The organism is Streptomyces sp. NPDC002104, from assembly GCF_053593795.1.
The window spans coordinates 170,266-224,856 of sequence record NZ_JBSFDF010000006.1 but is presented as its reverse complement, the minus strand read 5'-3'; the positions used below and the strand labels follow the sequence as shown (position 1 = coordinate 224,856).

The following is a 54,591-nucleotide window of genomic DNA, read 5'->3' as shown; positions in this document are numbered from 1 at the left end:
CACCCCGCCCCCGGCACCGGCCCCCACCCGCAGCCAGCCCAGCCCAGCACCCAGGCCACCCCCAGCCCCGCCGGCGCTTGAGGCGACGCACCCAGGAGCCCGCACCGCCCGGCCAGGGCTAGAGCAGGCCCGCCGCCCCCAGCAGATAAGCGACCATCGGGTCGTAGAACCGCGGGTCACGGACGTGGTCGTCCAGGGGCACCGCCACCTGGAGTGTCCCCTCCGCCTCGGCCAGGAACAGCGCCGGGTCGTTGCAGTCGGCGTACCCCACCGCGTCCAGCCCGCGCTGCGCCGCGCACCCCGCCCAGCCGTGGTCGGCGACGACCAGGTCGGGCTGAGGGCGGCCGTGAGCCGCCAGCGCGTCCAGGATGGCCGCCATCGGCTCCGGCGAGTGGGTGTGCCACAGCGTCGCCCCCCGCTCCAGCACCGCGACGTCCGCGAACTGCCACACCGACCCCTCGTCGGCGACCAGCCCCGCCGGGATCACCACGATCTCGCACCCCGCGGAGCGCAACGCGTCGGCCGTGGCCCGGTGCACGTCCAGCAGCCCGCCCGGGTGCCCCGTCGCCAGCAGCACGCTCTGCCGGTCCAGCGCGGCCTTGCGCAACCGCGCCGCCATCCGGTCCAGCGCGGCCACGGTGAGTTCGGGGTCGATGGTGTCCTGGCCGACGCGGTGCCCGGGGTCGTCCACGACGCCGCAGCGTTCGGCCATCACCGCGAGGACGTCCTGCTCGTCGGTCCAGCGGTCGCCCAGCTCCAGGCCCAGCCAGTAGTGCCGGTCGCCGTTGGCGAGCTTGCGGTAGTGGGAGAGGTTGTTGTCGCGCGGAGTGGCGACGTCCCCCGCGATCCGCGTCCGGACCAGGTGGTCGATGAGTTCGGCTCGGCTGGGCACAGGCGTCTCTATCGGCTTCGGCATGCGGCCCATTCTGCCGCCGAGCACCCGGAGCCGTCCCGTCCATCCCGACCTGCGGACGCGGCCGCTCATCCCGACAGCGCCCCGAAGGCGCCGTTCGCGAGCCGGCGCAGCAGCGACTCCGTCGCGTCCCGGCCGAGCGCCGCGAGGTGCGGGGTGGAGTTCAGCAGGCCGAAGACCGCGTGCACGGAGACGCGCACCTGCGCCTCCCCCACCTCCGGGTGCAGCTCGCGCACGACGTCGACCCACAGCTCGACGTACTTGCGCTGGAGCTGCCGCACGAGCTTGCGGTCGGCCTCCCGCAGCCGGTCCAGCTCCCGGTCGTGGAGGGTGATCAGCGCCCGGTCGTCGAGCGCGAAGTCGATGTGGCCGTCGATGAGGGAGGCCAGTACTCCGGACGGGTCACCGGACGGGTCACCGGCCGCCTCCTCCACCCGGCGCCGGCCGCCCGTGAGCAGCCGTTCGCTGATGCCGACGAGCAGCTCGGCGAGCATCGCGTCCTTGCCCGCGAAATGCCGGTACAGGCCGGGGCCGCTGATACCCACCGCGGCCCCTATCTCGTCCACGCCCACGCCGTGGAAACCTCGCTCGGCGAAGAGGCGCGCAGCCTCGCCGAGGATCTGCTCGCGCCGGGTCGGGGCGGCCGCTCTGGTGCTCATGGGAATCCATTCTAGACAGGGCCGTTAGCGGTCGTTAACCTAAGTCCCACATGCGTTAACGCTCATTAACCGAATGAACCGGAGCGCACCGAGCAAGCCACCGAGCAAGGGAGCTCGACCGATGCAGCAGGCACCAGTGCTGACGAGCGCCGCCGATCCGGCGTCCGACGCCTGGCGGGCCAACGAGGCCGCCCACCGCGAGCTCTCCGAGGGCCTGCGGGCCCGCCTGGAGGCGGCCCGGCTCGGCGGCGGCGAGAAGGCCCGCGCCCGCCACACGGCCCGCGGGAAGCTGCTGCCGCGCGATCGCGTGGACGCCCTCCTGGACCCCGGGTCCCCCTTCCTCGAGCTGGCCCCGCTGGCCGCCGAGGGGATGTACGGGGGCGCGGCCCCAGCCGCCGGGGTCATCGCCGGCATCGGCCGGGTCAGCGGCCGCGAGTGCGTGATCGTCGCGAACGACGCCACCGTCAAGGGCGGCACGTACTACCCGATGACCGTCAAGAAGCACCTGCGCGCCCAGGAGGTGGCCCTGGAGAACCGTCTCCCCTGCCTCTACCTGGTCGACTCGGGCGGCGCCTTCCTCCCCATGCAGGACGAGGTCTTCCCCGACCGGGACCACTTCGGCCGCATCTTCTACAACCAGGCCCGCATGTCGGGGGCCGGCATCCCGCAGATCGCCGCCGTCCTCGGCTCCTGCACGGCGGGCGGCGCGTACGTCCCGGCCATGAGCGACGAGGCCGTCATCGTCCGCGGCCAGGGCACGATCTTCCTCGGCGGCCCGCCGCTGGTGAAGGCCGCCACCGGCGAGGTGGTCACGGCCGAGGAGCTGGGCGGCGGCGAGGTCCACTCCCGGGTCTCCGGGGTCACCGACCACCTCGCGGAGGACGACGCCCACGCGCTGCGGATCGTACGGAACATCGTGGCGACCCTGCCCGAGCGCCAGGCCCTGCCCTGGTCGGTCGAGGCTCCCGAGGAGCCCAAGGTGGACCCGTACGGGCTGTACGGCGCGGTGCCCGTCGACTCCCGCACCCCCTACGACGCCCGCGAGATCATCGCCCGCATCGTGGACGGCTCCCGCTTCCAGGAGTTCAAGGCGGAGTTCGGCCAGACCCTGGTCACCGGCTTCGCCCGGATCCACGGGCACCCGGTCGGGATCGTCGCCAACAACGGCATCCTGTTCTCCGAGTCGGCCCAGAAGGGCGCGCACTTCATCGAGCTGTGCGACCAGCGCGGCATCCCGCTGCTCTTCCTCCAGAACATCTCCGGCTTCATGGTCGGCCGGGACTACGAAGCCGGCGGCATCGCCAAGCACGGCGCCAAGATGGTCATGGCCGTGGCCTGCACCCGGGTCCCCAAGCTCACCGTGGTGGTCGGCGGCTCGTACGGCGCGGGCAACTACTCGATGTGCGGGCGGGCCTACAGCCCCCGCTTCCTGTGGATGTGGCCCAACGCCAAGATCTCCGTGATGGGCGGCGAGCAGGCGGCCTCGGTCCTGGCGACGGTCAAGCGCGACCAGATCGAGGGCGCGGGCCAGGAGTGGCCCGCCGAGGACGAGGAGGCCTTCAAGGCCCCGGTCCGGGCGCAGTACGAGGAGCAGGGCAATGCCTACTACGCCACGGCGCGGCTGTGGGACGACGGGGTCATCGACCCGATGGAGACCCGGCAGGTGCTGGGGCTGGCACTGACCGCGTGCGCGAACGCCCCGCTGGGGCAAACCGATGAAGCACAGCGCGGCTTCGGCATCTTCCGTATGTGACGTGAGGACCTCACTGATGTTCAGCACTGTTCTGGTCGCCAACCGGGGCGAGATCGCGGTCCGCGTCATCCGCACGCTGCGGGAGCTCGGCATCCGGTCCGTGGCCGTCTTCAGCGACGCCGACGCGGACGCCCGGCACGTACGGGAGGCCGACACGGCCGTCCGTATCGGCCCGGCGGCGGCCTCGATGAGCTACCTGTCGGTGGAGCGGCTGCTCGACGCCGCCCGCCGCACGGGCGCCGAGGCCGTCCACCCCGGGTACGGCTTCCTCGCGGAGAACGCGGCCTTCGCGGCCGCGTGCGCGGACGCGGGCCTGGCCTTCATCGGGCCGCCGGCCTCGGCGATCTCCCTGATGGGCGACAAGATCCGCGCCAAGGAGACCGTCAAGGCCGCGGGCGTGCCCGTGGTGCCCGGCTCCTCGGGCAGCGGGCTGTCCGACGCCGACCTGGTCGCGGCCGCGGAGCAGATCGGCATGCCGGTCCTGCTGAAGCCCTCGGCGGGCGGCGGCGGCAAGGGCATGCGGCTGGTACGGGACTCCGCCCTGCTCGGCGAGGAGATCGCGGCGGCCCGGCGCGAGGCGAAGTCCTCCTTCGGCGACGACACCCTGCTCGTGGAGCGCTGGGTGGACCGGCCCCGGCACATCGAGATCCAGGTACTGGCGGACGCGCACGGCAACGTGGTGCACCTCGGGGAACGCGAGTGCTCGCTCCAGCGGCGCCACCAGAAGGTGATCGAGGAGGCCCCGTCGGTCCTGCTGACACCGGAGCTGCGGGCCTCGATGGGCGCGGCGGCGGTGGAGGCGGCGCGCTCCTGCGGGTACGTCGGCGCGGGCACGGTGGAGTTCATCGTCCCCGGCGGGGACCCCTCCTCGTACTTCTTCATGGAGATGAACACCCGGCTCCAGGTCGAGCACCCGGTCACCGAGCTCGTCACCGGCCTGGACCTGGTGGAGCAGCAGCTCCGGGTCGCGGCGGGCGCCGAGCTGGGCTTCGGCCAGTCGGACGTCACCCTCACCGGCCACGCCATCGAGGCCCGCGTCTGCGCGGAGGACCCGGCGCGGGGCTTCCTGCCCTCCGGCGGCACGGTGCTGGCGCTGTCGGAGCCGTCCGGCGGCTCCGTCCGTACGGACTCCGGCCTCGCCGCGGGGGTCGACACCGGGTCGACCTACGACCCGATGCTGTCGAAGGTCATCGCCTACGGTCCCGACCGGGCGGCGGCGCTGCGGGTGCTGCGGGGTGCGCTGGCCGACACGGTGATCCTGGGGGTGCAGACCAACGCGGGCTTCCTGCGCCGCCTGCTCGCACACCCGGACGTGGTGTCGGGCGACCTGGACACCGGCCTGGTGGAGCGGGACCTGGACCAGCTCCTCCCGGACGGGGTCCCGGACGAGGTGTACGCGGCGGCGGCGCTGCTGGCCGGGGGATCTTCCCCCCGCCCCACCCCTTCCCGAAACACCGCCGGGGGCTGGATCGACCCCTTCGACGCCGCCAGCGGCTGGCGCCTCGGCGGCACCCCCGCCTGGACGGTCCACCACTTCCGCCTCCCGGGCCAGGACCCGGTGACGGTCCGCACCCGGCCCGCCGGAACGGGCCCGGACACGGAGCTGCTGCCGGCCGGGGACGACGCCGTGAGTCAGCGGGGCCGGATCGTGCAGCTCACCCCCGGCCACCTGACGGTCGAACTGGACGGCGTCACCCACCGGTTCAGCCACGCCACCTCCCCGGAGGGGACCTGGCTCGGCCGCGACGCGGACAGCTGGCACGTCCAGGACCACGACCCCGTCGCAGCCCGGGGCGCGGCCAGTGCGGGGGCCGACACCCTCGCGGCCCCGATGCCCGGCACCGTCACCGTCGTCAAGGTCTCCGTCGGCGACAAGGTGGCCGCCGGCCAGAGCCTGCTCGTCGTCGAGGCCATGAAGATGGAGCACGTCATCTCCGCCCCGCACGCCGGCACCGTCACCGAACTCGACGTCACCCCCGGCACCACGGTCGCCATGGACCAGGTCCTGGCCGTGGTCACCGCCGACGAGGAGGAGGGCGCGTGAACGGGCTTCCGATGAGCTTCGCGGACGAGGGCCTCCCGGCCCGGGTCCGGATCCACGAGGTCGGCGCGCGCGACGGGCTGCAGAACGAGCAGACCTCCGTCCCGACCCATGTGAAGGCCGAGTTCGTGCACCGGCTGGCCGCCGCGGGGCTCACCACCATCGAGGCCACCAGCTTCGTGCACCCCCGGTGGATCCCCCAGCTGGCCGACGCCGACGAGCTGTTCCCCCTGCTCGCCGACGTGCGAGCCGCGCTGCCGGTCCTCGTGCCCAACGAGCGCGGCCTCGACCGCGCGCTCGCGCTCGGGGCCACCCGGATCGCCGTGATCGGCTCGGCCACCGAGACCTTCGCGTCCCGCAACCTCAACCGCACCGTCGCCGGGTCCCTCGCGATGTTCGAGCCGGTCGTGGCCCGCGCCAAGGAGCACAAGGCGCACGTCCGCGGCTACCTCTCGATGTGCTTCGGCGACCCCTGGGAGGGCCCGGTCCCCGTCCACCAGGTGGTGGGCGTCGCCAAGGCCCTCCTGGACCTCGGCTGCGACGAGCTGAGCCTCGGCGACACCATCGGCGTCGCCACCCCGGGTCACGTGCAGACCCTCCTCTCCGCGCTCAACGAGGAGGGCGTGGGCACCGACCGGATCGGCGTCCACTTCCACGACACCTACGGCCAGGCCCTGTCCAACACCCTCGCCGCGCTCCAGCACGGCGTGACCACCGTCGACGCGTCCGCGGGCGGCCTCGGCGGATGCCCGTACGCCAAGAGCGCCACCGGCAATCTCGCGACCGAGGACCTCGTCTGGATGCTCGACGGCCTCGGCATCGAGACCGGGGTCGATCTGGCCGCCCTCACCGCCACGAGCGTGTGGATGGCCGAGCAGCTGGGGCGACCCAGCCCCTCCCGTACCGTCCGCGCCCTCTCCCACAAGGAGTAACGAAGACCATGGCCCTCGACCACCGGCTCACCCCCGAGCACGAGGAACTCCGCCGCACCGTCGAGGCGTTCGCGCACGATGTGGTGGCGCCCAAGATCGGCGATCTGTACGAGCGGCACGAGTTCCCGTACGAGATCGTCCGCGAGATGGGCCGCATGGGCCTGTTCGGCCTGCCCTTCCCGGAGGAGTACGGCGGCATGGGCGGCGACTACCTCGCCCTCGGCATCGCCCTGGAGGAGCTGGCCCGCGTCGACTCCTCGGTCGCCATCACCCTGGAGGCCGGCGTCTCGCTCGGCGCGATGCCCCTGTACCTCTTCGGCACCGAGGAGCAGAAGCGGGAGTGGCTGCCGCGGATGTGCTCCGGCGAGATCCTCGGCGCCTTCGGCCTCACCGAGCCGGGAGCCGGCTCCGACGCCGGGGGCACCCGTACGACGGCCGTCCGCGACGGCGACGCGTGGGTGATCAACGGCTCCAAGTGCTTCATCACCAACTCCGGTACGGACATCACCGGTCTGGTCACCGTCACCGCCGTGACGGGCCGCAAGGCCGACGGCCGGCCGGAGATCTCCTCGATCATCGTCCCGTCGGGCACCCCCGGCTTCACGGTGGCGGCCCCCTACTCCAAGGTCGGCTGGAACTCCTCGGACACCCGCGAGCTGTCCTTCGACGGCGTACGGGTCCCCCTCGCCAACCTGGTCGGCGAGGAGGGCCGCGGCTACGCCCAGTTCCTGCGCATCCTCGACGAGGGCCGGATCGCCATCTCGGCGCTGGCCACCGGTCTCGCGCAGGGCTGCGTGGACGAGTCGGTGAAGTACGCCAAGGAGCGGCACGCCTTCGGCAAGGCGATCGGCGACAACCAGGCCATCCAGTTCAAGCTGGCCGACATGGAGATGCGCGCCCACATGGCCCGGATCGGCTGGCGCGACGCGGCCTCCCGGCTCGTGGCCGGGGAGCCGTTCAAGAAGGAGGCGGCCATCGCGAAGCTGTACTCCTCGACGGTGGCGGTCGACAACGCGCGCGACGCCACGCAGATCCACGGCGGCTACGGGTTCATGAACGAGTACCCGGTGGCCCGCATGTGGCGCGACTCCAAGATCCTGGAGATCGGCGAGGGCACGAGCGAGGTGCAGCGCATGCTGATCGCCCGTGAGCTGGGGCTTTCCGGCTGACGGCGGTCGATGGCGCAGGCCGGGGCCCTCCGCGAGGAGGGCCCTTTGCCATGCCCAGCAAAGGTTAGGCTAACCTTCCTATCGAACGCCCGAGCCACCCCGCACGACCCCGCACGCACGCAAGACGAAAGTGGACACCCCCATGCCCCAGTCCCGTTCCTCCCTCCTCACCCGGCGCGGTCTCCTCGCGGCAGGCGGCGCCCTCGGCCTCGTGGCCGCGCTCACCGCCTGCGGCGGCAGCGACTCCGCGAAGGACGGTTCGGGCGACAAGGGCACGGGCGCGGCGGCGCAGTCGGGGCCCTGGAGCTTCAAGGACGACATGGGCAAGGACGTCACCGCCAAGTCCACGCCGAAGAACATCGTCGCCTTCACCGGCACCGCGGCCGCGCTCCACGACTACGGGGTCGAGGTCAAGGGCGTGTTCGGCCCGACGAAGACCGCCGACGGCAAGGCCGACGTGCAGGCCGGCTCGATGGACATCTCCAAGGTCGAGATCCTCGGCAACGTCTACGACGAGTTCAACGTCGAGAAGTACGCCTCCCTGCAGCCCGACCTCCTGGTGACCAACACCTGGGAGCCGGGCAGCTACTGGTACCTGCCGGAAGCCTCCAAGGACAAGATCCTGAAGCTGGCCCCGGCCGCCGCGATCGGCGTGGGCGGCGACGTCACGATGGACAAGGCCCTGGCCCGTACCGCGGACCTCGCCAAGGCCCTGGGCGCCGACCTGAACGCCAAGAAGACCGTCGACGCCAAGGCCCGCTTCGAGGCCGCCTCCGCGAAGCTCCGCGAGGCCACCAAGGCGAACCCCGGCATCAAGGTGCTCGTCGGCTCCGGCGCCGCCGACCTGTTCTACGCCTCCACCCCGGCCACCTCCGCCGACCTGAAGTACTTCCAGTCGCTCGGCGTCGAGTTCATCACCCCGGACAAGGTCGAGGGCGGCTTCTTCGAGAGCCTCAGCTGGGAGAACGCCGGCAAGTACAAGGCCGACGTCGTCCTCCTCGACAACCGCACCGGCACCCTCCAGCCGGAGGAGCTGAAGGCCAAGCCGACCTGGGCCGAGATGCCCGCCGTCAAGGCCGGCCAGATCACCCCCCGGGTGACCGAGCCGATCTACTCCTACGAGAAGTGCGCGCAGATCGTCGAGGACCTCACCAAGGCCATCCAGAACGCCAAGAAGGTCGGCTGACCCCCGGCCCCCGACCGTCCGGCCCCGGCGCCCCACCCGGGCCCCGGGGCCTTCTGCCGCATCCCTCGCACCAGCGGGCCGCACCGCCCCGCCGCCGTTGCGGCCGCCCGGCCCGCCACCGACCCGACTCCCAGGGGGACCGCATGACCGCCACCGCCCCGGACGCCGCACCCGAAGCCGCCGAAGCCGCCGACATCGCCGATGACACCCCCCACTTCCGGTTCTTCGCACTGGAAGTGCTCCGCACGCGCCGCCTCGGCCGCTCCTTCCTGCGGATCACCTTCGGCGGCGCGTCCCTGAGCGGTTTCCGCTCGGGCGGCTACGACCAGAGCCTCTCCCTCTTCCTGCCGCCCGCCGGCCGGGAGCACACGGCGCTGCCGTCCACGGACGAGGACACCTGGTTCGCGGACTGGCGCGCGATGCCGGACGAGGAGCGCCCGGTGATGCGCTCGTACACGGTCCGCGAACAGCGCCGGACCGCCGGCGGCGTGGACGAGGTGGACATCGACTTCGTCCTGCACGGGAGTTCCTCCCCCGCCTCGTCCTGGGCTGGCCGCGCGGTGACCGGCCGCCGGATCCTGGCCATCGGGCCGGCCGTCGCGGAGAACAAGTCCGTACGCTTCCGGCCGCCGGCCGCCACCGACGCGTTCCTCCTCTACGCGGACGAGACCGCGCTGCCCGCGGCCGCCGCGATCCTGGACCGGCTCCCCGCCGGCACCCCGGTCAGGGCCTGGTTCGAGGTCCCGCACGAGGAGGACCGCCTGTACCTCCCGACGCCCGCCGGCGCGGACATCACCTGGGTCGTCCGGGACCCCGGCGCCGGCCCCGAACGCACCGACCGCGTCCTGGACGCCCTCCGCACGGCCGAACGGCCCGCCGCCGCAGCCCCGTACGCCTGGATCGCGGGCGAGTCCGCGACGATCCGGGCGGTCCGCAGGCACTTCGTCCAGGACTGCGGCATCGACCGCCGCGCGGTCCGCTTCACCGGCTACTGGCGCCTGGGCGCCACCGAGGAGGACCTCCTCGCCGAGGCCTACGCGGGCCGCGCCCCGGACGAGGACCCGGCCGCGGCGCTGTGAGGGGCCTTCACCGGGTCCACGGCACCTCCGGTGTCCGGAGGTAGGTGATGTCCTGGGCGTCCAGGCGGGGGCCCTGGGCTGCCAGGCGCTGGCGGTACGCGGTCCAGTCGTGGGTGGCGGCCGGGGACCAGCCCAGTTCCGCGAGGCCCAGGACGCGCGGGAAGGCCATCAGTTCCCAGTCGCCCCGGGTCGCGATGGTCTCCGTCCACAGCGGGGCCTCCACGCCGAGGACCGCGGACTCCGGGAGGCCCGTCAGATAGGCCCCCGGGTCCCAGTCGTAGGCGCGGCGCACGGGTACGTACCCGGCCCAGGCCAGCCCCGGCTTCGTCTCCTTGTCGTACTTCATGTCCAGGTAGAGCCGGTCCGCCGGGGACAGGATCACCGGGCTGCCCGCCTTGGCCGCCGCGGCCACCGCCGCCTTCTCGGCCGCCGCCGTGCGGTCGTGGCCCCAGTACTGGAGCACCGCCCCCTTGGCCGGCCGGGCCGTCGCGAGCTGGTGCCAGGCCACCACCGTCTTGCCGTGCTTGGCCACCACCGCCTGCGCGCGGTCCATGAAGGCCGCGTAGTCCGCCGCGGGCGTGGAGAGCGCCTCGTCGCCGCCGATGTGCAGGTACGTGCCCGGGGTCAGCTCCGCGATCTCCCCCAGCACCTGGTCGATGAAGGCGTAGGTCCGCTCCTGCCCCACGCACAGCGAGCTGAAGCCGACCTTGATCCCGGTGTAGCGCTCGCGCGCCTTGCCGTCGCAGTTCAGTTCCGCGTAGGCGGCCTGCGCGGCGTTCACGTGGCCGGGCATGTCGATCTCCGGGACCACGTCCACGTACCGCTCCGCGGCGTAGGCGACCAGGTCCCGGTACTCGTCCTTCGTCCAGTGCCCGCCGGGGCCGCCGCCGACCTCGCTGCCGCCCCCGTGCTCCGCCAGCCGCGGCCAGGAGTCGATCGCGATGCGCCAGCCCTGGTCGTCGGTCAGGTGCAGGTGCAGGGTGTTGACCTTGTACTGCGCGAGCTGGTCGACGTACCGCTTGACCTGCTCCACCGGGAAGAAGTGGCGGGCCACGTCCACCATCGCCCCGCGGTACGCGAAGCGCGGCGCGTCCGTGACCGTGCCGCCCGGCACCGTTCCCGGGCCGGACACCGGCAGGAGCTGACGCAGCGTCTGGCCGGCGTGGAAGAGGCCCTCGGGCGTGCGGGCGGTGAGGGTGACCCCGCCGGGCCCGGACTCCAGCCGGTAGCCCTCCTCCCCCGCCCCCCGGGCCTCCCCGTCGATCCGCAGCCGGATCCCATCGCCGTCCGCGCCGTCGACCACGGGCAGCGGCAGTCCGCTGGGGCCGCGCAACTGCTCGGCGAGGAGTTCGCCGACCTTGCGCACCTCCTCGTTCCCGTCGAGGCCGGTACGGATGACCGTGCCCGGGCCGAAGGCGTACCCCGGGCCGCCGGCCCGGGCGGAGACGGGCGCCGGCAGGAGCCGTTCGTAGGGTGCGAGCGCGGCCGGGGACTCGTCGCCCGGCCGGGCGTCGTCCCCCCTGGCGGCGCTGCTGCAGGAGGCGGCCGCGGGGACGGCGGCGAGGACCAGGAGGGCGGCGAGCGTACGTCGCGGGACTCTCATGGCCATAGGTATAGGCCAACCGGGCCCGTGGGGCCTTTGCAAGAATCGGGGGATGGCGGAAATCATCCAGAAGGACGGCACATGGACCTTCGACGGGGACGCGGTGCGCATCGTGCCGGGCCGCGACAAGGGCGTGGGACTGCTGCGCCAGACGCTGGGCGAGGTGCTCGTCCCGCTGCACGCGCTGGCCGGGATCTCCTACGAACCGGGGCGCAAGTCGGGCCGGCTGCGCCTGCGGCTGCGTGACGGCGCCGACCCGCTGCTCCAGGTGACGGGCGGCCGGCTGCCGGAGGCCTGCGATCCGTACCGGCTGACCGTGGAGCCGGACCGCGGCGGGGTCGCGGAGTACTTCGTGGACGAGGTGCGCAACGCCCTGCTGCTGGACCAGGTGGACGCCGGGCCCACCGACTCCTACCTCCTGCCGGGTCCCGCGGTGCCGATCACGGTCGGCGCGGGTGACGGGACGGTCGCCTTCGACGGGGACCGGGTGTGCCTGGAGTGGAACTGGACGACGGAGGAGGCGAAACGCTCCGGCGGGGCCCGGGAGTTCAGGGTCGCGGATCTGCGGTCGGTGGAGTGGGCCCCGTCGCGGGGGCTGGAGAACGGGTGGATCCGCTTCGCCCTGGCCGGCGCGGGCCAGAGCTCGGCGCCGAAGTACGACCCGCACACGGTGGAGCTGTTCGGCTTCAAGAAGGACCCCCTGATGGCGCTGGTCGCGGCCGCCGTCGCGGTCCGCATGCCGCACCCGGCCCTCGCCTCCGCGGAGGACCACGACGCCCTGCTGCGCCGGCTGCGCGAGCTGGGAGAGCTGCATCAGGCGGGGATCCTCACGGCCGAGGAGTTCACGACGGCGAAAGCGGCGGTTTTGGGTCGTTTCTAACCACCAGAGACCGGAATTCCCTCCTCCTCTGGTCCAGACCAGCGCGATCCTGCCCGATTCCGGGCAGGATTTTTGCGTTCCGCGGCTCGTACCGCCAATATCGACGGATGCCCGACCGCCGCCCGTCGCACGACGACCTCGTCGACCACTTGGTGCGCAGCACCTCGCTCCAGCGGGGCGAAGCCGCCCGAGTGGTGCTCGACGTCCTCGCGTACTTCGACGAGAGCACCGAGGAGTTCGTCCGCCGGCGCCACCGTGAGCTCCAGTCCGGGGGCGCGGTCAACGCGGACATCTTCGAGCGGATCGCGGCCGAACTGCCGCACCGCGCCGTGGCGCCGCCGGAGCTCTCGCTCCGGCAACTGCGCCGCATCGTCTACGGCTGAGCAGCGGCTGAGCAGCGGCTGAGCGAAGGCTGAGCACCACACCGGCCACGGCCGGGGCGCTGCAGGGGCAGCGGCAAGAGCAACCGAACTCCGGAGGGGAAAGACCATATGTGCGGAATCGTGGGTTACATCGGCAAGCGTGACGTGGCACCGCTGCTGCTGGAAGGCCTGCAGCGACTGGAGTACCGCGGCTACGACTCCGCGGGCATCGTCGTCAACAGCCCCAAGGCCGCGGCCCTGAAGGTCGTCAAGGCCAAGGGCCGCGTACGCGAGCTGGAGTCCCGGGTCCCCAAGCGCTTCGCCGGCACCACCGGCATCGCCCACACCCGCTGGGCCACCCACGGCGCCCCGAGCGACATCAACTCCCACCCGCACCTGGACGCCGACAACAAGGTCGCCGTCGTCCACAACGGCATCGTCGACAACGCCTCCGAGCTGCGCTCCAAGCTGGAGGCCGACGGGGTCGTCTTCCTCTCGGAGACCGACACCGAGGTGCTCGTCCACCTCATCGCCCGCGCCCAGGCCGACACCCTGGAGGAGAAGGTCCGCGAGGCGCTCAAGGTCGTCGAGGGCACCTACGGCATCGCCGTCATGCACGCCGACTTCCCCGACCGCATCGTCGTGGCCCGCAACGGCTCCCCGGTCGTCCTCGGCATCGGCGAGAAGGAGATGTTCGTCGCCTCGGACATCGCCGCGCTCGTCGCCCACACGCGCCAGATCGTCACCCTCGACGACGGCGAGATGGCGACGCTGAAGGCCGACGACTTCCGGACCTACACCACCTCCGGTACGACGACCACCGCCACGCCCGAGACCGTGGAGTGGGAGGCCGCCTCCTACGACATGGGCGGCCACGACACGTACATGCACAAGGAGATCTCCGAGCAGGCCGACGCGGTCGACCGCGTCCTGCGCGGCCGGATCGACGACCGCTTCAGCACCGTCCACCTGGGCGGCCTGAACCTGGACCCGCGCGAGGCGCGCGGCATCCGCCGGGTCAAGATCCTGGGCTGCGGCACCTCGTACCACGCCGGCCTGATCGGCGCGGGCCTCATCGAGAGCCTGGCCCGCATCCCCGCCGACGCCGAGCCGGCCTCGGAGTTCCGCTACCGCAACCCGGTCGTGGACCCCGACACCCTCTACATCGCGGTCTCCCAGTCCGGTGAGACGTACGACGTGCTCGCGGCCGTGCAGGAGCTCAAGCGCAAGGGCGCCCGCGTCCTCGGCGTGGTCAACGTGGTCGGCTCCGCGATCGCCCGCGCGGCCGACGGCGGCGTGTACGTGCACGCCGGCCCCGAGGTCTGCGTGGTCTCCACCAAGTGCTTCACCAACACGGTCGTGGCCTTCGCGCTGCTCGCCGTGCACCTCGGCCGCATCCGCGACCTGTCGGTCACCGACGGCAAGCGGATCATCGACGGCCTGCGCAAGCTGCCGGCGCAGATCCAGGAGATCCTGGACGGCGAGGAGGACATCAAGAAGCTGGCCGCCGAGTACGCCGAGGCCAAGTCGATGATGTTCATCGGCCGCGTCCGGGGCTACCCGGTGGCCCTGGAGGCCTCCCTGAAGCTCAAGGAGATCTCCTACATCCACGCCGAGGCCTACCCGGCCTCCGAGCTCAAGCACGGCCCGCTGGCCCTCATCGAGCCCTCGCTGCCGACCGTCGCGATCGTCCCGGACGACGACCTGCTGGAGAAGAACCGCGCGGCGCTGGAGGAGATCAAGGCCCGCAGCGGCCGGATCCTCGCGGTGGCCCACACCAAGCAGGAGAAGGCCGACCACACGATCCTCGTGCCCAAGAACGAGGACGAGCTGGACCCGATCCTGATGGGCATCCCGCTGCAGCTGCTGGCGTACCACACCGCCCTGGCCATGGGCCGGGACATCGACAAGCCGCGCAACCTGGCGAAGTCCGTCACCGTCGAGTAGGCCGCGCCGGCCGCGCACGCCGCGTGGACCGCATGCACGAGGAAGGCCCCCGGGGATCCCCCCGGGGGCCTTTTCGTACACCGCGTGAACCGTCAGCTCGCGGCGACCGCGCCGCGCGAGCCCTTGCCGAAGGCCACCGGCCAGCTCGCCAGCGCCGCGGTGGCCCCGTACCAGGCCAGCAGTCCGGAGAGCGCCGCCACCCAGCCGGCCGCCTTGGCCAGCCCGTCGTTGTCGGCGAAGGCGCCTATCGCCAGGAGCAGCAGGGAGAGGGTGAACAGTCCGTACACGCCCTGGCCGAACACCCCGCGCGACGCCGAGAGCGTGAGGGTCAGGGCCAGCATGGCGAACAGCACGAGGAACAGGCCGGCCGCATGTGCCGAAACCTTTCCGTCGGCGCCGTTGGCCCAGGTGAACCAGAAGGCTCCGATGCCCGCGAACGCGGTGCCGTTGAAGCCGTTGCCGCCCCGGTACTCCATGACTCCGAGGACGAACAGGGCGAGACCGCCGAGGAATGTCGCGAGCGACACGGAGTTGGCCACGGTGACACCGTCGATGATCCCGGTGTGGCCGATACCGAACGCGAGAAGGGTGAGACCCAGGGCGATGTGCCCGAGGGTCGAAGTCGAGGCCGTGCTTCCCGCAGAGACACCATTGTCCACGGCGGGCTCCCTTCGATCTGCAGTTGTTTGCTGCGTCCCAGCAGCCTTTATCTACCCCTTACATGGGGGTGCACAACCGCACAATCGACATACAGTCGGTTACGGGATGACAACGACCGGTCGCTGCGCCCGCTTCGCCAGCCGGCCCGCCACCGATCCGAAGATCCGGCCGACGATCCCGTGCGTGGAGCCGACGACGATGGCGTCCGCCGAGTACTCGCGGCCGACCTCCTCCAGCTCGTGGCAGATGTCCCCGCCGCGCTCGACGAGGATCCACGGGACCTCGGACAGGTAGTCCGCGCAGGCCAGCTCCAGCCCCAGCACCTCGGTGCGGTGGTCCGGCACGTCCACGAAGACGGGCGGCTCGCAGCCGGCCCACACGGTGGTGGGCAGCCGGTTCGCCACGTGGACGATGATCAGACCGGATCCGGAGCGACGGGCCATGCCGATCGCGTACGCGAGGGCGCGCTCACTGGACGTGGATCCGTCGAAGCCCACCACGACCCCGTGCCGGAAGGCCGGGTCGCAGGGATGACGTGGTTGTTCCACCGCGCGCAGGTCGGCCGATTCTGGATCGGCGAGGCGTTTGCGCTTGCGGTCCGCGGGTTCGGAGAATTCGTGACCGGCCATGGGTGTCTCGGCGAAGAGGTCCTCAGGGGAAGGGACAAGGGGGCGGGGCGCCAATAGGCGGAAGCGACGATTCAAGCGGGACGATTCCAGAAAACGACAACTCAGTGTGACCGAGCTCTGTCCGGGAAGCATCTTCCCAAGCCCATACCCACCAGGGTACGGCGACACTCCTGTGCTGCACAGGTCATGCCGCCCTTGGAGAGCGTCCCAGGGAGCATGCCGCAGCGGCGCCTCCTTGGCAATGTCCGCTGCCCCCTACAGCCAGTGACCGGGAGCACCCCATCGGGTGTGCGCCACCCGTGCGCGCAGTGACCGAGCCGCGCCGCACGCCGTTGGACACGAGTCCGACCGTCCAGGAAGAGCCCGCAGGGAGCACGCCGTGCCCGGTCGTCCGGTTCACCCCGTCCAGCCCGCTCAGTCGCCCGCTCAGCCGAAGCAGTCCGTCCACATGCCGCCCCCTCCTCTTCACCCGTCCGTGCAGCCCGCCCGCCGGCCCCAGGAGGACCCGGCGGGTGACGTGGTGCGCTGGGCGGCCTTCAGCTGCCTGCTCGTCCCCGTGGTCCTCGTCGTCTACGGGACCTCCTTCGGCGGGGCCGCCGTCGCCACCCTGGGCCTCGCGGCGGTCACGGCCGCCTGCCGGGTGCTGCTGCGCCACTCGGAGCGGACGGAGCGCACGGCCGCCCGGGTCCTCGCGGAGGACCGGTTGACGCCGGCGCACCGGGGCCGGCACTCGCGTGCCGGGGCCGGAACCCAGCGCGGATGTCAGGTTTCCGGCGGGATGTCCTCTCACGACTGACCGATTCGCACATCCACACCCGCATGTTTTCAGCCAACTTCCCGGCAGGTCACCCCCCTTGCCGGAATGTCCCCCCGCCTCCCTCACCATCAGCGACTAAGGCGCTACAAGGGGTCTTTGACCCTACGAGTACTGGCCATGGCCGGACAGTGCGCTTTCCACCCGGGTAGCGGAGTGGAACGCTTCCTGATCGAATGCTTTTCGCCAAGTTGCCAAGTCGACATAGCGCTGCGTGCTGAACTTGTCACGCCGACACCACGGGACGCAGTAGATTCGATCATGTATTTACGGCGGGGGAGCCACGTGCAAGGCCGAGGGGATACGTGCAGGTGCGACCAGACCAAGGAGTCGCGACACCCAAGGGGGGCTTAGCGCCATGAGCCAGGATTCCACCGCCGTCGTCGTAGACGGCAGGAAGCTCGCGGGGCGTCGCCGCAGGGAGATCGTCGCGGTGCTGCTCTTCAGCGGCGGACCGATCTTCGAGAGCTCCATTCCACTTTCCGTGTTCGGCATTGACCGGCAGGACGCGGGAGTTCCACGCTACCGACTGCTCGTGTGCGCCGGTGAGGACGGTCCGCTGCGGACCACCGGCGGACTCGAACTGACCGCGCCATACGGGTTGGAGGCGATCGCCCGGGCAGGCACGGTCGTCGTTCCCGCGTGGCGTTCCATCACCTCACCGCCGCCGCCGGAGGCGCTCGACGCGCTGCGTCTGGCGCACGAGGAGGGGGCCCGGATCGTCGGCCTGTGCACGGGTGCGTTCGTGCTCGCGGCCGCCGGCCTGCTGGACGGCCGGCCCGCGACGACGCACTGGATGTACGCGCCGACGCTGGCCAAGCGCTACCCGTCCGTCCACGTCGATCCGCGCGAGCTGTTCGTCGACGACGGCGACGTGCTGACGTCCGCGGGCACCGCGGCCGGAATCGACCTGTGCCTGCACATCGTGCGCACGGACCACGGCAGCGAGGCGGCGGGCGCACTGGCCCGCAGGCTCGTCGTCCCGCCGCGCCGCACGGGTGGCCAGGAACGCTACCTCGACCGGTCGCTGCCGGAGGAGATCGGCGCCGACCCGCTGGCCGAGGTCGTCGCCTGGGCACTGGAACACCTCCACGAGCAGTTCGACGTGGAGACGCTGGCGGCGCGCGCCTACATGAGCAGGCGCACCTTCGACCGGCGGTTCCGCTCGCTCACCGGCAGTGCGCCGCTCCAGTGGCTGATCACCCAGCGGGTGCTCCAGGCGCAGCGGCTCCTGGAGACCTCCGACTACTCGGTCGACGAGGTCGCCGGACGCTGCGGGTTCCGCTCGCCGGTCGCGCTGCGCGGGCACTTCCGCCGCCAGCTGGGGTCCTCCCCGGCCGCCTACCGCTCCGCCTACCGGGCCCGGCGCCCGCAGACGGACGTGGCGCAGGTGGCTCAGCTGTCGGAGTCGCCGGTCCCGCACCAGCGCACTCCGCAGCCGCAGCGGGCCGCGGCGGCGCTGGCCGCCGCCGGTCCCACGGTGACGGAGCTGTACGCACCGGGCCGGGTGCTGCGCGAGCACGCGTAGCCGCGCGCCAGCAGGTCCTGGGAAGGTCCCCCGCATCAGTGGTCACCTCGGTGGTCACCGATGCGGGGGACCTTCCGCATAAGGTGGGGCGCATGAACGATCGCATGGTGTGGATCGACTGCGAGATGACCGGGCTCTCGTTGACGGACGACGCACTTATCGAGGTGGCCGCACTGGTCACCGACTCGGAGCTCAACGTGCTCGGCGAAGGCGTGGACATTGTGATCCGCCCGCCGGACGCGGCCCTGGAAACCATGCCCGACGTGGTGCGCGAGATGCACACGTCGTCCGGCCTGCTCGACGAGCTGGCCGGCGGGACCACCCTCGCGGATGCGGAGGCACAGGTCCTGGCCTACGTACGGGAACACGTGAAGGAACCCCGCAAGGCCCCGCTCTGCGGGAACACGGTCGGCACCGACCGCGGTTTCCTGCTGCGCGACATGGCCGCGCTGGAGGGCTACCTGCACTACCGGATCGTGGACGTGTCCTCGATCAAGGAGCTGGCCCGCCGCTGGTACCCGCGCGCCTACTTCAACAGCCCGCCGAAGAACGGCAACCACCGGGCGCTCGCGGACATCAAGGAGTCCATCGCCGAGCTGCGCTACTACCGGGAGGCCGTCTTCGTGCCGCAGCCCGGTCCGGACTCGGACACGGCGCGCACCATCGCCGCCAAGCACGTCGTCCCCGGCGCCTAGCAGCCACCGGAGAGGGGTGCGGGGAAACGGGGGAGCGAGCACCCTCCCGGACCCTGTACCCTTTTCTTCGGCCGGTCGGTTTTCCGACCGGACATGGTGGGTGTAGCTCAGTTGGTAGAGCACCTGGTTGTGGTCCAGGTGGCCGCGGGTTCAAGTCCCGTCACTCACCCTGACGAGAAGGCCCCGGTCCGCGAAAGCGGACCGGGGCCTTCCGCGTTTCCTAGAACAGCAGGTTGTACTTGCCGAAGCCGGTACCGATCTTCACTCCGGCGGCGTACGGCTTCGCCGCGACACCCGTGCCCCGGTACAGCCACAGGCTGCCGGCCTTGTCCCGGGCCACCAGATCGGCCTTGCCGTCGGACGTCAGGTCACCCGGCGCGACGATCGAGTTGAAGATCTGCCAGTTGGTGCCGATCTGCTGCTTGGCCGCGAACGGCTTCGCGGCCGCCCCCGTGCCCTGGTACAGGTAGAGCTTCCCGGCCTTGTCCCGGGCCACCAGGTCGGCCTTGCCGTCACCGGTCAGGTCGACGCCGCCGACCAGCTGGTCGTAGATGTTCCAGCCGCTGCCGATCTGCACCCGGGGCTCGAACGGCGTCGCGTTCAGGCCGGTGCCCTTGTACAGCCACAGGACACCCGCGGTGTCCCGTGCGAGCAGGTCCACCTTCTTGTCGCCGGTCACGTCGGAGACGCCGGCCAGCGTGTTGTAGGCGTTCCAGCCGCCGCCGATGCGTATGCGCTTCTTGTAGATGGAGCCGTCACCCGAGGTCGGGTGGAGCCACAGCACCCCGGCCTTGTCCCGCCCGACCGCACCGCGCCCAGTGCTCTGGACCGTCACCGGCCCCAGGTTGGTCAGGGCGGTGTACTGGTTCCAGTCGAAGGTGCCGCCGACCGGGTCGACCGGCGCGAACGGCTCGGCGACCTTGCCCGTGCTCCTGTAGTCCCACAGATCGCCCGCGGCGTCGCGGCCCACGAGGCGGTACCGCTGGGACACCGGTATCGAGCTGGAGATCGCGAAGTCCGAGGCCGTCGCCGGGATGTAGCCCCAGCCGCCGGTGTACACCTCGTAGGCCGAAGCGGCGCTCAGCTTCCACGCGGGCGTGGTCGCATCGGCCGTCAGCCTGTAGGTGACCGTGTAGTCACCGGGCTGCGCGATGTCGCAGCGGATCTCGTTGCCCCAGCCGATCTCGCCGAAGGAGTGCTCGCACTCGGCACCGGCCACGCCACCCGCCTGGACGCCGGTAACCGTGACCTTCAGCTCGTCCTGGTCCCACCGGCGGAAGCCCGCCGCCGGGGAGAGGCTCACCTGCAGCTTGCCCTTGTCGACCGCGTGCAGCTTCACCGTCTGCATCACCGAGCCGCCGGCCGGCAGCGCCGGCGTCGACTGCGTGACGGTGTTCTGCGCGACGTGCGCCTTGCTCTTCACCGTGACCGTGGCGTGCGCCCGACGCGGGCCGATCGCCTTGGATCCCGCCGTCTGCGCCTCCTTGATCCCCGCGTCGACGCTGGACCCGCGCGGCACGTAGACGAGGCCGTAGTAGGCCGTCACGCCGTGCGCCGTCGAGCTCGGAGCCGATATCTGGGGATACGGGTTGTTCCACCCGTCCAGGTTGCACAGGTACACCCCGGCGATCCCGGCCTTCGGTGCGCAGCTCTCCGTCAGGGCCACCTTCAGCCCGGTCGGGGCTCCGCCGCCGGACCAGCCGGCGTCCGTGAGCGGCTTCTTGCTCACGACGTAGACGTAGGTGCCGTCCGCCTTCCCGTCGCCGTTCCCGCCGGTGCTCGACGGGGCCAGCTCGGCCCACCCCTCACCCGGCATGAGGACCTTGTCCTCGACCGGACTGAAGTAGAACGTCGGGTCACCGGCCGCCATGGCCGTGCCCGCACCCGCGACACCGCCGGTGACGAGCAGCGCCACCGCGACACCCGTGCCCAAAAGCCTGTTCATGTTCCCCCCTGGGAAATCGATCAATCGGCGGACGCTAACACGCACCTCCACCGACCGACGTGCCCGGGGCCAGGCAAGACGGTCCTACGCCCGGAAGGCATCCGCATGATCCGCGGACCAGATGGCGAACGTGCGCGGCGCGTGTCCCGTGAGGCGCTCCAGGTCGTCGGTGAGGTCGACGGGGAGGCCGTCCGAGGCGGCCCAGAAGTCGAGCAGGGCCTCCGCGTACGGGCCCGGTATGTAGCCGTCGGCCTCGGACTTCCACTGCTCGCGCGAGACGGGCTCGAAGGGTACGGGGTGGCCGAGGGTGTCGCCCAGCAGGGCCAGCTGGGCGGAGAAGGTCAGGGCCTGCGGCCCGGTGAGGGTGTACGCGCGGCCGGCGAGCGAGGGGTCCGTGAGGACGGCGAAGGCGGCCTCGGCGAGGTCGGCCTCGTGGACCGGGTCGCTGTACGCGCCCGGGTACGGCAGGTGGACGGGGCGGCCCGATTTCAGCGGCCAGGCCCAGCTGAGGGCATTGCTCGCGAAGGATCCGGGGCGCAGCAGGGTGGTGCGCAGCGGGGACGCGAGGAGGGCCTGCTCCACCGTGAGGTGGGCGGCGGCGAGGGGGCTGTCGGCGGCGTCGGGGGCGAGGACCGAGGAGGAGGACAGGAGCACGACGTGCTCGACCCCGGCGCTGACGGCCTCCTTCACGAAGGCGTCGATACCGGCGGCCTCGGCGTAGAGGAAGACGGAGCGGACGCCGGCGAGGGCGGCGGGGAAGGTCGCGGGATCGGAGAGGTCGCAGTGGACGGTGCCGGGTGTGTCCGGCGCGCGGGATGCGAGGCGGTGCGGGACGCCGTGGGCGGCGAGGAGGGACGAGAGACCGCGGGCGACGGAGCCGCGGCCACCGGTGACGAGGATGTTCGACATGGCGGATTCCTGCTCTTCCTGTTCTAGACTGAATACGTGACGCAGATTCTGTGTGACGCACTCTCTGCGTCACACAGATAAATTTGAAGCACGGAGAAGCCGATGTCAACCGATTACGCTCGTTCGAGTGATGAGTGGAGCCGCGCCGAGCTGCTCGCGCGCATCGTCACCGAGAGCCAGCGGCATTACGCCGACTACTCGCTCTTCAACCAGGCCATGGCCGACCACGTCGGCCTGCACCCCACCGACATGCAGTGCGTCGCCCTCCTCGACATGGAGCCCGAGCCCGTCAGCACCGGCGACATCGCCCGCCTCACCGGCCTGACCTCCGGCTCCGCCACCCGCCTCGTGGACCGCATGGTCAAGGCCGGCGTCGTCGAGCGGCACGCCGACCCGAATGACCGCCGCCGCTCCCTCGTCGCCCTCTCCCCCGCCGCCCGCGAACGGATCGGCGCCGCCTGGGAGACCCCCGGCCGCGCCTTCGGCGCCGTACTGGCGAGCTACTCCGACTCCGAACTGGCCGTCATCGCCGACTACCTGCACCGCGCCGCCGAGGTCGGCCGCGCCCAGGCCAAGCGGCTGACCTCGGGCGACTCCGCCCCGTAGGGACCCTTCCCAACCGGCCCGCTCCGGCGTTAGCGTCCAGCCCAACGGGCAACGGCGCGCGCCGGAGAAACGGGAGGGTCGGCGTGCGGCTGGAGGTTGTCCATGCCCACGTCCGTGCCCGCACCCGTGCCCGCACCCACGCCCCCGCCCCTGCCCCCACCCGCCCCCGCCGGTTTCCGCGGGGTGTTCGCCCTCGGCGGCCCGGCCCTGCCCGTCCACGGGTTCCTCGCCCGCCTGCCCGCCGCGCTGTGCCCCATCGGGACGCTGCTGCTCATCAGCGAACGCGACGGCATCGGCGACGCCGGGACCATCGCCGCCGCCCTCTGGCTCGGCCAGGCCCTCGGGGGCCCGGTCATCGGCCGGCTCGCCGACCGGCGCGGCCACCGGCCCGTCCTGCTGGTCGCCTGTGTCGCGAACGCCGCCGTGCTCCTCGCCCTCGTCGCCGCCGTCCTCGGCGGGCTGCCGCTCGGCGCCCGCATCGCGCTCGCCGTCGCCGCCGGCCTCACGGCGGCGCAGGTCGGGCCGCTGGCCCGGGCCCGCTGGGCACGGCTGGCCGGAGAGGACAAGGCCCTGGTCGGGGCCGCCCTCTCCTTCGACACCACCCTCGACGAGGTCGGCTTCATGGTGGGGCCCGCGCTGGCCGGGATCCTCGCGGTGACCGTCCACCCCGCCTCCGCGCTGGTCCTCGCGGCAGCCCTGGGCCTGGTGTTCGGGACGCTCTTCGCCCTGCATCCCACGGCGCCCGGCCCGATGGGCCGCGCGGGCGCCGCCGCGCGGGGCGACGTACGGCTGTGGTCCCCGGGGCTCGCGCTGCTGTTCCTCGTGGCCGTCCTGCAGGGCGCCGCGTGGAGCGGGGCCAACACCGGGGTCAACGCCCTCGCCGTGGCCGTCGGCTCCCCCGGGGCGGCCGGGCTCGTGTGGGCCGCCATGGCCGTGACCAGCTCGGTGGCCGGCTTCGTGACCGTGGCCCGGCCCGGAACGGCGGGCCTGACCGTACGGCTGCGCCGGACCATCGCAGCCCAGGCACTGCTGACGCTTCCGCTGCTCGCCGTCTCCGGCCTGTGGGGGGCGGCCTTCGCTGTCGCCGGGATCGGGCTGGCCGTCGCCCCGCACCTGATCGCGCTGTTCGGCCTCGTGGAGCGGGCCGGCCCGGCGCGGCGGATGGGCGAGGCCATGACCCTGGCCGGCAGCGGTCTGATCATCGGCCAGGCGCTGGCCGCCGCCGTCTCCGGTCCGCTCGCCGCGTCCTACGGATACCGGGCGGCCTTCGCCGTCTCGTGCGCGGCCGCGGGCGCCTCCGCGGTACTGGCCAGGGTGGCCGCCGACCGGGTCCTGGGCCCGGTCCTGACGCCGGTGCCCGGACCGCTCCCGCTCCCGCTGCCGAAGCCCGGGCCCGTACCGCTCCCGCTGCCGAAGCCCGGGCCCGGACCGAGCTCCGCTACTCCGCCCGGTTCGCGCCCTGGATGTGGAAGTTGAAGTCCGTGTGCCCGAGGGTCCCCATCAGCCGGAGCCAGACCGGCAGCAGCATTTCCGTGCCGCGCGCGCTCTCGATGCCGCCCAGGTCGATGACGCTGTGCTCGCTCCAGTCGAAGGAGTACAGGAGTTCCCGTACCGCCTTCTTCGCCTCGGCGTCCTCGCCCGAGAGGAACACCGTGTGGTCACCGGGGACCCTGCTCGGGTCGACCATGACCTGGCAGTTCATCGTGTTCAGCGTCTTGACCACGCGCAGCCCCGGGAACGTCCGCTGGATCAGCTCGCCCAGGCTGTCGCTGTCCACCGGGTCGAGGCCGGGCGGGAACCCGCGCGAGAAGTCCAGCGGGTTCGCGATGTCGATCAGGATCTTGCCGTCCAGGTGCGCGGCGTCGGCCTCCGTCAGGGCGGCCACGCTGACCTGCCCGCCCGTGGCGTTGACGAGCACCTCACCGAGCCGGGCCGCCTCCGCGAAGGGCGCGAGGCCCGCCGCCGGGTGGGCCTGCTGCCACCCGGCGTACTCGGTGCGGTCGAGGGTGGCGGCGGGGTCCCGGGTGCCGATGACGACCTCGTGGCCGAGGGAGAGCAACCGGGCGGCCACCGTACGGCCGACGATCCCGGTGCCGAGTACTGCGTAGCGCATGACGGCTTCCCATCGCATACGGAAGGAACACGGAGGAACGGGGAGAAGAGCGGACCCACTCAAGCAGGTCGTACGGATTCCCGCGCGGGAGGCGTCAACTCCGCGCCAACCTCAGCTAGTCCAGGATCCCCACGTCGTGGAAGAACTGGTAGCGCGTCGGGTCGTCCGGCAGGAACCAGTGGAAGCCCTCCTCCAGGAAGACGGCCACGAGGTTCACCGCGATCACCACCCCCAGGAACCACAGCGCGGCCGTCCCCACCGTGCGGTACGGCCCCGGTTCCTCCGCGGGGACGGCCCGGTCCGCGGTGGCGTGGGCGAAGGCCAGGACGACGCCCACGGCGACGACCGAGGCCTGGAAGAGGATCCACGCCCAGACGTAGAGGTGCAGGCCGAACACCTCGCTCCCGTACCCCTGGTCGCCCGGCAGGACGTGCAGCATCGTCTGCCGCCACGAGGCGAAGGAGCCGGCGCTCACGGCGACCAGGGACAGGCCCCAGCCCATCATGTAGTCGCGGCCGGTCACCGCCCCGCGCGACAGCGCCGTCCTGATGATGTGGGCCGCCCCCATCGCCGCCAGCAGCATGAACATCCGCTGCACGACGCAGAGCGGGCAGGGGTGCTCCCCCCTCCCGAACTGGTAAGAGAGCCCGCCGCACACCACCCCCGTCCAGCCGATGGCGAAGGCGCACGCGAACCAGAACTGGACCCGGCCCAGCAGGCCGCCCTCCAGCTGCGCCTCGGGGAGGAGGCTGGACATCGCGGCCACGGTCAGTAGCTCAAGGTGAGGGCGAGGCCGCTGGTGATGTGGTGCGCCATCAGCAGGATCACGGCGAGGAGCACGAGCCACCAGGCGCCGAGCACGATGAACCGCGGGGAGTCCCGGTACATCGCGATCGAGGTGGCGAGGAGGCCGCCGAAGATGAGGGTGTCCATGGCGCGGACCGTACCGACAGGTGGACATACCGGACGCGCGGCGCGCCCCCGCCTCCCCCGGGGTTACGTCGGTTGCGCCCCCGCCCGGGCGCGGGCCACCTCAGGTGCGCCGCCGCTTGCGCCGGCTGCGCCCCGCCCGGCCCGACTCGCCCCGCGCCCGCCCGTCCAGCGCGATCCACACCCGCACCTCGGTGCCGCCGAGCACCGAGCGCCCCAGCCGCACGTCCCCGCCCGTCGACTCCGCGACCCGCCGGACGATGTCCAGCCCCAGGCCCGTGGACCCGTCGCGGCCGCCGTCGTTGCCGCGCCGCAGGGCCGCGTCCGGATCGGCGATGCCGCCGCCCGCGTCCGAGACGAGCACGATGACCGCGTCCCCCGCGTCGTGGACGTCCACCGCGAACGGGGTGCCCTCCGGGGTGTGCCGGAACACGTTGCCCAGCATGGCGTCCAGCGCCGCGGCGAGCTCCGGCCGGGCCACGGGGATCCGTACCGTACGGTCCACCCCCGCGAGCCGCACCTCGCGGCCCTCGTCCTCCGCCAGCGCCGACCAGAACCCCATCCGGTCGCGGATCACCTCGGAGGCGTCGCAGCCGGCTCCGGGCCCCTGCGCGGCGGCCGGACGCTGCTCGCGGGCGGTACGGATGATCGTGTCGACCTCCCGCTCCAACTGCTCCACGGCCGCCCGGGTCTGCTCCGCGGCCGGCCCGTCGCCCAGGGAGGCCGCGTTGAGGCGCAGCACCGTCAGCGGGGTCCGCAGCCGGTGCGAGAGGTCGGCGGCCAGCTCCCGCTCGTTGGCCAGGAGTTCCACTACCTGGTCCGCCATCGAGTTGAACGCGACGGCCGCCGAGCGGAGTTCCTTCGGCCCCTCCTCCGGGACCCGGGCGCCCAGCCGTCCCTCGCCCAGCCGGTGCGCGGCGTCCGCGAGCCGCTCGGCCGGCCGCACCAGGCGGGCGCCGAGCCGGTCCGCGACCGCCACCGAGCCCACGATCAGGGCGAGGCCGACGCCCGCGAGGACCACCCAGGCGGTGGTGACGCCATTGCTGACCTCGCTCTCCGGCACCAGGATCTCCACCACGGCGATGTCCCCGGAGCCGAGCGCCACGGGCTGGAGCAGCGCGAAGCCGCCGCCCGCCACCGGGGCCGTCGCGGCCCGCCCGATCCGCCGGGTCTCCGCGACGGCGCGCTCGCCGGCCCAGCCGTCGCCGATGTCCACGCGCGGGGTGTCCCCGACGGCCGGCACGTGCACGGCCATCCGCCGGTCGGCGCCCATCTGCGTGGACTCCACGGCCTTGCGCAACTGCACCGGGTCGGTGGTGATGGACAGCGTCGGCCCGATGGTGGCGGCCTGCCGCTCGGCGTTGGAGAACGCCCGGTCGCTGGCCATCTCCTGCACGACCAGCCCGAGCGGTACGGCGAAGGCCACGACCACCATCGCGGTGACCGCGAGGCACACCTTGACCAGCGCCCACCTCACAGAAGGCCCCTCACGCCGGCGGCTCCAGCTTGACCCCGACCCCCCGCAGCGTGTGCAGGTAGCGGGGACGGGCGGCGGTCTCGCCGAGCTTGCGGCGCAGCCACGACAGGTGGACGTCGATGGTCTGGTCGTCCCCGTAGGACTGCTGCCACACCTCGGCGAGCAGCTCCCGGCGGGCCACGACCACGCCCGGCCGCCCGGCGAGGAAGGCCAGCAGGTCGAACTCCCGCCGCGTGAGGTCCAGTACCGCCCCGTCCAGCTCGGCCTGCCGGCGCAGCGGGTCGATGGCGAGGCCGCCGACGCGCAGGACGCGGGAGGGCGGTTCGGCCCCGGCCGCGGAGCGGGCGCGGCGCAGGACGGCGGCCATCCGGGCGGAGAGGTGTTCCACGGAGAAGGGTTTGGTCAGGTAGTCGTCGGCGCCGTCGTTGAGCAGCCGGACGATCTCCGCCTCGTCGTCGCGGGCGGTCGCGATGATGACGGGCACGTCGGTGATCCCGCGCAGCATCTTCAGCGCCTCGGCCCCGTCCAGGTCGGGCAGTCCGAGGTCGAGGATCACCACGTCGAAGCGGTTGTGGGCGACCTCGCGCAGCGCCTCCAGAGCGGTGCCGACGCTGCGCACGGTGTGCGAGGCCTCGGTCAGGTGCCGGATGAGGGCGGAACGTACGAACTGGTCGTCCTCGACCACGAGCACACTAGCCATGGCCCGCACCGTAGCCCATTCGGGGGATCTCGAGGGGCGGCGGTCCAGGTCTGGGGCGGGTGGTGCAGTATGTCCCCCGATGCGACGAGGACCTGTCGGTAGAGCAGTCGCCCACGCGGGGGCCTGGACCCTGGCGACCGGGGCCGCCGTGACGCTGTCGTGGTGGGGCGTGCACTCGGTCATGTCCGGCACGGCCTACGATCCGCCGCTCGCGGTGCCGCTGGCCGCGCAGCCCCTCTCCTCCTCCACGCACGGGGTGCAGCCCCCGGAGCCGACGCCCTCCGCGACGCCGTCACCCTCGCCGTCACCGTCCGCGCCGACCGCGCCGGCCTCTCCCGCCCCGTCCGCCAAGCCGTCCGCGCCGCCCGCCCCGCAACAGCGGAGGCAGCCTCCACCGAGCGAGAAGGTGAAGGCGTACAGCGTCTCGGGCGGCCGGGTCGTCTTCGATCTCGGCTCCGCCTCCGGCGAGCTGGTGTCGGCGACCCCGCTGGCCGGGTGGCGGATGCAGGTCTGGAAGCAGCCGTTCTGGATCCGCGTCACCTTCACCCGTGACGGCCGCGAGGTGTCGGTGTTCTGCACCTGGCACGACCACGCGCCGCAGGTGGAGATCGTCGACCCGTAGCGGGTGTCTCCCGCCGCGGGTCCGCCGGATACCGTGGCGCCATGAGCACCGGCGCGCGGTACGTCACCGATCTGATCGACGCCTGCGAGCGGTACGGCGACCGCCCCGCCTTCGGGTCCGGGGCCTGGGTGCTGACCCACTCCGAGGTGCTGGCCTGGACGTACCGGCTGGCCGGCGCCCTGGCCGGGCTGGGGATCCGCCGCGGCTCCGGGCTGGCCTGCGTGTCGGCGGGGAACCCGCCCCAGACCCTGCTCGTCCGGCTGGCCGCGCACGTACTGGGCGCCCGGCTGACCCATGTGTGCGTCGGCCCCACCACTCACGGACTCGACCACCTGCTCCGGGACTGCGAGCCCGCCCTGGTGGTCCACGACACCCCGGTCCCGCCGGGCCCGGGCGCCCGCATCACCCTGGCCGCGCTGCTGGAGCTGGCCTCCGCCCGGGAGGCCGTGCCCGTCGCGGTGGCGGCGCGCGGCGAGGACGTGGCCCGGGTGACCTACACGGGCGGGACGACGGGCCGGCCGAAGGGCGTGGCCTCGACCTTCGCCGCGATGGCGGCCCGTACGGCCACCCGCACGGACACCCCGGGCTCCCCGGGCTCCCCGGGCTCCCCGGGCTCCCCGGGCTCCCCGGGCTCCCCGGACACCGCGCCGCTCACCTTCGTGTCGACCGACTCCCTGTCCCAGCGCTCCGGCGGCCGCTGTCTGGAGCAGCTGCGGGCCGGCGGCCGCTCCGAGATCCTGCACCCCTTCGGCACCCGGGAGTTCGCCGAGGCCTGCCGCCGGCTCGGGCCCGCGGCCACGTACCTGACGCCGTCGATGCTGTACCGGCTGCTCGACGACCCGGAGACCGCCGACGGCGTGCCCGGCCTGGTGCGCGTCTCCTACGGCGACTCCCCCGTCCACCCGGAGCGGCTGCGGCGGGCGCTGACCCGGTGGGGTCCGCGGGTGCGCTGGACCCAGGGCTACGGGATGAACGAGGCCGGGGTGCTCAGCCGGCTCACCCCGGCCGACCACGACGCGGCCGCCACCGACCGCCCCCACCTGCTCGGCTCCGTGGGCCGCCCGGCTCCGGGAGTGGAGATCGAGGTACGGGGCTGCGCGCCCGGGGCCAGCGGGGAGATCTGGGTGCGCTCCCCCATGGTGATGGCCGGCTACCGCAACCGGCCCGCCCTGACGGCCGAGACCAAGCGCGACGGCTGGCTGCGCACGGGGGACGTCGGGCACGTCGACGCCGAGGGGTACCTGTACCTCGACGACCGGGTCAAGGACGTGGTCATGGTGCACGGGGCGAACATCTACTGCGGCCCGATCGAGACGGCCCTGACCCGCCACCCCGCCGTGGCCCGGGCGGCCGTCGTGGGGCGCACGGACCCGCTCACCGGGGAGGCGGTCTGCGCCTTCCTCGTCGCGGCCCCCGGCCACACCCCGACGGACGCGGTGGCGGCCGAGGCCTGCGACCTGGTCGCGGCGGAACTGGCCCCGGGGCAGCGGCCGTCGGCGGTGTTCTGGCTGCCGGCGCTCCCGCTGACGGACCGCGGCAAGCCGGACAAGCGCCGCCTGCGGGAACGGGCGGCGGCTTCGCGGGAGTAGCTCCGGGTCAGCGGAAGACCGACGCCGGGGGCTCCGGTGAGGCCACCGCCGAGGCGTCCGAGACCGGGGCGGCGCCGCCCGCGAAGTCGGCGAGGGCGCGGCCGTGTTCGACCCGGCCGGGGTGCGGGTCGCTCGCCACGCGGCGGGTGAACTCGGCGACCGGGAGCTCCCGGTCGGCGGCCACCAGCACGGCGTTGCCGAAGCGTTTCCCCCGCCACACCACGGGGTCGGCGGCCAGCGCCAGTTCCGTGAACCGGGACCCGGCGGTGGCGATCTGGCCCCGCAGATGGGAGAGCGGCGGACCGTCCGCGAGGTTCGCCACGTACCAGCCGCCCGGCGCCAGGGCCCGGCGTACGTCGTCCAGGAACTCGGCGCTCGTCAGGTGCGCCGGGGTGCGGGCCCCGCTGAACACGTCGGCGATCACCAGGTCGGCCCAGCCGTCGGGGATCTTCGCCAGCCCGGCCCGGGCGTCGACCGCGCGGACCCGGACCCGGGCCTGCGGGTCGAGCGGCAGGTGTTCCCGTACGAAGGCCACGAGCCCGGCGTCGATCTCGACGATCTGCTGCGTCGAGCGGGGGCGGGAGGCGGCCGTGTAGCGCGCGAGGGTGAAGGCCCCGCCGCCGAGGTGGAGCACGTTCAGGGGCTGGCGGGCGGGGGCGAAGAGGTCGATCAGGTGGCCGATCCGGCGCTGGTAGGAGAAGTCCAGGTGCCCGGGGTCGTCCAGGTCCACGTGGGACTGCGGGGCTCCGTCGATCAGCAGGGTCCAGGCGCGCGGGCGCTCCCGGTCGGGCTCCAGCGCGGCGTGGCCGCCGTCCACCTGTCCGGCGGGCGCCTCGGCGCTCTCGCGGCCGCGCCGCCTGTCACCGGCACCGGCCTTGTCGCTGCCGGCCCTACCGCCGCTGCCCTTGCCTTTGCCCTTGCTCGCCACCACCTCATTATGGCTGGTCAGGGCATGGCAGGTGCTAGCGGCAGTTGTCGGCGGCCTCGATCAGCCGGGCCGCCTCGCCGAGCGCCGCCCGCAGCACCTCCGGGTCGGTGACCGGCCCGACGGCCTCCGGAGGCAGCAGCCAGCCGGTGTCGCCCGCGGTGGGCGAGGTGTCGCCGAAGCGCATCCCGCGCCCGTTGGTGTGCGTACAGGCACTGCCCGGGAGGTCCCAGCCGTCGGCGGTGCCGGGCGGGACGAGGAAGCCGAGGGTGCTGCCGGAGCCGTCGTGCAGGACCGGGCCGACGCCGCCCGCGCGGCTGGCCTGGCCGGCGGCCCGCTGGATGATGTCGACGGCCTCCAGTCCCTGCCGGGTGGGCACCGTGACCAGGTCCGGGGCGCCCATGAGGAGGGCCGCTCCCGGCTCGGGCGCGGTGTTCGTGTCCGTACTCTCCATGCCGCCCTCCACCAAGGGAACCCCTCCTCGATCCGCGTACGAGCATCGCGCGAGCGGTCCCGGAAGCCGGCGGGCTTCCTCCCACTCCGCACGGGTTCAACGCACGGGAACGTCAACAGGTGCGGCGGCAAGACGCTGCAAAGGATGGCAGTTCATGGCGGATCGCGGGTGAGATATCCGTTTTGTAGCCAAACACCGCGTCAACCCTCCGTCGGTGGCGGTACGTTCATGCCCGCCGGGCAGCGCGTCACACAGGCACCACCGCTCCACCGCACGGTCACCGGCAGCGCAATCACTTGCCCAGAGAGGCCGCGTCCATGGCGACGTCCCCCCACTCACCCAACACCCCCTTCCGGCGACTGCGCGGTCAGCACTCCCCGGCCGAATTCGCCGCGTTGGTGCGCAGGGCGGCGAAGGAAATCGGAGAAACGGTTTCCTGCGACGCCCGTTACATCGGCCGGGTCGAATCCGGCGAGATCCGCTGCCCCAACTACGCCTACGAGCGGGTCTTCCTCCACATGTTCCCCGGCCGCACCCTCGCCGACCTGGGGTTCTCACCGCGCGAGACGGTACGGGGACGGCTGGCGCAGCGCGAACAGGCCGCTCCCTTCTCCGCCTTCGCCAAGCGCCCCCACCCCACGGGCTCCCCCGCCCCTTCGCGTTCCAAGGAGAGCGACGTGCTGCGTCGCGCGTTCATGGCGGGGGGCTCCGCGACCGTCGCGGCCGCGACCCTCAGCCTCACCCTGCTCGGCGCGGAGCGGGCCCCCCTGCCCTCGCGCGCCGGCGAGTCCGAGGCGGCCGCCGTCGAGGACGCCGTACGCCAGATCCGGCTGCTGGACGACCGGCACGGCGCCGACGCCCTGTACCGGCGGGCCGCCGAACCCCTGCGCACCGCGTACGCGTTGCTCGACGCCGGGGCGACCCGGCAGTCCACCGAGGACCGGCTGCACGCGGGCGCGGGAGAGCTGGCCATCTCGGTGGGCTGGCTCGCGCACGACTCGGGCCGCTTCGACGACGCCCGCTCGCACTACGCGGAGGCGCTGGCCACGGCCCGGGTCTCCGGGGACGCCGGCCTGGAGGCGCACGCCTTCAGCAACATGGCCTTCCTCGCCCGGGACTGCGGGCGCCCCCGCGAGTCGGTACGGGCGGCCCAGGCGGGCCGCCGCGCCGCCCGCTCGCTCGGTTCCCCGCGGCTGCTGTCGCTGCTGGCGCTGCGGGAGGCCGGCGGCTGGGCGGGGCTGTCCGACCGCAAGGCCTGCGAGGAGGCGCTGACCCGGGCGCACACGGAGTTCTCGCGCGGGGAGGCGGGGGCGGACCCGGAGTGGATGTCCTTCTTCGGCGAGGCCGAGCTGGAGTCCCTGGAGTCCCGCTGCTGGGCCGCGCTCGGCGAGCACGCCCGGGCCGCCCGGCACGCCCGGCGGGCGGCGGACCTCCAGGACCCGCACTTCGCCCGCAACGTCGCCCTGTACACCGCCGAGCTGGCCGACAACCTGGCCCACGCGGGCGCCCCCGACGAGGCGGCCTGGGCGGGCGGGCGGGTCCTGGAACTGCTGGAGGAGGTCCAGTCGACCCGCATCCAGTCGATGCTGGCGGCAACGGCCCGCACCCTTGTCCCGCACCAGCGCTCCCCGCGCGTGGGCGCCTTCCTCGCCCGGCACGCCTCGGCCTGACCCCCCGGGGGGCGGGGCGCGGCGGCGCGCCCCGTTCCCCCGGGGGCCGGCGTTGGCCGGCGTCGGCTACGTGTCCAGGTGGCCCGTGTCGTTCCAGCGTTCCAGCGCGGGGGCTCCGTACGCCCAGCCCAGGACCGACAGGGAGGTCGGCTCCAGGCGGATGCGGGCGCCGAAGGAGGCCTCGAAGCCGAGCCAGCGGGCGGCCAGGGTGCGCAGGATGTGGCCGTGCGCGAAGACCAGGACGTCGCGTTCGGCCGAGCGGGCCCAGGTGACGACCTCGTCCGCGCGGGCCGAGACGTCCGCGACGGACTCGCCGCCCGGAACCCCGTCGCGCCAGATCAGCCAGCCGGGCCGGACCGCCTGGATCTCGGCCGGGGTCATGCCCTCGTAGTCGCCGTAGTCCCACTCCATCAGCGCGTCCCAGGGCTCCGCCTGGATGCCGAAGCCGGCCAGGTCGCAGCTCTCGCTCGCCCGCACCAGGGGGCTGGTGCGCACCTCGAGCCCGCGCAGGCTCGCCCACGGGTCGCGGGCGAGGCGCTCGCCGAGCAGCTTCGCGCCGCGCTTGCCCTCCTCCAGCAGCGGCACGTCCGTGCGTCCGGTGTGCTTGCCGAGCTGGGACCACGCCGTCTGGCCGTGGCGGGCCAAGAGGATGCGGGGGGCCATGTGAGTTCTCCCGGTCGAGGGGGTGCGGTGGGCGGAGCAGCGGCGGAACCGACCATTCGCACTGCTTTGCGGGGGTTCCGTCGCCGTTCCATCATCCATCAGATGAACGCCACGCAACCCTTGCCCCTTCACACACGTCATACGTCGTATGACTAATAGGCGGCAGCCTCCGCGCTGGTGGGCCGAACTGCTGCTCCTGGGACTCGTCTACGCGGCGTACTCGGGCGGCAGACTCCTCGCCCGCGGCGACGTCGGGATGGCGGTGGAGCACGGGCTCGCGATCCTGCGCGTGGAGGAACTCCTCGCGCTCGACCTGGAGCGGCCGCTCAACCGGCTCTTCACCGACCAGGCGGTCCTCGGCATACCCGCCGACTTCGTCTACGCCTCCCTGCACTACCTCGTCACCCCCGCGGTGCTGGTCTGGCTCTACCGGCGCCGCCCCCAGCAGTATCGTTTCGCCCGCACCTGGCTGATGCTCTCCACCCTCCTCGGGCTGGTCGGCTTCGCCCTCGTGCCCACCTGCCCGCCCCGGCTGCTCGACGCCTCGTACGGGTTCACCGACACGATGGCCCAGTACAGCTCCTACGGCTGGTGGGGCGGGGAGGCCAGCGCACCGCGCGGGCTCGGCTCCTTCACCAACCAGTTCGCGGCCATGCCCAGCCTGCACGTGGGCTGGGCGCTGTGGTGCGGGATCATGCTGTGGTGCTGCGCGCGCCGGCCGCTGGTCCGGGCGCTCGGAGCGGCGTACCCCGTGGTCACGACCCTCGTCGTCATGGGCACGGCCAACCACTACTTCCTCGACGCCGTCGCCGGGGCCGCCGTGATGGGGGCCGGGTACCTCGCGGCGCGCGCCCTGCCGGCCCGGATCACCGCTTCCGCCGGATCCTCGCACACCACCCGAACAGCCGGTTTCCGCCGTAAGTCCACGATTGTCAGTGGCGGATGGGAGACTTCCGCGGGTGAGCTCCTACCCGTCCAGCGGTCAGCCGCCGCAGACCCCGCCGGCCCCGCCGACGCCGCCCCCGAATCTCCCGATTCCCCCGAAGACGCTGCGGCAACGGCTCGCTGATCTGCGCGGCCCCGCGGTCGCACCGCGCCCGCTCGACGCCCGCGCGCTGGCGGCCCTCGCCGCCAACCCCGGCTGCGGCAGACGCGCCCTGCTCGACGGCGCCGGCGTGGACAAGACCGCCCTCGCGGCGGCCCTCGGCTCACCCGCGGCCTTCGGACAGTCGCAGTTCGCCATCGTGCGTGGCAACTCCTTCGAGGCCAAGGTCAAGGGCGACGGCGGAGCCGAGCTCCTGCGGCTGGTGTACGAGCACCTCGGCGCGGGGTCCGACGGCGCGGGGCCCCGCGGCGCGGCCGGCCCGCCCGGACCGGACGCCCTCACCCCCGACCTCACCGCGGCCGGCCCCCAGGGCCGCGCCGCCCGCACGGCGCTCGCGCTGCGCGAGGCGACCGCCGCCGGGGCCTGGACCCTACTCGACCACCCCATGCTCGCCCTGGAGGTGGCCGGCTCCCCCGCCTACCTGGAGCCGGACGCGGTCGTCGTGCACCCCGACGGGCGCTGGACCGTGGTGGAGATCAAGTCGTTCCCGATGATCGACGGGGCCGCCGACGCCGCGAAGGTGGGCGCCGCCGCCCGCCAGGCCGCCGTCTACGTGCTGGCCCTGGAGACGACCGCCGCGAAGGTGGCCGGCGCCGAGGTCGGGCACACCGTGCTGCTCGTCTGCCCCAAGGACTTCTCCAACCTGCCCACCGCGGCCCCGGTCGACGTCCGCCGCGAGCGTTCCGTGACCCGGCGCCAGCTGGAGCGGCTCACCCGGGTCGAGGAGCTGGCCGGGGCCCTGCCCGAGGGGCTCACCTTCGATCCGGCGTGCTCGCCCGAGGAGCTGACCGAGGCCGTCTCGGCCGTGTCCGCGGCCTACGCCCCCGAGTGCCTGGCCGCCTGCGAGCTGGCCTTCCACTGCCGGGACCGGGCCCGCACGGCCGACGAGGTGACCGCGCTCGGCCGCTCCGTACGGGGCGAGCTGGGCGGGCTGACCACGGTCGAGGCGGCCCTCGCCGCGGCCGCGGGGTGCGGATCCCCCGGCGGCCCGGCCCCCGGCGGCCCGGCCCCGGAGGACCCCACCGCGGCCGCCCTGCGGTACGCCGCCCGGCTGCGCGCCGAGGCGCTGGAACAAGCCCCCGCCCGCATCCGCCCGGAGGGCGCCGCATGTCCCTGCTGAACACCCTGGCCCGGCTGGAGGCCGTCCGCGCCGGGCGGGCCCAGCCGCTGGCGACCGTACGGCACCGGCATCTGAGCGAGCGCCCGCTGGTCTTCGTACCGCTGACCACGGCGGGCGAGGCCGGGGCTCCGCTCGGCGCCATGGTCGGCACCGATCCGGACCGGCCGCACGTCCTGGCCATACCGCAGCCGCGCGACCGTGACCTGCGGTGGACCTTCCTGGCGGAGCTGGCCGGGCACGTGGTCCCGTACATCGAGGGCTACGCGGACGCGGTCGAGCCGGTGGAGCGCACCGAGACCGATCCGGAGACCGGCAAGCGGGTCAAGGTGGAGGCCGAGCTCTGCCTGGACGCCCCGCAGCTGATCGTGCCGAGCCGCGCGGGCATCGAGTACGTCCGGCTGCTGGGGCGGTCCATGCGGTTCCGGCGGACCGCCGAGGAGGATCCCGAGCACCCGTATCCGGCGCCCGCGCAGGTGCCGCTGCTGGGCCGCTGGTTCACCCACTTCGCCGAGCGCTCCCGGGTGCCCGGTTCCTCGCTGCTGCTGTCGGCGACGGACCTGCTGTCACGGCACTGGGCGACCGGCCAGAGCAACCTGGAGGACCAGCACCTGCAGGCGCTGCTGGCGTGGATCGACCCGCCGGAGGGCGAGTCCGGCGCCGAGCGGGCGCTGCGCGCCGAGCTCGGCCGGGACCCCCGGGGCCTGCTGCTGGTGCCGCCGGCCGGTCCGGCCACCGATCCGGCCTTCGACAACAAGCTGCTGGCCCCCGCGATCGCGAAGTTCGACGCGGCGCGGGCGGCCGCGACGACGAGCGGGAACGGCGACGGGCAGCGCGCGGCCGCCGAACAGGCGGTCCGGCGGCTGGTCGTGGAGCAGATGGAGGGCACCTGGCGGGCGGTCTGGGACTCGATCGCGCTGCTGCGCACCCTGCCCGCCGGGCAGCGGACCGAGGACCGCTGGACCGGTGACCGCTGGTCCTACACCGGCCACCGGGACCGGGTCCGCGCGGGCGAGGGCCCGCAGCCGCGCCGCGACGACGCGGTGACGGCCGCGCGCAAGCTCGCGGCGCGGGAGACCGAGCAGGTGCGGCTCGAGGCGCAGGAGGCGCTGGACGACCTGCTGGTGATGGCGGGCCGGCGGCTCGCGGGCGAGGCCTTCGCCGGCGAGGTCACCGAGGTGGTCATGGAGTGGACGGAGTCGAAGCGGCCGAGCCCGCGCCCGCTGGTCTGGGTGGCCACGGAGGACCGGCCGCAGCTCACGGACGACGGCGAGGGCGGAGGTGCCGGCGGTCGCAAGGTCTACCGCTCGCTGGACGGGCGTCCGCAGAGCGCGCAGTTCGTGCGCCGGGAGGAGGACGGCCGGCTCGTGCTGCGCGTCCTCGACAAGATGGGCCGCGGCAAGGACCCGGAGCCGGGCTCGGTGCCGGAGAAGGGCGAGCGGGTCTGCTGGACGCTGTTCGAGCACGACGCGCGCGGCGGCCCGAAGCTGCCGGACCCGGAGCGGACCCCGTGGACCCACGGCGGGCCGCCCGCGCACCTGACCGGCGACGCACCCGTGCTGCCGCTGCCCGATCCCGTGACCGCCGAGGACCTCCTGTGAGCACCGCGAGCACCGCTTTCGATCCGGGCGCGGCCGCCGGCCGGGCCACCGACGCCATCCTGCGCGACACCCTGCACGGCGGGGCCCGGGGCGTGGTCGTCGACTCCCCGCCCGGGGCCGGGAAGTCCACCCTGGTGGTGCGGGCGGCCCGGGACCTGGCGGCGGCCGGGCGCCGGCTGATGGTGGTCGCGCAGACCAACGCGCAGGTCGACGACCTGGTGCTGCGGCTGCACGCGAAGGATCCGGAGCTCAAGGTGGGCCGGCTGCACAGCAGCGAGGGCGACGCCTACGATCCGGCGCTGCGCGAGCTGGACTCGGTGGTGCTGTCGGCGAAGCCGGGGGACCTCGCGGGGCTGCCGGTCACCATCTCGACGGCGGCCAAGTGGGCGTGGGTCAAGGATGTGGAGCCCTGGGAGCACGCCATCGTGGACGAGGCGTACCAGATGCGCTCGGACGCGCTGCTGGCCGTGGCCGGGCTCTTCGACCGGGCGCTGTTCGTGGGCGACCCGGGGCAGCTCGACCCCTTCAGCGTGGTCGGGGCCGAGCAGTGGGCGGGCCTGTCCTACGACCCGTCGGCGTCGGCGGTGTCCACCCTCCTCGCGCACAACCCGGACCTGCCGCAGCACCGGCTGCCGGTGTCCTGGCGGCTGCCGGCTTCGGCCGCGCCTCTGGTCTCCCGGGCCTTCTACCCGTACACGCAGTTCCGCAGCGGTACGGGCCCCGGCGAGCGGCGGCTGTCCTACGGGGTCGCGGGCGACGGCTCGGGCCCCGACCGGGTGCTGGACGAGGCCGCCGAGTCGGGGTGGGGGCTTCTGGAGCTGCCGGCCCGGCACACCCCGCGCACCGACCCGGAGGCGGTGCGGGCGGTGGCCCTGGTGGTGCGCCGGGCCCTGGACCGGGGCGCGGTGACGGTGGACGAGCAGCCGGGCGGCCCGAGCCCGCTGACGGCGGACCGGATCGCGGTGGGCACCGCGCACCGGGACCAGGCGGCGGCGGTCCGCGCGGCGCTGTGCGCGATCGGGGTCACGGGGGTCACCGTGGACACGGCCAACCGGCTCCAGGGCCGCGAGTACGACCTCACCGTCGTCCTGCACCCCTTGTCGGGCCGCCCGGACGCGACGGCCTTCCACCTGGAGACGGGCCGGCTGTGCGTGCTGGCCTCCCGGCACCGGCACGCCTGCGTGGTGGTGGCCAGGGCGGGGATAGCGGACCTCCTGGACGCCCACCCGTCCTCGGAACCGGTGCAGCTGGGCGTGACGATGAAGTTCCCGGACGGCTGGGAGGCGAACCACTCGGTCCTGGCCCACCTGGCGGAGCACCGGGTGGTGTGGAAGCCGTAGGCCCGCCCGGTCAGCGGGTCTTGCGCTCGACGCCGAGGCGGGTGCGGAGCAGTTCGCCCACCTCGGCGAAGGTGCGCAGCTGCTCCGGGGTCAGGATGTCGATCAGGTGGCGGCGCACCGATTCCACGTGGAGCGGGGCGGCCGTCATGATCGTGGTGACGCCCTGCTCGGTGAGCACCACCTCGGCTCCGCGCCCGTCGTCGGCCACCTCCTCGCGGCGGACGATGCCCCGCTGTTCCATGCGGGTGAGCTGGTGGGAGAGCCGGCTGCGGGACCACTGCATGAGGACGGCGAGGGCGCTGATGCGCATGCGGTGGCGGTCGGTGGAGCCGAGGACGGACAGGACGTCGTAGTCGGCTTCGGAGAGCCCGCCGGCCTGCTCTCCTATAGCGCGGGCGGCTCCGGCGGCGCCCCGGCCGGGCGGATGCTGCGGCCGGTGCTGGAGGCCGTCGGCATGGTGCCCGCCGAAGCCTCCGCGGCCGTCCCGGGCATCACCGGGCTGGTCACGGGCGACGGGTTCCGGGCCCCGGAGGGCCTCGCGGGCGAGCTCGCGGCCGTACTGGAGGAGCTCGCCGCCCTCGCGAGGACCCCGGTCAGCGCGTGACGAGGGCCCCCGTCAGGTGGTCGTACGCGGCGTGCGCGTGCAGCCGTACCCCCGTGAGCAGGGTGGCGTCGTCGGCGTAGAAGCCGGGGTGGTGGTTGCCCACCAGGCCGCGGCCGCCCGGGACGGGCACCGGTTCGCCGCTCGCCGGGTCCAGGGCGGTGTCCTGGACGCCGAGCATCACGTACAGCCCGCCGAAGCGGGTGATGAACTCGGAGACGTCGTCGTAGCCGAGCGTCCCCCCGACCTCGACGACCCGCTCCGCGCCCGCGACCCGGCGCAGGGTGGGCAGCGCGGCCTCCACCCAGGCCGCGTCGTTGTGCACGGCGGGCACGTCCTGGAGCAGTTCGACTGCCGCGCAGGCCCCGTAGGCCTCGGCGGTGTGCTCGGCCAGCACCGTCAGACGGCGTTTGACCTCGGGCATGTCCCGCTCCTCGGCGCAGCGGATCGTGCCCCACAGGGTGACCGTCTCGCCGATGACGTTGAACCGGCCGACGTCCTCGATGTGCCCGATGGAGACCGTGACCGGGGAGTACGCCGAGACCTGCCGGTAGAGCTGGCCGATCCCGGTGAGCAGCGCCCCGACGGCGGGCATCGGGTCGATGCCGTGCCAGGGGGACGAGGCGTGCGACTGCCTGCCGGTGACGGTGACGCGGACGAGGCAGGAGGCCCCGTACATCGGGCCCGGCTTGTAGCCGACCCAGCCCTTGGGGTGCGGGGTGACGTGCATGCCGAAGGCCATCGTGGGGACGGGGTCCGCGAAGGCCCCCTCGGCCACCATCAGGCGGGCCCCGCCCTCCTCGTCGACCGGCGGGCCCTCCTCGGCGGGCTGGAACACGAACAGCACCGATCCGGGCAGCCGTTCCCGTACGCCGGCCAGTGCGCGCGCGGCTCCGAGGAGCATCGCGGTGTGGCAGTCGTGGCCGCAGGCGTGCGAGGCCGCGCCGGTGGCGGCGAAGTCCGCGCCGCAGCGGTCGGGGACGGGCAGGGCGTCCATGTCGGCCCGCAGCGCCGCCACCCGGTCCCCGGGCAGGCCGCCGCGCAGCACCCCGACCACCCCGTGCCCGGCGATGCCGGTCCGCACCTCGTCGAGTCCGCATCCGGCGAGCTCCCGCGCCACGAGCCGCGCGGTGGCGGCCTCGCGGTTGGGCAGCTCGGGATTGCGGTGGAGATGACGGCGCCAGCCGATCACCTGCTCGACGCCCTCGTCACAGAGCCTGTCCAGCTCCTCGTGCACACCATGGGTCATACAGACGTTCTAGCCCATGTGCCGGTGCCCTCGGGCGCCCTTGCGCGAAGCAGGACAATGGACGGTGGCCGGGAAGCCCTTCCCGCGTTTTCCCACGAGTTCCCCCCGTCCACCAGGAGGACACGCATGGCAGAGCCCGAGCGGACCGAGCGCAGGCTGCGACCCGCGCAGTTGCTCTTCGAGCCGTCGGAGACCGTCACGGACCCGGAGCACTTCTTCGACCTCGAATCGATCGAGGACCCGCGGGAACTGCTGGCCCGGGCGACGGAACTGACCCTGGCCTTCCGGGCCGCCCAGGAGCGGGCGGTGGAGTTCCAGGCGGTGGCGGCGGCGCAGCTGGCGGATCCCCGGCGGTTCGACCGGCTGCCGGCGGCGGCGATCGCGGAGCAGGCCGAGTGGACCGAGGACTACGCCCGCAAGATGATCGAGTTCGGCGAGTCCCTGCTGCGCGGCGCCACGCCCGAGGGCGCGTGAGGGGCCGGGCGCAGGGGCGCCCGGATGCCGCGGTCTGAGGACACGCCCGCAGGACGCGCCCGGCCTCGACCCCTGGCATATGCGGGGCGCAACATACCCCAGTCCCACCCGGCCTGTCCCGGTTTCCCGTAACTCCCGGAGATCGGTTCGCTACCGCGGGTAGACCTGGACGCATGACGACGATGACCGGCTGCCCCGCGTTCGACCTGCGGACGACGACGACCGCCTCCGCGACCCACGTCACCCCGGCCGGCGCCGCCTGGCTGGCTTCGGCCTCCGCCCAGCCCGGAGGCACGCTGGCCGCCTGGCAGGCCCGGCCCACCGCGCCCGCCGTGCTGCCCTGCGGGACCGCCTTCGACGTCGTCAACGTCCCCCTCGTCCTCGGGCGCCGGATGCTCGACCTGCTGTGGGCCGAGGGCCCCGGTTCCGGGCCGGCCGCCGTGCACCGCGGGCGGACCCTGCTGTTCGCCGCGCCCGGCACGGCCCACCGCCTCCCGGCCCTGCTGGCCTGGGAGGAGTGGAGCACGCCCGTGCCCGCCCCGCTCTGCCACGGCCCCGGCGACGCCGTCACCGTGCCCCCGCTGGCCGCCGACGGGGGGCCCTCGCGGTGGCTCGTGGCGCCCGACGCGCGGCTGCCCTGGCTGCCCGGACCCGAGGCCCTGCTGTGGGCGTTCGTGCGTGCCACGCGAGCTGCGGATATCGATTTTTCCGATCGCCGCTCGGGGTGCTAATGTCTCTCTCGTCACCAAGCGCCGCTAGCTCAGTTGGTTAGAGCAGCTGACTCTTAATCAGCGGGTCCGGGGTTCGAGTCCCTGGCGGCGCACAGACGGAGAAAGGCCCCCACGCGAGTGGGGGCCTTTTTCGTGTCCCCGTTCCCTCTCCCCGCGCCCGGGCTCCTAGCGCGTGATCTTCACCGTGTACGCACCCGACTGCGTGCGGTCCGCCACCTCGATGGTGATGCCCTCGCCCGGGACGGTGAAGGTCTCCCCCACCTCCAGCGGGGCGTCCGCCAGCGGCGGGTACACCGACCGGTCCCAGCAGGCCTCGGTGCCGGGGTGCGCGTCCACGACCTCGATGGGCCCGCCGCCCGAGGCCGCCTCGTTGCGGACCCGGTAGACGAGGACCCCCTCGGTGCAGGTGTCCCCGTCGTTGCCGGCGGAGCCCCGCGCCTCGACGGCGATCGCGCTGCCGGGGCCCGTACGGACCACCGCCATCCGCGTGCCGCCCGTACCGCCCGGGCGCGGGGCCTCGGACAGCGGCTGGAGGGTGTGCAGGGAGGAGCCGGAGCCCACGCAGTCCACCTGGGAGGCGTCCAGCCAGCCGAGCTTCCACTTCTGCCAGGCGAAGAGGTCCGGGGCCATGCCGAACTGGCTGCCCATGACGTCCCAGTCGCCCACGTACGTGTCCCAGTCGCCCTTGCCGTCCGTGGGCCGGTGGTAGAGGTCGGGCAGGTCGAAGACGTGCCCGGTCTCGTGGGCCAGCACGTTGCGGTCCGGCGGGTGCTTCTCGAAGACCGTGACGATGCGGCGCAGGTCGGCGCCGTCCGCCCGGAGCGGCTGCTCGAAGTTGACGACCTTGGTGGCGTCGGAGTCGACTCCGGGCGCGTCCGGGTCGGCGACGAAGTAGACGACGTCGTACTGGCTGAAGTCCACTGACGGGTCCGCTCCGGCCACCGCGTCGCGCAGGTAGGCGGCCCGGTCGGCCGGGGCCCAGTCGCGCTGTATCCCGTAGGCGACCGAAGGCTTCGGCATCTGGATCCACCGCTTCTGCGGGTGCGGGACCAGCCGGAAGCGGCCGTAGGAGGCCCGCTCGAAGAATTCGCTGGTCGCCGGGAAGTAGTCGGCGGTGAGCGCCTCGGTGGTGAGCGTGGTGCGGTGATCGGGGAAGGAGAGGAAGACCATGACCGCGTTGAGGGTGCGCTCGGGCTTGGGGTAGGCGCCGTTCCAGCTGTCCAGACCCAGGGAGTGGTGCGCCGCGGTACGGGTCAGCGCGCAGGGTCCGGCTCCGGGGGCGGCGACCGCGGGTCCCGCGACGAGCGACATGGCGGCGAGCGCCGTCAGGGAGGTGAGCGCCGCCGCCGTGGTTCGCATGCGGGAGCGGTCCACTCCCCCGGGTGTCTGCTGTCGCGGCACATCGACCTCCGGTGGTGGATTGGTCCCTCTTCATCCACCTTGGGGCGATTGTCTTACTAATGCCCTGTTCCGCTGCCCCACACGAGTGAGCACTAGGGCAAGCCGGTGACGCCGGGTTTCGCACATGCGCCTACGGAAAGTCACGACCGATCAGGTCGGGTCAGCGGTGGGCGCCGGATGCTCACAGCCGCGCGGAAACGATCATTCGCCGTCAGGCCGACGAACCGTCATCACGCCGAACTCCCGCGTCCCGCACGGCGTCGCCGCTGGATAGGGCCGTACGGGAACCTCTATGATCGGCACACTTTCCTGCACGGACACTCACACGCACTGCGGGAGCCAACGGTGAGCGGAACCCCAGATGGACCCGGTTCGGCGGCCGACGGCATCCGACCGGCCATGACGCAGCGTCACCCGGCGACGCCGGCGGCGACGGCAACTCCGGACCGCGACGACCACCGCGACGACCACCGGGCGGATCACCAGGCGGATCACCGGGCCGACTACCGGGCCGCCTTCAACGCGGCCCACCTCCCCATGGCCGTCGTCGACCGCACCGGCCACATCGCCGGAGCCAACCAGGCCCTCGCCGCGCTCCTCGGCTCCGAGCCGCACCTCCTCGCCGGGCAGTCCGCCGCCGACCTGGTCGACCTGGCCTCCGAGGCCCGGACCTGGCACGCCTACCAGGAGGTGCTGCGCGGCCGGCAGGCCCGGCTCCGCTGCACCCGCCGGCTCAAGCACCCCGACGGGCACTCCCTGTGGACCGAGATCACCCTCGGCCCCGTCCCCGGCACCGACGCCGGTGACGTGCTGCTCTCCGTGGCCGACATCAGCGACCGGCGCGACCTCCAGGCCCGGCTGCGCCACCTCCAGATGCACGATCCGGTGACCCGCCTCGCCAACCGGGCGCTGTTCTTCGAACGGCTCTCCGCCGCCCTGGAGGCCTCCTCGTACGGGCAGAGCGGCACGGGCCGGATCGGGCTCTGCTACCTGGACCTCGACGGGTTCAAGGCCGTCAACGACACCCTCGGCCACCGGGTCGGCGACCGGCTGCTGACCGCCGTCGCCCAGCGGCTCACCCAGTGCGCCGACCAGTCCGGCTACGGGCGCACCGGCGGCCACCTGGTGGCCCGGCTCGGCGGCGACGAGTTCGCCCTGCTGGTCGAGGAGTCCACCGGCACCGAGCAGCTCGCGGACCTGGCGCGCAGCGTCCTGGCCGCCGTCCAGGAGCCCTTCGACCTGGCCGGCCAGCGGCTCTCGGTCTCCGCCTCGATCGGGGTGGTGGAGCGGGCGGCCGCCGGGACCTCGGCGACCGGCCTGATGCAGGCCGCGGACACGACGCTCTACTGGGCCAAGGCCGACGGCAAGGCCCGCTGGACCCTCTTCGACCCGGAGCGCAACGCCCACCGCATGACCCGCCAGGCCCTGTCCTCGACGCTGCGGCCGGCCGTGGAGCGCGGGGAGTTCGCCGTGGAGTACCAGCCGCTGGTGGATCTGGAGAGCGGGGCGGTGCGCGGGGTGGAGGCCCTGGTGCGCTGGAACCACCCGCAGTTCGGCCTGCTGACGCCGAATCGGTTCATCGGAATTGCCGAAGAGGACGGCTCCATCGTCCAGTTGGGCCGCTGGGTCCTGCAGACCGCCTGCCGGCAGGCCCGGCGCTGGCAGATCGAGCAGCCCAGCGACTCCCCCGTCTTCGTCTCCGTCAACGTGGCCGTCCGCCAGGTCTGGGACTCCGACCTGGTCGGCGACGTGGCCGAGATCCTCGCGGAGACCGGCCTGGCCCCCCAGCTCCTGCAGCTCGAACTGACGGAGTCCGCCGTCATGGGCTCGGCGGGCCGGCCCCTCCAGGCCCTCCAGGCGCTGAGCGACATGGGGGTGCGGATCGCCATCGACGATTTCGGCACCGGCTACTCGAACCTGGCCTACCTCAGCCGTCTGCCCGTCTCCGTCCTCAAACTGGACGGCTCCTTCGTCCGCGGCTTCCGCTACGAGGAGGGCTCCCACCCGAACCCGGCCGACGAGACCATCGTCGAAGCACTGGTGCAGCTCGCGCACCGGCTGGGCCTGACGGTGACTGCCGAATGCGTGGAGACCGCCGGCCAGGCGGCCCGCCTGCGACGTGTCGGCTGCGACACCGGCCAGGGCTGGCTGTACTCCCGGGCGGTGCCCCCGGAGGCGATCGCCGCCATCATCAGCCGCCAGGCGGCCACGGGTCCCGCCCAGCCGGAGGGGCCCGCGCCGCATCCGGAGGTCTGACGGGTCAGAGACTCCGGACGAAGTCTCCGAAGGCCTCGGGGGCGACGGTGAAGGCGGGGCCGTCGGGGTTCTTGGAGTCCCGGACGGCCACGCGGCAGGGCTGGGCGGCGATCTCGACGCAGTCGCCGCCGTTGGATCCGCTGTACGAAGCCTTGCGCCAGGCGACGTTACCGAGCGGGGCGCACTCGACGCAGTCACCGCCGGTCCCACCGCTGTAAGTGGACTTACGCCACCTCGCGCCCGTCAGGTCCTGCATGGTCCCCATAACGTTCCTCCCGTACGCGAGCGATCAATGCAGCCGAATCCTCAATGGAGAGTGCTGCGGCCTGTAGATGATCGTAGCGATGAGCACAGTCTCCGGCCGTTTCGGGATTCGCCGTGACATTGGCCGAGTCATAGCTCTCGGCGTAGACGATATCCGGGTCGTGGTCGAACCGGAGGACGTTGAACGCCCCGACTGTAGCGGGGTGTTGCCCGGCACTGAACGGGAGAATCTGGATCCCCACTTCACGCCGATGCTGGAACTCCAGCAGTCGGTCCAGCTGTTCCCGCATGGTTCGGTGGCCGCCGAAGGGCCGATGTAGAACCGCCTCGTCCAGGATCACCCAGACAAGGGGCGGACGCTCCCTTTGCAGAATGCGCTGCCGCTCCATCCTCGCGGCCACTGCCTCGTCGAGCTTCTCGCCCCACCCTGCCAGCAGGACTGCCCGTGCGTACGCCTCGGTCTGCAAGAGTCCGTAGACCAACTGCGGCTGGAACGAGGAGATGTGCGTCGCCCGCACCTCCATCTCCGCGTACGCCTGGAACCAGTGCGGCAGTTGGCTCCGCAGGACCAGCCCCACCAGCCGGGAGAAGTGCCCGTCAGTACCCAGCGCAGCATCGAGCCGCTCCGAGAAGTCCCGGGTCGGCACCCGTTTCGTGTTCTCGATCATGCCGATCAGCGAGCCCGAGCAGTAGATGATGTCGCCCAGTTGCTGCTGCTTCAGCCCGGCCGCCTCTCTCAGGCGGCACAGCTCGTAGGCGTAGTACTCCAGCGGCGAGGCGCTGGGATCGAGAGCGCGGACGTTGACCACGGGAATGGTCACCCCCATGAGGACGCGTGCGGATCCATCTCGTCGCCGAGCGTAGCGACCACCGCACGTACCGGTACGGGGAATCCGGCAAACGGTGCCCTGTCCATCCGGCTGGCACCCCTTCCCATGCGGGCGGGCGCCGGATGGCCGGCGGCCCCCGGCCGTTCCTAGCCTCGGTTCATGATCTCTCGTCGTTCCTGGCTCTCAACTGCCGTGCTGGCCCTGGCCGTCTCCTCCCTCTCCCCCGTCGCGGCCTCGGCCGCGCCGGCTCCCTCCGATGCGGCCCGGTCCCTCCAGCGTGACGCCGACGCCCTGCGGGACACCGGGGTCACCGGGGTCGCGGTCCGGCTGGACACCCCGCGGGGGACGGTCACCGCCCGCTCCGGGGTGGCGGACCTGGACACGCGGCGTCCGGTTCCGCAGGACGGGTACCTGCGGCTGGGCAGTACCACCAAGACGTTCGTCGCCACCGTCGTGCTGCAACTGGTGGGCGAGAAGCGGCTCTCCCTCGACCGGACGGTGGAGGAACTGCTGCCCGGGGTCGTGACCGGCGCCGGCAACGACGGCCGGACCATCACCCTGCGCGATCTGCTGCGGCACACCAGCGGCCTGCCCGAGTACATCTCCGACGTCTTCCCCGAGGCAAGCGCGGAGACCTACCTGGCCAACCGGTGGCGCGCCTACTCGCCCGAGGAGCTGGTGGCCCTGGCCCTGCGCCACGAGCCCGTCTTCCCGGCGGGCACCCGCTGGGAGTACTCCAACACGAACTACGTGCTCGCCGGGATGATCATCAAGAAGGTCACGGGCCACACCTGGGAGCAGGAGGTCCACGACCGCATCCTGCGCCCGCTCGGCCTGCGGCACACCGCGACCCCCGGCACGTCGCCGTTCCTTCCGGGTCCGCACGCGGCCAACTACCAGCAGTTCGCCCCGGACGGCCCGCTGGTCGACACCACGATCCCCTACCGCCCCTTCGACAGCGGGGCCGACGGCTCGATGACCGGCACGGCCCGCGATCTCAACCGCTTCTTCGCCGCGCTGGCACGGGGAGAACTGCTGGCCCCCGCCGAACTCGCCGCCATGCGCGACACCGTGCCGGTGGGGCCGGACAGCGGTCACCCGGAGGGCACCCGGGACGGCCTGGGCCTGTTCTTCACGCCCCTGTCCTGCGGCGGCGGCTACCTCGGGCACGGCGGAAACGGCTTCGGATACGAACTCCAGGCGGCGACGACCACGGACGGGCGCCGCACCGTGACGGTCTCCGCGCACAGCCGCTCCGCGGACCCGGGGGTCGCGGCCCGCCAGGAGGACGCGGTGCGCGGACTCATCGACCGCGCCCTGTGCGGACGGGGCTGACAACACGACAGCCCCCGCACCCTGGGAGGGGAGTGCGGGGGCTGCCGGCCGCTCGGCGCGGGGTGGGGGGAATCAGCAGGCGCCGAGGTCCTTCCAGACACCCCATTCACCGGTGGTGCCGGGCACCTCGTTCTGCGTCCACCACTGGGCCTTGTACTTGCGGCCGTTGTACGAGACCTCGCTGCCGCCGGTGTAGACGGTGCCCGCGACGTAGGCCGGAGCGGTGCAGCCCGCGGGCGGCGTCGTCGGAGGCGTGGTCGGCGGGGTCGTCGGAGGCGTCGTGGGCGGGGTGGTCGGAGGCGTGGTCGGCGGGGTGGTCGGCGGCTGGGTGGTTCCGCCGAGGGAGTCCGAGATCTGGTTCAGCAGGGTCGCGTTGGCGTCCAGGCCGAGCAGGGAGTACATCATCGCGCCGGCCAGGCCGCGCTGCTTGCCGTAGTCGACCCGGGCCTGGATGGACTTCTGGTTGAGGCCGGTGAAGAACTCGCCGTCCTTGAAGAAGTACGAGGCCTTGGCCTGGTCGTCCCAGAAGGTGGTCGCCGGGTTGTCGACGATGCCGCCGAGCTCCTTGTAGAGCGCGATGCCGGCCTGCTGGCTGGTCGGACGCGCCGTGGAGGCCTGGGTGGCGGGCTGGGCGAGACCGTTGGTGGTGCCGGGCTGCACGCCCTTCCAGCCGCGGTAGTAGAACTCGTAGCCCAGGGTCAGCTTGTTGGCGGGGAAGCCGCCGGTGATGCCGTAGGCGGCGTTGCCGTCGATCCAGGAGTCGATGGCGTTCTTGATGCTGTACTTCTGCGTGCCCGGGGCGATCGCGTCGGTCGGGTCGGACGCCGAGTTCTGCAGCGGGGACTGGTGGTACGTCGGACCGTCCGCGTCCCAGGCGCCGTGCATGTCGTACGTCATGATGTTCGCGTAGTCGAGGTACGCGCCGATCTTGTCCGTCTCGATGTACTTGATCTTGTCCTGGCCGGCCGGGAGGGCCGAGGTCAGCAGGTACTTCTTGCCGCCGTTGGCCGCGCCGTAGGCGTCGAGCTGCTGGCGGAACTCCTTGAGCAGGAGCGTGAAGTTCTGCTTGTCCTCGGGGGCGTAGTGGTTGCCGAGGTGGCCGCCGGACGAGCCCGGGTACTCCCAGTCGATGTCGATGCCGTCGAAGATGCCGGCCGCGCTGCCCGCGCCGCCGTAGCCGCCCTCGACGGGCAGGTTGCCCTTGATGTACTGGTCGATGCAGGAGGAGACGAGCTTCTTGCGGGAGGCGTCGGTCTTGGCCGCGTCGCTGAAGTACTTCGAGTAGCTCCAGCCACCGATCGAGATGTTGATCTTCAGGTTCGGGTACTTGGCCTTGAGCTGCTTGAACTGGTTGAAGACACCGACGATCGGCTGGTCCCACTTGTCGGCGACGCCGCTGACGCTGTCGGCCGCGCTGAAGGACTTCTGGTAGTCGGCGTACGAGTCGCCCGCGCCGTCACCGGCGTTGGGGTTGTTGTCGTCACCCGCCGCCTTGTTCGCCTCGAAACAGGTGAGGTTGGTGGGGTGGATGTTGCCGAACGAGTAGTTGATGACGTCCAACTTGCTCGCTATGCCACGGGTGTCGAGGTGCTTGGGGTAGAAGGCGTTCCCGTACACGGACCACTGGTCGTAGTAGGCGATCTTGACGTTGCCGGCCGTCGCGGTGGTCCCGGCCTCGGCGGCCGAGGCTGTGGTGAGTCCCGCGAAGGCGGCCAGCGTGCCGCCGGCCAGCGCGGCCGTGGCGGCGGCCGCGATGAGGGATTTACGGATGTGCATGAACTGCCTCCGGGGGGTGGGAGGGGAAGGCAAGACTTCAGGTGGGGATAGTGATAGCGATCACTCCGGTCCCGAGTCAATGGTTTGGACCAAAGAAGGACTAGACCACTCACCGGCCAGAACCCCACGTCAGCGGGGTGGACCCCCACCAGAAATCGCCCGCCACCCATCGTGACGAGCGACTTAAGGCTGCCTTCATTCACCCTCCGGCAAGGTTTCAGCAACAAACCAGCCAAACTCCGGATCAGGGCCCCGGGCCTCCCCCGCGCGGGTGCTCGCTAGGCTCGCGCCATGGCCAACGATCCCGGTTTCACCTGCACATGCTGCGGCGACCACCACGCAGAACTCCCCCTGAGCTACTCGGCCATGGCCCCCGACGCGTGGGATCCCGCCTTCGAGAGCGATCCCGACAGCACGCTGTCGTCCGACCAGTGCGTGATCAAGGGGCAGCACTTCTTCATCAGGGGGCTGATCGAGATACCCGTGATCGGCAGCCGGGACGTCTTCTCCTGGGGCGTCTGGGTCTCCCTGAGCAGGGAGAACTACGCCCACGCCGCCGAGGCGCGGAACACGGGGGGCCGCGCGGGCGCGAAGCCGTACTTCGGCTGGCTGAGCACCGAACTCGCTCTCTACTCCGAGGGCACCATCGACCTGAAGACCAACGCCCACACCCGGGCGGCCGGCCGGCGGCCCTTCATCGAGCTGGAGCCCACCGACCACCCCCTCGCCGTCGAACAGCGCACCGGGATCACCCTGGACCGCGTGCGCGAGATCGCCGCGGCGGTGCTGCATCCGGCCTGACCCGCCGGCCGCCCGGGCTCAGGCGCCGAGGTGCGGCATGCCGTACGCGTCCGCGACCAGTCCGTACGAGCGCAAACGGCTCTCCCCGTCGTGGGCATTGGCCGTGAGCATCAGTTCGTCCGCTCCGGTCAGCTTCGCGAGGGCGTCCAGGCCCGTGGTGACCTCGTCGGGGGTGCCGTGGACCACGCCCGCGAGGCGGTCGTCCACGAACTCCCGCTCCAGCGGCGTGTACGGGTACGCCGCCGCCTCCTCGGGCGTCGGGACCAGCCCGGGGCGTCCGCTGCGCAGCCGGAGCATGGACAGCGCGCCGGTCAGCACCTGCGCGCGGGCCTCCTCGGCGGTGTCGGCGGCGAGGGCCGCGACGCCGATGACGGCGTACGGGGCGTCCAGGACCGCCGAGGGGCGGAAGGACTGCCGGTAGAGGTCGAGGGCGGGCAGGGTCCCGGCCGGGGAGAAGTGGTGTGCGTAGGCGAAGGGCAGCCCGAGTCCGCCGGCGAGGCGGGCGCTGAAGCCGGAGGAGCCGAGCAGCCAGATGGGCGGCCGCCCGGCGGGGCCCTGTACGGGGCCCGGCACGGCGTGCACGCGGGCGTACGGGTGCCCGTCGGGGAAGTCGTCGTCGAGGAAGCGGATCAGCTCCGCGAGCTGCCGGGGGAACTCGTCCACGGCCTCGTCACGGCGCCCGGGCCCGCGCAGGGCGGCGGCCGTCTGCCCGTCGGTGCCGGGAGCGCGGCCGAGACCGAGGTCGATCCGGGCCGGGGCCAGGGCCTCCAGCGTGCCGAACTGCTCGGCGACGGCGAGCGGGGCGTGGTTGGGCAGCATGACCCCGCCCGAGCCGAGCCGGATCCGGGAGGTGTGGGCGGCGAGGTGGGCCAGGATCACGGCCGGGGAGGAACTGGCGACCCCGGGCATCGAGTGGTGTTCGGCGACCCAGTGGCGGTGGTAGCCGCGGGATTCGGCAAGCCGGGCGATGTCGACGCTGGTGCGCAGGGAGGCGTACGCGGTGCTGCCGGCGCCCACGGTGACGAGGTCGAGCACCGAGAGCGGCACCGGCGCGCGGCCGTGAGCCGTGCCGCGGATTCCGTCACCGGTTCCGGTCGCGGCTTCCGGGCCGTCGGTGCCCGGCCGCCGTCCCGCGCCTCCCAGATCACTGAGCTCACTCATCGTCTCTCCCGCTCCGCTCGCCCGTCCGTCCTCGTCCGTACGAAGAATCCGAACCGCGCGGCGGGTCCGGGCATTCCCGGCACTCTCGGACACCGGCCTTGACCTTGGCATATGCCAATGGAGTAGATCCAGGCAGAGCGGCGTAATCGAGCCATCAATCTCCTCAACAGGCGCTCCACACGGGCCTCTTGATGGCTATCGTGTGAGAGCAAGCGGTAACAACCTGCTAGGGGGAAACCGTGGCGCTGAAGCCCGAGCCGACCGCGCCGTTCCACTCGGTGCAGTACGCCCTGCGCGTACTCGAAACGGTCGCCCGCCATACCGGCGGCGTGACCGACGTACAGATCGCGCGTGAGACCGGCCTGCCCGCGGTCCATCTCGCCCCCATGCTCCTCATGCTGCGCCGGGAGGGGTACGTACTGCAGGTGTCCGACGGCGCCTACGCCATCGGGGACTCCCTCGTGCTGCTCGGCTCCGGAGTCGACCGCCAGCAGGCACTTCAGGACAAACTCCAGGACACCCTGGACCGGCTGCGGGACTCCGTCGGCGCCGCGGTCTACATCAGCCGGTACGTGGACGGCGAGGTCCGGATCACCCAGTTCGCGGACAGCCCGCGCACCCCCAAGGTCCACGAGTGGGTCGACTTCCGCTCGGCGGCGCACGCCAGCGCGGTCGGCAAGTGCCTGCTGACCCAGCTCGACCTGGACGGACGGCGCGACCACCTGTCCCGGCACAAGATCGCGCGGCTGACGTCGAAGACCATCGTGAACGAGCGGATCCTGTTCTCGAAGCTGGACAGTCAGCCGGCCACGGTGCCCACGCTCGACCTGCAGGAATACGCCGTCGGCACGGTCTGCGCGGCCGTCCCGATCACGGCGGGAGCCTCGGTGGGCTGCCTGGCCCTGTCGCTGCCCGTGGAGCACGCCCACCGCCTGCGGGCCGCCGCCGACGTGCTGAACCGCAAGGCCGCGCCGCTGCTGCTGTCGCTCACCCTCTGAGCGGGGGCGGGGCGGGGGCGGGGGCGGGCGCGTAGGCCCTGCGGCCCGGCCCGGCCCGGCCCGGAAAACACTTCGGGCGGCTCCCGGTGAAACCGGAAACCGCCCGAAGGACAGGTGCGCCGCCAGGGACTCGAACCCCGGACCCGCTGATTAAGAGTCAGCTGCTCTAACCAACTGAGCTAGCGGCGCCTGCTGACAGAGAAAATACTACCTGCTCCTCCGGAGTGCTCAAAACCGCTTCCGGCGCCCCCCTCAGCGGCCCAGCAGATCGGCCCGCCCCTGGGCCTCGTAGGCCGCGAGGAGCCCCTCCAGGTCCGCCGCTTCCAGCCTCCGGTACGCGTCCTCGCCGCGCGGCCGCCACCAGACCGGGTCGGCGGTCCGGAAGGCGTCGGCTCGCAGGGAGACCCGGTGGACCTTGTTGGTCGCCGTGGTCGGCATGGCGCCGACGACCCGTACGTAGCGCGGGGCCATCTTCGTGCCGAGGTCGGGCTGGGCGGCGAGGAAGGACGCGAAGCCCTGCGGGGAGAAGACGGCCCCCTCGCGCAGGGCCACGGCGGCCATGACCTGGTCGCCCGCCACCTCGTCCGGTACGGCGTACACGGCCACCGCGGCCGCCCTCGTCCAGCGGGCCAGGATGTTCTCGATCACCGCGGCGGCCAGGTTCTCGCTGTCGACGCGCAGCCGGTCGTCGGTGCGGCCGGCGAAGTAGAGGAAGCCGTCGGGGTCGCGGAAGAAGAGGTCCCCGGTCCAGTACCAGCCGTCGCGGGTGCGGGCGGCCTCCGCGCCGGGGTTGCGCCAGTAGCCCTCGAAGAGGCTGCGGCCCTTGTTGACCAGCTCGCCGATGGCCTCGGAGCCGTTGAGGAGCCTGCCCCGTGCGTCGAGCTCGGCCGGCGGGCACTCGCGGCCCGTCTCCGGGTCGATGACGGCCAGGTCGTCGCCGGCGCCGGCCCGGCCCAGGGCGCCGGGCGGGGTGTCGGGGGTGCGCTGGACGGAGGCGCCGCCCTCGGTGGCCCCGTAGCCCTCGACGAGGCGGACCCCGAAGCGCTCGGCGAAGCGTGCCGCGTCGACGGCGCCGGCCTCGGTGCCGAAGCCCAGGCGCAGGGTGTGCGTACGGTCGTCCGGGCGGGGCGGGGTGGCGAGGAGGTACTGCACGGCCCGGCCTACGTAGGTGAAGTACGTCGCCTCGTAGGCCCGTACGTCGTCCAGGAACGCGGAGGCCGAGAAGCGGCGGCGCAGCGCCACGGCGGCCCCGCCCGCGAGGGCGGGGAGCCAGTCGGCGATCACCGCGTTGCCGTGGAAGAGGGGCATGCAGATGTAGTGGACGTCGTCCGGGGTGACCGAAAAGTGACGTGCGAGCGAGGCTCCGGCGCCGGCCAGGCGGCCCTGGGTGCAGATGGCGGCCTTGGGGGCGCCGGTCGAGCCGGAGGTGAAGTAGAGGAGCAGCCGGGAGGACGGGTCCGGACCGGTGCCGAGCGTCGCGTCGCCGGGCTTCGCGCCGGCGTACGGGGCGAGCAGGGCCGCATACTCGTCGGCCTCCTCCCCGTCCGTGACGAGGAGGCGTACGCCGGGCAGGTCGAGGCCGCGCAGGAGCGGCAGGTGGGCCCGCTCGGTCACCAGGATCCGGCAGTCGGTGTGCAGGATGTCGCGGGCCAGCTCGGGGCCGCGCCGGGTGGGGTTGATCCCGGCGACGGCGGCCCCGGCGAGGGCCGCCGCGCCGAGCCAGAACGGGAACTCGGGGGTGTTGTCGAGCAGCACCCCGATGTGCGGCTCCGCCCCCGGTGGCAGCAGGTCGACGAGGAGCGCGGCGCGCGCCGCGGCCTCCCGGGCGGTCCGGTGGTGACTGAGGACGCCGTCGGCGTACTTCAGACCGGGCCGGTGGTCGCCCCATTGGCTCGCGATGAGCTCCGCGACGGTTTCGGGTGTCCTCGTTGGCCGCATGCCGCCGGAGGATAGCTGACGTTCCGTCAGAATTGAACGTGGCGACGGCCCTTGGCGATCAGAACTGGACGTCGGAGCAGGAGTAGAAGGCCATCGGGGTGTCGTTGACGGTCCACACGGCGAGGATCATGTGCCGGCCGGTCTTGCCGCTCGGCATGGT

The 54,591-nt window shown here is 72.9% G+C and carries 51 protein-coding genes, 3 tRNA genes and 1 pseudogene (1 of these 55 only partly in view); 30 read left to right on the top strand and 25 right to left on the bottom strand.

Features of this window, described 5'->3' with window-relative positions; genetic code table 11:
• Positions 1-118: 118 nt before the first annotated feature.
• Positions 119-925: a phosphatase gene (locus ACWCP2_RS08290; RefSeq protein ID WP_450907796.1), complete on the bottom strand. Its 807-nt coding sequence runs from the start codon at positions 923-925 to the stop codon at positions 119-121.
• 56 nt (positions 926-981) lie between these two features.
• On the bottom strand, positions 982-1,572 hold the full coding sequence (locus ACWCP2_RS08285) for an SACE_7040 family transcriptional regulator (protein WP_450907768.1): 591 nt from the start codon (positions 1,570-1,572) through the stop codon (positions 982-984).
• Between the two features lie 121 nt (positions 1,573-1,693).
• Between ACWCP2_RS08285 and ACWCP2_RS08280 the strand changes: the two genes are divergently transcribed.
• The 6 genes from ACWCP2_RS08280 (at position 1,694) to ACWCP2_RS08255 (ending at position 9,732) form a co-directional block, all read left to right on the top strand.
• Positions 1,694-3,325, top strand: coding sequence for a carboxyl transferase domain-containing protein (locus ACWCP2_RS08280; RefSeq protein WP_450907767.1), 1,632 nt, complete (start codon positions 1,694-1,696; stop codon positions 3,323-3,325).
• A gap of 16 nt (positions 3,326-3,341) precedes the next feature.
• Positions 3,342-5,369, top strand: coding sequence for an acetyl/propionyl/methylcrotonyl-CoA carboxylase subunit alpha (locus ACWCP2_RS08275; RefSeq protein WP_450907766.1), 2,028 nt, complete (start codon positions 3,342-3,344; stop codon positions 5,367-5,369).
• An 11-nt stretch (positions 5,370-5,380) separates the two neighbouring features.
• The gene (locus ACWCP2_RS08270; RefSeq protein ID WP_450907795.1) at positions 5,381-6,298 is read left to right on the top strand and encodes a hydroxymethylglutaryl-CoA lyase; all 918 of its coding nucleotides are present in this window, start codon (positions 5,381-5,383) and stop codon (positions 6,296-6,298) included.
• Between the two features lie 8 nt (positions 6,299-6,306).
• Positions 6,307-7,467, top strand: a complete 1,161-nt coding sequence (locus ACWCP2_RS08265; protein WP_450907765.1) for an acyl-CoA dehydrogenase family protein — start codon at positions 6,307-6,309, stop codon at positions 7,465-7,467.
• 142 nt (positions 7,468-7,609) lie between these two features.
• Positions 7,610-8,653 (top strand): ABC transporter substrate-binding protein, encoded by a 1,044-nt coding sequence (locus tag ACWCP2_RS08260; RefSeq protein ID WP_450907764.1) that lies wholly within the window; start codon positions 7,610-7,612, stop codon positions 8,651-8,653.
• Positions 8,654-8,796: 143 nt separating this feature from the next.
• Positions 8,797-9,732: a siderophore-interacting protein gene (locus ACWCP2_RS08255; protein WP_450907763.1), complete on the top strand. Its 936-nt coding sequence runs from the start codon at positions 8,797-8,799 to the stop codon at positions 9,730-9,732.
• 7 nt (positions 9,733-9,739) lie between these two features.
• Here the strand turns inward: ACWCP2_RS08255 and ACWCP2_RS08250 are convergent, their stop codons facing one another.
• Entirely contained in the window at positions 9,740-11,335 is a 1,596-nt protein-coding gene (locus tag ACWCP2_RS08250) for a beta-N-acetylhexosaminidase (protein WP_450907762.1), read from the bottom strand.
• Positions 11,336-11,387: 52 nt separating this feature from the next.
• On the opposite strand from ACWCP2_RS08250, the gene ACWCP2_RS08245 reads away from it, so the two are divergent.
• The 3 genes from ACWCP2_RS08245 to glmS all read left to right on the top strand — a co-directional run bounded on the left by ACWCP2_RS08245 (position 11,388) and on the right by glmS (position 14,524).
• The gene (locus ACWCP2_RS08245) at positions 11,388-12,215 is read left to right on the top strand and encodes a DUF4429 domain-containing protein (protein WP_450907761.1); all 828 of its coding nucleotides are present in this window, start codon (positions 11,388-11,390) and stop codon (positions 12,213-12,215) included.
• A 107-nt stretch (positions 12,216-12,322) separates the two neighbouring features.
• Positions 12,323-12,598: a hypothetical protein gene (locus tag ACWCP2_RS08240; protein WP_214951593.1), complete on the top strand. Its 276-nt coding sequence runs from the start codon at positions 12,323-12,325 to the stop codon at positions 12,596-12,598.
• A 108-nt stretch (positions 12,599-12,706) separates the two neighbouring features.
• Positions 12,707-14,524, top strand: a complete 1,818-nt coding sequence (glmS, locus tag ACWCP2_RS08235; protein WP_450907760.1) for a glutamine--fructose-6-phosphate transaminase (isomerizing) — start codon at positions 12,707-12,709, stop codon at positions 14,522-14,524.
• Between the two features lie 92 nt (positions 14,525-14,616).
• Here glmS and ACWCP2_RS08230 read toward each other — a convergent pair whose 3' ends face one another.
• A complete protein-coding gene (locus tag ACWCP2_RS08230; protein WP_450907759.1) occupies positions 14,617-15,183 on the bottom strand; it encodes an acetate uptake transporter in 567 nt (188 codons plus the stop codon).
• A 99-nt stretch (positions 15,184-15,282) separates the two neighbouring features.
• Positions 15,283-15,813: a universal stress protein gene (locus ACWCP2_RS08225; RefSeq protein WP_214951587.1), complete on the bottom strand. Its 531-nt coding sequence runs from the start codon at positions 15,811-15,813 to the stop codon at positions 15,283-15,285.
• Positions 15,814-16,192: 379 nt separating this feature from the next.
• On the opposite strand from ACWCP2_RS08225, the gene ACWCP2_RS08220 reads away from it, so the two are divergent.
• The 4 genes from ACWCP2_RS08220 (at position 16,193) to ACWCP2_RS08205 (ending at position 19,019) form a co-directional block, all read left to right on the top strand.
• Positions 16,193-16,609: a hypothetical protein gene (locus tag ACWCP2_RS08220; protein ID WP_450907758.1), complete on the top strand. Its 417-nt coding sequence runs from the start codon at positions 16,193-16,195 to the stop codon at positions 16,607-16,609.
• A gap of 376 nt (positions 16,610-16,985) precedes the next feature.
• Positions 16,986-18,155 carry a helix-turn-helix domain-containing protein gene (locus ACWCP2_RS08215; protein ID WP_450907757.1) on the top strand — a complete coding sequence of 390 codons (1,170 nt, stop codon included), beginning with the start codon at positions 16,986-16,988 and terminating at the stop codon, positions 18,153-18,155.
• A 92-nt stretch (positions 18,156-18,247) separates the two neighbouring features.
• Entirely contained in the window at positions 18,248-18,850 is a 603-nt protein-coding gene (orn, locus tag ACWCP2_RS08210) for an oligoribonuclease (RefSeq protein ID WP_266877785.1), read from the top strand.
• 96 nt (positions 18,851-18,946) lie between these two features.
• Positions 18,947-19,019: transfer RNA gene (locus ACWCP2_RS08205), tRNA-His, on the top strand.
• 51 nt (positions 19,020-19,070) lie between these two features.
• Here the strand turns inward: ACWCP2_RS08205 and ACWCP2_RS08200 are convergent.
• Positions 19,071-20,795, bottom strand: coding sequence for an FG-GAP repeat domain-containing protein (locus ACWCP2_RS08200; RefSeq protein ID WP_450907756.1), 1,725 nt, complete (start codon positions 20,793-20,795; stop codon positions 19,071-19,073).
• Between the two features lie 84 nt (positions 20,796-20,879).
• Complete coding sequence (locus ACWCP2_RS08195) at positions 20,880-21,704, bottom strand: NAD(P)H-binding protein (RefSeq protein WP_450907755.1); 825 nt, start codon at positions 21,702-21,704, stop codon at positions 20,880-20,882.
• A gap of 102 nt (positions 21,705-21,806) precedes the next feature.
• Here ACWCP2_RS08195 and ACWCP2_RS08190 point away from each other — a divergent pair, with 102 nt between their 5' ends.
• Positions 21,807-22,310 carry a MarR family winged helix-turn-helix transcriptional regulator gene (locus ACWCP2_RS08190; protein ID WP_450907754.1) on the top strand — a complete coding sequence of 168 codons (504 nt, stop codon included), beginning with the start codon at positions 21,807-21,809 and terminating at the stop codon, positions 22,308-22,310.
• A 102-nt stretch (positions 22,311-22,412) separates the two neighbouring features.
• Entirely contained in the window at positions 22,413-23,786 is a 1,374-nt protein-coding gene (locus ACWCP2_RS08185) for an MFS transporter (RefSeq protein ID WP_450907753.1), read from the top strand.
• On the opposite strand, the gene ACWCP2_RS08180 is transcribed toward ACWCP2_RS08185, so the two are convergent.
• The 5 genes from ACWCP2_RS08180 to ACWCP2_RS08160 all read right to left on the bottom strand — a co-directional run bounded on the left by ACWCP2_RS08180 (position 23,749) and on the right by ACWCP2_RS08160 (position 27,530).
• Complete coding sequence (locus ACWCP2_RS08180) at positions 23,749-24,423, bottom strand: NADPH-dependent F420 reductase (protein WP_450907752.1); 675 nt, start codon at positions 24,421-24,423, stop codon at positions 23,749-23,751. The two genes, ACWCP2_RS08185 and ACWCP2_RS08180, sit on opposite strands and share 38 nt — an antisense overlap.
• Positions 24,424-24,538: 115 nt before the next feature.
• Complete coding sequence (locus tag ACWCP2_RS08175) at positions 24,539-25,180, bottom strand: disulfide bond formation protein B (RefSeq protein WP_450907751.1); 642 nt, start codon at positions 25,178-25,180, stop codon at positions 24,539-24,541.
• An 11-nt stretch (positions 25,181-25,191) separates the two neighbouring features.
• Positions 25,192-25,356, bottom strand: coding sequence for a DUF5993 family protein (locus ACWCP2_RS08170; protein WP_403715028.1), 165 nt, complete (start codon positions 25,354-25,356; stop codon positions 25,192-25,194).
• A 100-nt stretch (positions 25,357-25,456) separates the two neighbouring features.
• Positions 25,457-26,830 carry a sensor histidine kinase gene (locus ACWCP2_RS08165; protein WP_450907750.1) on the bottom strand — a complete coding sequence of 458 codons (1,374 nt, stop codon included), beginning with the start codon at positions 26,828-26,830 and terminating at the stop codon, positions 25,457-25,459.
• A 10-nt stretch (positions 26,831-26,840) separates the two neighbouring features.
• The gene (locus ACWCP2_RS08160) at positions 26,841-27,530 is read right to left on the bottom strand and encodes a response regulator transcription factor (protein WP_450907749.1); all 690 of its coding nucleotides are present in this window, start codon (positions 27,528-27,530) and stop codon (positions 26,841-26,843) included.
• Between the two features lie 79 nt (positions 27,531-27,609).
• On the opposite strand from ACWCP2_RS08160, the gene ACWCP2_RS08155 reads away from it, so the two are divergent.
• Complete coding sequence (locus ACWCP2_RS08155; RefSeq protein WP_450907748.1) at positions 27,610-28,152, top strand: hypothetical protein; 543 nt, start codon at positions 27,610-27,612, stop codon at positions 28,150-28,152.
• A gap of 41 nt (positions 28,153-28,193) precedes the next feature.
• Complete coding sequence (locus ACWCP2_RS08150) at positions 28,194-29,741, top strand: class I adenylate-forming enzyme family protein (protein WP_450907747.1); 1,548 nt, start codon at positions 28,194-28,196, stop codon at positions 29,739-29,741.
• A 7-nt stretch (positions 29,742-29,748) separates the two neighbouring features.
• Here the strand turns inward: ACWCP2_RS08150 and ACWCP2_RS08145 are convergent, their stop codons facing one another.
• Entirely contained in the window at positions 29,749-30,669 is a 921-nt protein-coding gene (locus ACWCP2_RS08145) for a spermidine synthase (RefSeq protein ID WP_450907746.1), read from the bottom strand.
• A 34-nt stretch (positions 30,670-30,703) separates the two neighbouring features.
• Complete coding sequence (locus ACWCP2_RS08140) at positions 30,704-31,120, bottom strand: hypothetical protein (RefSeq protein WP_450907745.1); 417 nt, start codon at positions 31,118-31,120, stop codon at positions 30,704-30,706.
• Positions 31,121-31,437: 317 nt separating this feature from the next.
• Between ACWCP2_RS08140 and ACWCP2_RS08135 the strand changes: the two genes are divergently transcribed.
• On the top strand, positions 31,438-32,790 hold the full coding sequence (locus ACWCP2_RS08135) for a tetratricopeptide repeat protein (RefSeq protein ID WP_450907744.1): 1,353 nt from the start codon (positions 31,438-31,440) through the stop codon (positions 32,788-32,790).
• 66 nt (positions 32,791-32,856) lie between these two features.
• Here ACWCP2_RS08135 and ACWCP2_RS08130 read toward each other — a convergent pair whose 3' ends face one another.
• Positions 32,857-33,453 (bottom strand): histidine phosphatase family protein, encoded by a 597-nt coding sequence (locus tag ACWCP2_RS08130; RefSeq protein WP_450907743.1) that lies wholly within the window; start codon positions 33,451-33,453, stop codon positions 32,857-32,859.
• 148 nt (positions 33,454-33,601) lie between these two features.
• Here ACWCP2_RS08130 and ACWCP2_RS08125 point away from each other — a divergent pair, with 148 nt between their 5' ends.
• Genes ACWCP2_RS08125 through ACWCP2_RS08110 form a run of 4 tightly spaced genes read left to right on the top strand, consistent with a single transcriptional unit; the run spans position 33,602 to position 38,616 of the window.
• Positions 33,602-34,522 (top strand): phosphatase PAP2 family protein, encoded by a 921-nt coding sequence (locus tag ACWCP2_RS08125; protein WP_450907742.1) that lies wholly within the window; start codon positions 33,602-33,604, stop codon positions 34,520-34,522.
• Positions 34,413-35,678 carry a hypothetical protein gene (locus ACWCP2_RS08120; RefSeq protein WP_450907741.1) on the top strand — a complete coding sequence of 422 codons (1,266 nt, stop codon included), beginning with the start codon at positions 34,413-34,415 and terminating at the stop codon, positions 35,676-35,678. Before ACWCP2_RS08125 ends, ACWCP2_RS08120 begins: the two co-directional genes overlap by 110 nt.
• A complete protein-coding gene (locus tag ACWCP2_RS08115; RefSeq protein WP_450907740.1) occupies positions 35,666-37,276 on the top strand; it encodes a hypothetical protein in 1,611 nt (536 codons plus the stop codon). Before ACWCP2_RS08120 ends, ACWCP2_RS08115 begins: the two co-directional genes overlap by 13 nt.
• Positions 37,273-38,616 (top strand): AAA domain-containing protein, encoded by a 1,344-nt coding sequence (locus ACWCP2_RS08110; RefSeq protein WP_450907739.1) that lies wholly within the window; start codon positions 37,273-37,275, stop codon positions 38,614-38,616. The genes ACWCP2_RS08115 and ACWCP2_RS08110 overlap by 4 nt, the downstream gene beginning before the upstream one ends.
• Positions 38,617-38,626: 10 nt before the next feature.
• Here the strand turns inward: ACWCP2_RS08110 and ACWCP2_RS08105 are convergent, their stop codons facing one another.
• The gene (locus ACWCP2_RS08105; RefSeq protein ID WP_450907738.1) at positions 38,627-38,926 is read right to left on the bottom strand and encodes a MarR family winged helix-turn-helix transcriptional regulator; all 300 of its coding nucleotides are present in this window, start codon (positions 38,924-38,926) and stop codon (positions 38,627-38,629) included.
• A gap of 3 nt (positions 38,927-38,929) precedes the next feature.
• Here ACWCP2_RS08105 and ACWCP2_RS08100 point away from each other — a divergent pair, with 3 nt between their 5' ends.
• Entirely contained in the window at positions 38,930-39,220 is a 291-nt protein-coding gene (locus ACWCP2_RS08100) for a hypothetical protein (RefSeq protein ID WP_450907737.1), read from the top strand.
• Here the strand turns inward: ACWCP2_RS08100 and ACWCP2_RS08095 are convergent.
• Positions 39,210-40,466, bottom strand: a complete 1,257-nt coding sequence (locus tag ACWCP2_RS08095; protein WP_450907736.1) for an amidohydrolase — start codon at positions 40,464-40,466, stop codon at positions 39,210-39,212. The genes ACWCP2_RS08100 and ACWCP2_RS08095 overlap by 11 nt on opposite strands.
• Before the next feature lie 126 nt (positions 40,467-40,592).
• Between ACWCP2_RS08095 and ACWCP2_RS08090 the strand changes: the two genes are divergently transcribed.
• From ACWCP2_RS08090 to ACWCP2_RS08080, 3 genes and pseudogenes are all read left to right on the top strand, one after another.
• Positions 40,593-40,940: a hypothetical protein gene (locus ACWCP2_RS08090; protein ID WP_450907735.1), complete on the top strand. Its 348-nt coding sequence runs from the start codon at positions 40,593-40,595 to the stop codon at positions 40,938-40,940.
• 182 nt (positions 40,941-41,122) lie between these two features.
• Positions 41,123-41,699 (top strand): annotated as a pseudogene (locus ACWCP2_RS08085) (bifunctional DNA primase/polymerase).
• A tRNA-Lys gene (locus ACWCP2_RS08080) sits at positions 41,690-41,763 on the top strand. Before ACWCP2_RS08085 ends, ACWCP2_RS08080 begins: the two are co-directional and overlap by 10 nt.
• Positions 41,764-41,836: 73 nt before the next feature.
• Here the strand turns inward: ACWCP2_RS08080 and ACWCP2_RS08075 are convergent.
• Positions 41,837-43,030 (bottom strand): M6 family metalloprotease domain-containing protein, encoded by a 1,194-nt coding sequence (locus tag ACWCP2_RS08075; RefSeq protein WP_450907734.1) that lies wholly within the window; start codon positions 43,028-43,030, stop codon positions 41,837-41,839.
• A gap of 441 nt (positions 43,031-43,471) precedes the next feature.
• Between ACWCP2_RS08075 and ACWCP2_RS08070 the strand changes: the two genes are divergently transcribed.
• Positions 43,472-45,328: a putative bifunctional diguanylate cyclase/phosphodiesterase gene (locus tag ACWCP2_RS08070; protein ID WP_450907733.1), complete on the top strand. Its 1,857-nt coding sequence runs from the start codon at positions 43,472-43,474 to the stop codon at positions 45,326-45,328.
• A gap of 4 nt (positions 45,329-45,332) precedes the next feature.
• Here ACWCP2_RS08070 and ACWCP2_RS08065 read toward each other — a convergent pair whose 3' ends face one another.
• Positions 45,333-45,593 carry a DUF397 domain-containing protein gene (locus tag ACWCP2_RS08065; RefSeq protein WP_450907732.1) on the bottom strand — a complete coding sequence of 87 codons (261 nt, stop codon included), beginning with the start codon at positions 45,591-45,593 and terminating at the stop codon, positions 45,333-45,335.
• Positions 45,553-46,401, bottom strand: coding sequence for a helix-turn-helix domain-containing protein (locus ACWCP2_RS08060; protein ID WP_450907794.1), 849 nt, complete (start codon positions 46,399-46,401; stop codon positions 45,553-45,555). Before ACWCP2_RS08060 ends, ACWCP2_RS08065 begins: the two co-directional genes overlap by 41 nt.
• A gap of 180 nt (positions 46,402-46,581) precedes the next feature.
• Between ACWCP2_RS08060 and ACWCP2_RS08055 the strand changes: the two genes are divergently transcribed.
• Complete coding sequence (locus ACWCP2_RS08055; protein ID WP_450907731.1) at positions 46,582-47,757, top strand: serine hydrolase domain-containing protein; 1,176 nt, start codon at positions 46,582-46,584, stop codon at positions 47,755-47,757.
• A 72-nt stretch (positions 47,758-47,829) separates the two neighbouring features.
• On the opposite strand, the gene ACWCP2_RS08050 is transcribed toward ACWCP2_RS08055, so the two are convergent.
• On the bottom strand, positions 47,830-49,533 hold the full coding sequence (locus ACWCP2_RS08050) for a glycosyl hydrolase family 18 protein (protein WP_450907730.1): 1,704 nt from the start codon (positions 49,531-49,533) through the stop codon (positions 47,830-47,832).
• Positions 49,534-49,824: 291 nt separating this feature from the next.
• On the opposite strand from ACWCP2_RS08050, the gene ACWCP2_RS08045 reads away from it, so the two are divergent.
• The gene (locus ACWCP2_RS08045) at positions 49,825-50,334 is read left to right on the top strand and encodes a DUF2199 domain-containing protein (protein WP_450907729.1); all 510 of its coding nucleotides are present in this window, start codon (positions 49,825-49,827) and stop codon (positions 50,332-50,334) included.
• An 18-nt stretch (positions 50,335-50,352) separates the two neighbouring features.
• Here ACWCP2_RS08045 and ACWCP2_RS08040 read toward each other — a convergent pair whose 3' ends face one another.
• Positions 50,353-51,495, bottom strand: a complete 1,143-nt coding sequence (locus ACWCP2_RS08040) for an LLM class flavin-dependent oxidoreductase (RefSeq protein WP_450907728.1) — start codon at positions 51,493-51,495, stop codon at positions 50,353-50,355.
• Positions 51,496-51,734: 239 nt separating this feature from the next.
• On the opposite strand from ACWCP2_RS08040, the gene ACWCP2_RS08035 reads away from it, so the two are divergent.
• Positions 51,735-52,493 (top strand): IclR family transcriptional regulator, encoded by a 759-nt coding sequence (locus ACWCP2_RS08035; protein ID WP_243337173.1) that lies wholly within the window; start codon positions 51,735-51,737, stop codon positions 52,491-52,493.
• 115 nt (positions 52,494-52,608) lie between these two features.
• Here the strand turns inward: ACWCP2_RS08035 and ACWCP2_RS08030 are convergent.
• The 3 genes from ACWCP2_RS08030 to ACWCP2_RS08020 form a co-directional block, all read right to left on the bottom strand.
• Positions 52,609-52,682, bottom strand: a tRNA-Lys gene (locus ACWCP2_RS08030).
• A 63-nt stretch (positions 52,683-52,745) separates the two neighbouring features.
• Positions 52,746-54,431 carry an AMP-binding protein gene (locus ACWCP2_RS08025; protein WP_450907727.1) on the bottom strand — a complete coding sequence of 562 codons (1,686 nt, stop codon included), beginning with the start codon at positions 54,429-54,431 and terminating at the stop codon, positions 52,746-52,748.
• A 58-nt stretch (positions 54,432-54,489) separates the two neighbouring features.
• Positions 54,490-54,591 carry the final stretch of a lytic polysaccharide monooxygenase auxiliary activity family 9 protein gene (locus ACWCP2_RS08020; RefSeq protein WP_450907726.1) on the bottom strand. 525 nt of this gene lie beyond the right edge of the window, so only the last 102 of its 627 coding nucleotides appear in the window; its start codon lies beyond the right edge, outside the window — the gene reads right to left on this strand; its stop codon occupies positions 54,490-54,492.

What these genes read in the sequence shown, in the direction of transcription:
- ACWCP2_RS08090 (WP_450907735.1), top strand. Translation starts at nt 40,593, where the DNA reads ATGGCAGAGCCCGAGCGGACCGAGCGCAGGCTGCGACCCGCGCAGTTG.
- ACWCP2_RS08260 (WP_450907764.1), top strand. Translation starts at nt 7,610, where the DNA reads ATGCCCCAGTCCCGTTCCTCCCTCCTCACCCGGCGCGGTCTCCTCGCG.
- ACWCP2_RS08050 (WP_450907730.1), bottom strand. Translation starts at nt 49,533, where the DNA reads ATGCACATCCGTAAATCCCTCATCGCGGCCGCCGCCACGGCCGCGCTG.
- ACWCP2_RS08290 (WP_450907796.1), bottom strand. Translation starts at nt 925, where the DNA reads ATGGGCCGCATGCCGAAGCCGATAGAGACGCCTGTGCCCAGCCGAGCC.
- ACWCP2_RS08055 (WP_450907731.1), top strand. Translation starts at nt 46,582, where the DNA reads ATGATCTCTCGTCGTTCCTGGCTCTCAACTGCCGTGCTGGCCCTGGCC.
- ACWCP2_RS08115 (WP_450907740.1), top strand. Translation starts at nt 35,666, where the DNA reads ATGTCCCTGCTGAACACCCTGGCCCGGCTGGAGGCCGTCCGCGCCGGG.
- orn (WP_266877785.1), top strand. Translation starts at nt 18,248, where the DNA reads ATGAACGATCGCATGGTGTGGATCGACTGCGAGATGACCGGGCTCTCG.
- ACWCP2_RS08155 (WP_450907748.1), top strand. Translation starts at nt 27,610, where the DNA reads ATGCGACGAGGACCTGTCGGTAGAGCAGTCGCCCACGCGGGGGCCTGG.
- ACWCP2_RS08070 (WP_450907733.1), top strand. Translation starts at nt 43,472, where the DNA reads ATGACGCAGCGTCACCCGGCGACGCCGGCGGCGACGGCAACTCCGGAC.
- ACWCP2_RS08280 (WP_450907767.1), top strand. Translation starts at nt 1,694, where the DNA reads ATGCAGCAGGCACCAGTGCTGACGAGCGCCGCCGATCCGGCGTCCGAC.
- ACWCP2_RS08170 (WP_403715028.1), bottom strand. Translation starts at nt 25,356, where the DNA reads ATGGACACCCTCATCTTCGGCGGCCTCCTCGCCACCTCGATCGCGATG.
- ACWCP2_RS08225 (WP_214951587.1), bottom strand. Translation starts at nt 15,813, where the DNA reads ATGGCCGGTCACGAATTCTCCGAACCCGCGGACCGCAAGCGCAAACGC.
- ACWCP2_RS08025 (WP_450907727.1), bottom strand. Translation starts at nt 54,431, where the DNA reads ATGCGGCCAACGAGGACACCCGAAACCGTCGCGGAGCTCATCGCGAGC.
- ACWCP2_RS08285 (WP_450907768.1), bottom strand. Translation starts at nt 1,572, where the DNA reads ATGAGCACCAGAGCGGCCGCCCCGACCCGGCGCGAGCAGATCCTCGGC.
- ACWCP2_RS08185 (WP_450907753.1), top strand. Translation starts at nt 22,413, where the DNA reads ATGCCCACGTCCGTGCCCGCACCCGTGCCCGCACCCACGCCCCCGCCC.
- ACWCP2_RS08175 (WP_450907751.1), bottom strand. Translation starts at nt 25,180, where the DNA reads ATGTCCAGCCTCCTCCCCGAGGCGCAGCTGGAGGGCGGCCTGCTGGGC.
- ACWCP2_RS08190 (WP_450907754.1), top strand. Translation starts at nt 21,807, where the DNA reads ATGTCAACCGATTACGCTCGTTCGAGTGATGAGTGGAGCCGCGCCGAG.
- ACWCP2_RS08250 (WP_450907762.1), bottom strand. Translation starts at nt 11,335, where the DNA reads ATGAGAGTCCCGCGACGTACGCTCGCCGCCCTCCTGGTCCTCGCCGCC.
- ACWCP2_RS08265 (WP_450907765.1), top strand. Translation starts at nt 6,307, where the DNA reads ATGGCCCTCGACCACCGGCTCACCCCCGAGCACGAGGAACTCCGCCGC.
- ACWCP2_RS08135 (WP_450907744.1), top strand. Translation starts at nt 31,438, where the DNA reads ATGGCGACGTCCCCCCACTCACCCAACACCCCCTTCCGGCGACTGCGC.
- ACWCP2_RS08125 (WP_450907742.1), top strand. Translation starts at nt 33,602, where the DNA reads ATGACTAATAGGCGGCAGCCTCCGCGCTGGTGGGCCGAACTGCTGCTC.
- ACWCP2_RS08040 (WP_450907728.1), bottom strand. Translation starts at nt 51,495, where the DNA reads ATGAGTGAGCTCAGTGATCTGGGAGGCGCGGGACGGCGGCCGGGCACC.
- ACWCP2_RS08140 (WP_450907745.1), bottom strand. Translation starts at nt 31,120, where the DNA reads ATGGAGAGTACGGACACGAACACCGCGCCCGAGCCGGGAGCGGCCCTC.
- ACWCP2_RS08240 (WP_214951593.1), top strand. Translation starts at nt 12,323, where the DNA reads ATGCCCGACCGCCGCCCGTCGCACGACGACCTCGTCGACCACTTGGTG.
- ACWCP2_RS08130 (WP_450907743.1), bottom strand. Translation starts at nt 33,453, where the DNA reads ATGGCCCCCCGCATCCTCTTGGCCCGCCACGGCCAGACGGCGTGGTCC.
- ACWCP2_RS08195 (WP_450907755.1), bottom strand. Translation starts at nt 21,704, where the DNA reads ATGTCGAACATCCTCGTCACCGGTGGCCGCGGCTCCGTCGCCCGCGGT.
- ACWCP2_RS08180 (WP_450907752.1), bottom strand. Translation starts at nt 24,423, where the DNA reads ATGCGCTACGCAGTACTCGGCACCGGGATCGTCGGCCGTACGGTGGCC.
- ACWCP2_RS08215 (WP_450907757.1), top strand. Translation starts at nt 16,986, where the DNA reads ATGAGCCAGGATTCCACCGCCGTCGTCGTAGACGGCAGGAAGCTCGCG.
- ACWCP2_RS08270 (WP_450907795.1), top strand. Translation starts at nt 5,381, where the DNA reads ATGAGCTTCGCGGACGAGGGCCTCCCGGCCCGGGTCCGGATCCACGAG.
- ACWCP2_RS08095 (WP_450907736.1), bottom strand. Translation starts at nt 40,466, where the DNA reads ATGACCCATGGTGTGCACGAGGAGCTGGACAGGCTCTGTGACGAGGGC.
- ACWCP2_RS08065 (WP_450907732.1), bottom strand. Translation starts at nt 45,593, where the DNA reads ATGGGGACCATGCAGGACCTGACGGGCGCGAGGTGGCGTAAGTCCACT.
- ACWCP2_RS08245 (WP_450907761.1), top strand. Translation starts at nt 11,388, where the DNA reads ATGGCGGAAATCATCCAGAAGGACGGCACATGGACCTTCGACGGGGAC.
- ACWCP2_RS08105 (WP_450907738.1), bottom strand. Translation starts at nt 38,926, where the DNA reads ATGCGCATCAGCGCCCTCGCCGTCCTCATGCAGTGGTCCCGCAGCCGG.
- ACWCP2_RS08045 (WP_450907729.1), top strand. Translation starts at nt 49,825, where the DNA reads ATGGCCAACGATCCCGGTTTCACCTGCACATGCTGCGGCGACCACCAC.
- ACWCP2_RS08160 (WP_450907749.1), bottom strand. Translation starts at nt 27,530, where the DNA reads ATGGCTAGTGTGCTCGTGGTCGAGGACGACCAGTTCGTACGTTCCGCC.
- ACWCP2_RS08150 (WP_450907747.1), top strand. Translation starts at nt 28,194, where the DNA reads ATGAGCACCGGCGCGCGGTACGTCACCGATCTGATCGACGCCTGCGAG.
- glmS (WP_450907760.1), top strand. Translation starts at nt 12,707, where the DNA reads ATGTGCGGAATCGTGGGTTACATCGGCAAGCGTGACGTGGCACCGCTG.
- ACWCP2_RS08255 (WP_450907763.1), top strand. Translation starts at nt 8,797, where the DNA reads ATGACCGCCACCGCCCCGGACGCCGCACCCGAAGCCGCCGAAGCCGCC.
- ACWCP2_RS08275 (WP_450907766.1), top strand. Translation starts at nt 3,342, where the DNA reads ATGTTCAGCACTGTTCTGGTCGCCAACCGGGGCGAGATCGCGGTCCGC.
- ACWCP2_RS08075 (WP_450907734.1), bottom strand. Translation starts at nt 43,030, where the DNA reads ATGCGAACCACGGCGGCGGCGCTCACCTCCCTGACGGCGCTCGCCGCC.
- ACWCP2_RS08200 (WP_450907756.1), bottom strand. Translation starts at nt 20,795, where the DNA reads ATGAACAGGCTTTTGGGCACGGGTGTCGCGGTGGCGCTGCTCGTCACC.